Below are 57,671 nucleotides of genomic sequence, written 5' to 3'. Positions count from 1 at the left end.
ACAACGGAAGCTGACATGAAGAACCAGTTATCTACTGGTGTAACCATTGCATTCGGATCAATCGTTTTCGCTACTTCGGTACTAATCCCTGCCAAGAGGGCATCTGTACCGGCAATGAAAAAGTTCGCTGTAAAACCGGAGGATACACCAGCCATACCAGCTGCAAAGCCTGCAATCGGGTGACGCCCCATTGCCAAGAACACAAGACCGCCGAGCGGAGGAATAATAACCATGGCTGCATCAGAAGCAAGATTTCCTAATATACCGACAAAGACAATTGCATAACTCACAACCGCTGCTGGAATGCCTGCCATCATTTTGCGTAGAACGGTCGTCAAAAGACCGATTTTTTCTGCCAGTCCAATTCCAAGCGTCATCGCCAGAACGAGACCAAGTGCTGGAAATTCAATAAAGTTTTTCAGCATACTCGTTAAAATCCAGTGAATCCCTTCGACGCTAAGCAAACTCTTAACGGCAACCTCTTCGCCTTTTGCAGGATGCATAACCGAAAAGTCCATGGCTGCGAGGATTGCAGAGACTACCATCAATACACCACACAAAATAATGAACAATACAAATGGATGCGGGAGCTTATTCCCTACCGTTTCAATCCACTTTAAGATACCTTTTTGCTTCATCAGATCTGCTTGCACATTCGTGCCTTTCGCCATAGTTTCGCCCCCTAAGTCGTTTGAATTCCCTGAATGTTTCTGCGGCTTTGCAACCATCCTCGGGATGAATGATGTGGTCTTCCTTCTCAAGCGCTCATCGCCGTTGATGGTACAGCGGGAGAAAGACGAAGTGAGCTTCCCTTTTTCGTGAAAGCCTTTTCAAGAATCGAAAGGCTTGTACACAATGCCTTTTATCTGACCCCAACTTTTTAGTCAGAATTCAAATGTAGCAGACAAAGTTCACTCTCACATAATAACTTTCTAATATGATTATATAATCTATACAATGCTTGTCAATAATTTTTAGACTATTTTATGAAATTTTCGCTTTTTGGATAATTGCTGTCATTTGCGAGTCTATAGTAATATAGAGATTGATTATGAATGATCACGGAGGAATGACGTATGTCTGATGTTATCGTGTTCAAAGGGGCCATTGCTTTCCCTATTACATTAGATCCAACCGTTTGGGTTTTTGATGAACGCAAATTCGATCTGAAAACATACTCGGGCGAAGATGATAGCTCGCTGGCTACGCAAGCAAAGTATTTGGCTGGCACGGGGACACAGTGGGATAAGGAATTGCGCGAAGGGGCTACGCTTCCTTCCGAACGAAAAAGCTTAGCCGAAGAACGTAAAGTGCTTGAAGGCGAGTACGGAATTCGTCTCGATCCCTTCATTACAAATGCTGAACCCCTACCAGAGGTGACTCATGTCCGTCTTCACCGCGAGGATCAGGAAGCGATCGTTCTTCCACTTGCAGAGGCAAGAAGAGCCATCCTGCAATTCTCCAAAGACGGCAAGCCTATTAAAGAAGATGGTCCTGTGTACTTTTATTTGCCGGAAGTATTGCTGGCAAATGAAGCACCGATCAAAGGAATTACCGCTTTGGAGTTTATTACCGAGCAAGCGTAAGATAACAAAAGCCATCCTCCCTTCGAAATAAGAGGATGGCTTTTGCCATATGTTACGTATGTGTGATGATTTTGCTCTTAGGCGCTGAACTGCGTGATACGGATATTCCGATGCTGTAGTTCTTCGCGAAGCAATTCGATAAAAGCTGCATCTAGTTGAAGGTCGACAGCTCGATGATATACTTCTATCAACATTTGGTCACTTAAGTATTTCACCTTTGCTCACCTCCATCTTTAATATGAGCCCATTGTAACAGAAGCACTTGCATCGAACAACCGTTCGGATATCCACAAGCAATGTGGACATCTTGTTGGTAACATGTGGGCAAATTGTGTGTAACTTATAAGTATCCAAGCATTTCCTTTGTGGATGTTTTTTTCCATTTATCCACAGTCAGTCGAAATTTGTCGAACGAATGATGTGACTATTCTGTCATAATGACCCCTCAAGAAAAGAAGCCACCCTATTACAGGATGGCTTTTTTCGTTGCTATTATGCGTTTGCAGCTTCTGTCACGTGCAGAACTTGCTTGATGCGATCAATTGCCCAATCCAGGTCTTCTTTGCTGATAACGAGCGGTGGTGCAAAGCGAATGGTCGTCTCATGTGTTTCTTTGCACAGAAGTCCCAGTTCTTTTAGTTTTTCGCAATATGGACGAGCCGCTGTTGTCAGCTCCAAACCAATGAACAGACCGCGACCGCGAATTTCCTTGATGATCGGGTTGTTGATTTCTTTCAATTTCTCCATGAAGTATGCGCCCATTTCCAGGGAGCGCTGTACAAGGCCTTCGTCAGCCAATACATCCATAGCTGCAACAGCAACCGCACATCCGAGTGGATTTCCGCCAAAGGTAGAACCGTGGGAGCCTGGCTCAAATACGCTCAAGATTTCTTTATCTGCTGCTACAGCGGAGATCGGGAACACACCACCACCAAGAGCTTTCCCCATGATGTACATGTCTGGTACTACATCTTCCCAATCGCTGGCAAACATTTTACCTGTGCGACCGAAGCCCGTCTGGATCTCATCGCTGACCAAAAGTACGTTGTTTGCTTTACATACCTCTTGTGCTTGCTTCAGGAAGCCCTCTTGCGGGATGATGATGCCTGCTTCTCCTTGGATTGGCTCCAGCATGAATGCTGCTGTATTCGGTGTAATCGCTTGCTTAAGTGCTTCGATATCGCCATAAGGAATGATTTTGAAACCAGGCGTGAATGGTCCGAAGCCACGTCTGTACTCTTCTGCAGAAGAGAAGGAAGTTACTGTGACCGTACGACCATGGAAGTTGCCTTCACATACGATGATTTCTGCTTGGTTCTCTGGTACTTTTTTCACGTCGTAAGCCCAGCGACGAACCGCTTTAAGTGCAGTCTCTACTGCTTCTGCACCAGTGTTCATTGGCAGGATCATTTCTTTTCCTGTCACCGCAGAAAGCTTTTCGTAGAATTCACCCAGTTGGTCATTGTAAAAAGCTCGGGAAGTGAGCGTTACTTTATCTGCTTGATCTTTCAGAGCTTGGATGATACGTGGATGACGATGCCCTTGGTTCAGCGCAGAATATGCACTCAGCATATCCAGATATTTATTGCCTTCCGGATCATGTACCCATACGCCTTCAGCTTTGGAAATAACGATCGGTAGCGGATGATAGTTGTGCGCACCAAATTTTTCTGTTTGTTCAATAACCACGTTTGTTTTACTCATGTCGTTAGCCTCCTTCAAGATCACTTGCTAAAATTATCTAGCAAGAACGGTGCCAAATAGGAAAACCCCATAAAGTCGATCCAATCCGATCAGACGAGCAAAAAAATTTTGCATCTGGCATTCATATTCTTTTGCAGTGCATAATGTTTTTGCACTCATTCCCTTTATGCTATGATACCCTCATAAGGAAAGGCTGGTGACCACGGTGTCGTCTTCTACGCATAATTCTTCGGCTGATACTCTCTTGCGCATTTATGAACATATTTTGGACAGAATGAATGAAGGTGTACATGTCATCGATTCGGACGGGACAACGATTGTCTACAATTCCAAAATGACCGAGCTGGAATCGATGACCAGACAAGACGTTTTGCACAAACCTTTGGCAGAGGTTTTTCAGTTCCCGTCTGGACAGGAAAGTACCTTGCTCACATGCTTGCGTACGGGAAATAGCATTCGCAATACACGCCAAACGTATTTCAATGACAAGCAAAAAGAAATTTCAACCATCAACAATACCTATCCCATCATTGAAAATGGCAAGATCATCGGCGCAATGGAAATCGCAAACGATGTTACCAAAATGGAACGGTTGATCAGAGAAAACTTGCTGCAAAAAAACGGGTCACGCTACACATTCGAGCACATTATCGGGAGAAGCGGTCCTATTCTCGATGTCATAGAAAATGCCAAACGTGCAGCACGCACCTCCTCGTCCGTGTTGGTAGTCGGTGAAACTGGTGCCGGGAAAGAGCTGTTCGTGCAAAGCATTCATAATGCCAGTCTCCGTGCTTCTGGTCCCCTTATTTCACAAAACTGCGCTGCGCTTCCGGATAGCCTGATCGAAGGGCTTTTGTTTGGAACGGCTCGCGGAGCATTTACTGGGGCAGTAGAGCGACCCGGATTGTTTGAGCAAGCAGAAGGCGGAACACTTTTTCTCGACGAAATCAACTCGCTTAGTATGCCACTCCAGGCAAAATTGTTGCGCGCTCTGCAAGAGAAGTCGATTAGACGTATTGGGGACACCAAGGATCGGTCGATCGATGTACGAATCATTGCGGCTATCAATGAAGATCCTGTTGAGGCAATCGCCAATTCCCATCTGCGAAAAGACTTGTACTATCGTCTCGGCGTCGTCACGTTATTTCTCCCCCCGCTTCGGGAACGCAAGGAAGATATTCCGATGCTGGTCAGCCATTTTATTGAGAAATACAATGAGCTGTTCCAAATGGAAGTAAGTGGAATCAGCGACGAGGTCCTGCAATTTTTTATCCAGCATGACTGGCCTGGTAATGTGCGTGAACTTCAACACTTGATTGAGGGGGCCATGAATCTGATGATTGACGAATCAACGATCCGCTATGAACATTTACCCTTGCACTTTTTGCGTCGTATGCCAGCCGCTTCCGTAACAATCGAGCAACCCTCCCCTCACACGTTGCCTTTTGTGGACGAAGGAAAACCATTGAAGGAAACCATGCAAGAATTTGAAACAGCATATATTCACCATGTTGTGGAACGCTATAACGGGAATATTTCACGAGCAGCCAAGGAATTGCAGATCAGTCGTCAGAGCTTGCAATATCGTTTGCGTAAGCTGGGGATTAAGGGATAAGGCATACTAATAAAAACGACGTTCTGGTTTGAGTCAACATGGTGGAGGAGAAGAAAAAGCACAGTTCTCTTCGACTCTGACACGCTTGCAAAGGTGATTCACTGTCCGTCTCCACTGCAAAAAGGGGTCCGTCGAGCCAAAGCCACCCTACGGGCGGAAGGTTCTCGAGGAAGAAGTGTTCGACAAGCGTGGTCCCCTTTTTGCAGTTCCGACTGGGTAGGCTTTGTCAAGGTCTACGAGCTCTGCGCTTTTTCTTCTCGACAGTTTTGTTGGTTCATCGTTCCTTTTTAAAAGCTTGTTAACTTCACTTCTATCAATCCAATTATTACCTTATCCATTTTAATAAACGCCAAGAAATTTGGCGTTTTTTTAATTATTTTGCATCAACTGCCGAATGATTTTGCGCTTTTTGGCAGTATATACCTCAAAAATAATATTTTCATAAAGTATTTCGTTTGGTATCATTCTTGCAGAGCATATATCGCTATCGCGCCTGAAAACGCATACATCCATTTAACATACTCGCGTGAAGGAGAGGGTTATATGTCCCAAAGCAACATGGATCAGCACAATCAATTGAAACGCACGATGAACAGCAGACACCTCTTTATGATTTCTCTTGGCGGCGTAATCGGAACCGGGTTATTTCTCGGATCAGGTTATACAATTAGTCAGGCAGGACCAGTTGGTGCCATTCTCTCCTATTTAGTCGGCGGCTTTATCATGTATCTGACTATGCTATGTCTGGGCGAGCTGACAGTTGCCATGCCAGTGGCGGGTTCGTTCCAAACATATATGACCCGCTTTGTCAGCCCAGCACTTGGGTTTGGTGTAGGCTGGTTGTATTGGCTTGGTTGGGCCGTGACCGTTGCTTTAGAGTTGTTGTCATCAGGATTGCTGATGCAACGTTGGTTCCCTGACTCACCTGTTTGGATGTGGTGCGCGATCTTCGGTGTAGTGCTCTTCTTATTAAATGCTTTATCTGCTCGAGCGTTCGGTGAATCTGAGTTCTGGTTTTCCAGCATTAAAGTAAGCGCTATCATCTTGTTCATCATCTTGGGTGGAGCTGCGATGTTTGGCCTCATCGACCTGAAAAACGGTCAGCCTGCGCCAATGCTCACCAACTTTACAGAAAGCCCGCTTCTCCCGTTTGGAATCACAGGCTTGCTGATGACGATGATCACCGTGAACTTCTCCTTCCAAGGTACCGAGCTCATCGGGATTGCAGCTGGAGAAAGTGAGAATCCAGAGAAGACGATCCCGAAAGCCATTCGTACGACCGTTTGGCGTACACTCGTTTTCTTCATTCTGGCGATTGCCATCGTGGCAGGGATGATTCCACACCAACAGGCGGGTGTGATTGAAAGTCCGTTTGTCGTCGTTTTTGACAGTATTGGGATTCCTTATGCGGCTGACATTATGAACTTCGTTGTCCTGACAGCACTTCTGTCTGTGGCGAACTCTGGTTTGTACGCAGCAACTCGTATGCTTTACTCCCTGTCCAAAGAAGGCATGGCTTCGAAAAAGCTTGGGGCCGTAAATGGAAAAGGGATTCCCATGAACGCTTTGTTGATTACGTTTGCCATTGCTCTCTTGTCTCTTCTGTCCGGTATTTTTGCAGAAGATACGGTGTTCATGGTACTGTTGTCTATCGCTGGTCTCGGTGCACAGGTGGGTTGGATCTCCATCTCCGCTTCACAACTCGCTTTCCGTCGCCATTACCTGAAAAATGGAGGCAAGCTGGAGGATCTGAAGTTCCGTACGCCTTTGTACCCTATACTGCCTTTGATTTCCTTGATCTTGAACTTGCTCGTTCTCGTGAGTCTGGCATTCGATCCAGAACAGCGCATCGCCTTGTACTGCGGAGTTCCGTTTATGATCATCGCGATATGCGTGTACCAATTCCATTTTAAAAAGAAACTCGAAGCGTAAATTAAAAAGAAAAGCTTGCAGCCCCCCTTCAAGAAGGGACTGCAAGCTTTTCTTGTTTTATATGCGATGCAATAGGCTTGGCAATGCTACAATGAGATTCGGACAATTTCCGTAACGACTACCATGGCAAAAACTGCAAATCCAAGGGAACTCGTTACAAGCAACATGCGCTTTAGCTTTTTCATATCTTCCATAAAATTCCCTCACTTTCTTGCGCCAATCTTCTCTATCGTTATATACGTGTGAACGATGGAAAATGTTTCATTTCGCCCAAAAATATTTACGATCGAGCTATTTTCTTCAGATCATTCCCGATTTGTCCGGTTTGTTGTTCCATACGATATAGCATCCAGGCCACCCAAAACCCGAAGACCAAACAAATGGTCCACGGCAGCCACGGCGTTTGCAAGCGCAGCCCTACATCGTACACCCATCCTCCGGCTATTTGTCCGAACGAACCTCCGATGGCAATCGAATACCCATTGAAGCCGTAATAGGCGCCCACCAAGTCCTTGGGAGCAAAACGAGGAACGACATCCACCAAATTTGGAACAGCAATCATAGTGCCCAGTGCAAAAAGGAACACATCCAAGAGAATGAGCCACAATGAATCGGCAAAGGTGAACAAAAATAGTCCCACACTCATAAACAACGTCCCAATACCAATCAAGGTAAGCCTTTGCTGATAACTCTCCAGCAACTGTGTCACTTTCATTTGAAATAAGATAACAAACAGCGAGAGCGCAGAAAGCACGATCCCTACATTCACCTTGCTATGCGTAACATTCTCAACAAACAGCGGAATCGTTAAAAATACCTGCATATTTAAGTAATAATACCCCATCAAAATAAAGGTATATCGTACAAACAGCTTGTCCTTCACTACCGAGGACATGCTTTCCCATATACTATGCCGTGTATTTGTAGCGCGAATCGGTGGGAATAAAAAGAAGATCACGATGGCATTCACTCCGAAGACGGCCCCTGCAAACAATGAAATGTACGTAAAATCAATAGCCGAGAGTGCTGTCCCCACGATTTGGGAACCGACAACCGCAATATTGCCAAGCACATTGCGAAGGGAGAATACTTCTTTTCGGATCGCCTCAGGTGTAATAATCGCATAGGCAGCAGAGCAGGCAGGCTCAAACAGCGCCCCACCCAAACCGGAAAGAATCGCGGCAACAAAAAAGTGCCACGTCTCAGTACAAAAAGCGAACATCGCAAAACCAATCGCACGTACGCCCAATCCGAGGAACATCGCCCCTTTGTATCCGAAGGCATCCGCGATCACACCGCCTAAAAAGGCAAGACCTTGTTGGGAAAACTGTCTGACACTCAGGACAATCCCTGCCATCGCCAGTGTCCAACCGATACTACCCGTTAAATACAAAGTGAGATACGGGATTAATGCATAAAAACCCATATTCATCATAAAAGATGTGCTTAACAAGAGCTTCACTGAAAAGGGCGTTTCTCGCCACCATTCCCACTTCATCCCCATACCCCTCGCTCTCCCGATAGCCACATGAAATAAGGATATCCCCAGCTTAGCGAACAGGGTATAATTTGGGAAACGAACATTTTTGTATATGGTAATCAAATATTTAGATAAGAGGGATTCCAACTGTATGGACTTCGAACAATTACGCGCTTTCTACACATTGGCCCAAACGAAAAATTTCACCAAGGCTGCGGAAATGCTCCACTTAGTCCAGTCTACGGTGACAATGCGAATCAAGCAACTGGAAGAAAAAGTTGGCAAACCTCTTTTCATTCGTGATAAAAGAAGTGTTGAGATTACCCAAGCGGGTTTAACCCTTTTACCGTATGCGGAGAGAATCCTCAAACTGTCCCATGAAGCGCTAAATGAAGTCGCTTCACTCCAGCCTTATGAAGATTATTTATCGATCGGCAGCTTAAACGCGATCTGGACTTCTACCCTCGAGCCGATCTTGAAAGAATACCACTATCGGTATCCACAAATTGCGATCAGCACCAAGACAGGGCATTCGTCCGATGTCATCCAGTATTTGCTGGACAACGTGATTCAAATCGGAATTGTGTACGTCCCCCCATCCTTGCCCAATTTTGATGTTATTCCAACGTGGGATGATGAAATTGTCTTGGTTTGCTGTCCAGAGAGCCCCATTGCCGCATCTACACACGTCGATTCGCGCGAGCTGCGCAATCTGCCGCTGCTGTACATGAATTGGGGCCCTCCTTTTAACGAGTGGATTAGACAGACACTGCCGCGTAATTACGTCCCCAAGCTGACAGTAGACAAAGCAGAGCTCGCCATCGATCTGATCAAAGAAGGTCTCGGCGTTAGCCTGTTAACACGCTCTACCGTCAAAGCCGAGCTTGCGGCAGGTACCTTGAAGGAACTGATCATAACAGGCAATAAGCCTCCCAAACGCTCGGCGTACATCGTCTTGCCGAAGGACAAAAAAAATAAACCCAGCGTAGAAAAATGGCTGAGTTTAATGAGTGAATTAGGATATTCCACCTAGCTTGCCGTTTATCTGGAATGCGGTATGGGGTCGACGACCGTGCTTCGTCTCCCCATCCATTCTTCATAGCCAAGACGAAGGAGAAAATACCAGCACATCGACAGGAAAAAGCCGGTAAGCACATCACTTACATAATGAACGCCCAAGTACACACGGCTGAACGCGAGCAATGCTACGAAAATAAAAACCGCAGGCTGTACGAGCGACGACCATCTTTTCTCCGCAAACCATTGGGCAATCCAAAATGCAACCATACAATAAAAGGCTGGTCCAATCATCGCATGACCGCTCGGAAACGAAAAGGACTCCGGCAGCTCAATCAGATTGACGCCACTCGGTCTAGGTCTGGCAAAGAACAGCTTTAAGAGTTCATTTGCAACTTCACTGACACCGAGGGAAATGAGAACAAACATTGCCTCCACTCGATATTTCTTTATGTACAGGACAGCGATCATCATTACCGCTACTGGTACAAGGAACATGCCTCCGCCCAGATTGGTTACCAATCGGAAAAAAGCGGTCCCAATCTCCGAGCGGATCGCCTCCGCAAATGCGATGGCAGCTTGATCCATACCTGCTACTTTCCCCGCTACGTAGAGGGCAAACATAATCGTAGCAAGAACAGCAAACGTTAGTGCTCCGCCTACATATCCATTTTTTCTCGTTGTCTGATTCATTGTTGATCTCCTCTTTCCATCAAAAAGCGCAAGGACTCAGCAAATCGCTGATCGTCTTCACGCGTGCGAGCAGCAGGCCCCTTTGTACGACCTCCCCCGCGCCGATATCTCGCTTTTTCATTTCGTTCTTCCAAATGAAACGCAATCCGTTCCGGGTCAAAAACCATCCCGTGCGGTGTCATTGCATGGGCTCTCTTCCCGAGAATGAGCGCTGCCAGACCAATATCTTGCGTCACCACGACATCTCCTGAACTCGTTTCGTTCGCCAGCTTCATATCTACCGCTTGTGGGCCGGCATCTACTGTTACATGATTTGCGTTGCCGATTTGATGATTATAGCTGGCAAAGGTCAAACAGATCCAGTCGAGCTCCTTGCACAATGCTTGGGCAGTTAAGAGAGCCTGGCGCGGACAAGCATCCGCATCGATAAGAACACGTCCTTTTGACATGGTTGCTCCTTTCAAGTGTATTTCTCTCCCCGTACTGATTCATTTTTGGTATGATGGAGGTGGAGAGGAGTGAGTTCACCTTTGCGCTATCAATTTATCCATGATGAACGGCTAGGTATACGACTTCCCGTGCTGCATCTGGAATGGGAAGATTATTCGACTGTAGAAAGAGCGGATATGTTGCTGGAATGGGAAGAAATCCGCGCGACCATTCCGGATCAAATACACCGGGTAGAGAAGGTCATCATCGAAAAAACCAAACAAATGTCCGAAGAAGAAAATTTCGTAAGATCTTGCGAATTGAACAGCGAGATCCACGAATTGGCCAGTGTTATTAACGATCTTAATATATGGTTCCGCGTCCAGCAAGACCATGACACCAAAATCCATCAATAATTCGTTTATGAAAATCCAACAGCTCCTTGGCTTCTTTTTTAGCCGCGGAGCTGTTTTTTTATAGGAACGCTATGCTTTTTTTTCGCTTGCGACCAATTTCTAACGCCTTCAGTCCTGCAATATGCGGGGCAGCCATCGAAGTACCATTCAGCTTTTTAAACTGATTCCCCGGCCACGTAGACAAAATATCAACCCCGGGTGCCTTCATATTTACGCCCTTGCCTCTCGCACTGAACGATGCCAATTTTCCCGTTTGATCAATCGCACTAACCCCTAAGACACCATCGTACCGCGCTGGATACTCCGCTTCTCCCCCTCCGTTGCCTGCCGAAGCTACCAGTACGATTCCTTGCTGATGGGCCCGATTAACTGCTCTCGCCATTGCTTCGCTATACTGGGGCATGCCAAAGCTCATGTTGACCACATCCATCTTATTGGCAATTGACCATTGCAGGGCCTGCAAAATGGTCGACAACGATGATTGACCTTCATGATCAAAAGCACGGACGTCATACAAATGGGCCTCTGGAGAAACTCCGACAATACCCCTTTGGTTCATCTCAGCTACGATAATCCCTGCGACATGTGTCCCGTGTCCATTTTGTTTGCCGCGCACTAGCTGGATGCCGCCCTTTATTTGATCCTTCAAGTCAAAGTGATCGCGGGAGATTCCCGTATCGATGACAGCGACCTTGACGCCTGCTCCGCGCCCCTTTCGCCACAATCTCTGTGCTCCCACATATTGAACGCCCCACGGGATTTCATCCTCCCCTTGCGCATGGACGCTTACGGTAATGTTCTCTTCCACCATCGCTTTATACCTTCGAAAAAGCTCCTCATGCTGCTCAAATATCTTTTGTTTGACACACAAGCAAGAAAGGTCATCATAGCATCGCCATGGAAGTCTCTCGGTTTTAGTCAGAACCTTGGTTTTCAAATCTGACAGTATCTCGGTAAACGGCGTATCCCGATGAAAGCTGACAATTTTCAACCCACTAGCCTCCTGTCATGCATCGTTCTGACTCATCCTATGTCACGGCTCCCCCTATGGGTTTGGGCCATTGCACAACGTTGAGCAAAATAGGCGAATAGCGGCGTGAATCTGTCCAAGCGAACTCCCTTGCTTTTCCATATAACTGCATAGGGCAGGCGTATTCTTTTGAAAGGAGCGAAGCATCATGGCAAAAGCAAAAGGAAAAGCAAAGGCAAAAGTCAAGCTCAAAGCGAAGGGCAGTCCACGTGATTTATTGAAATCCATTAACAAGAAAAGCAAGAAAAAATGGACGATGGGTGATGTACGATCGCTGGCCAAAGACTTCTCCATGAAAGACTTGAAGGACGACAAGAAATTAAGCGAGCTAATAAAAAAAGTCAGCAAGGCGGTCGGTGTCAAATTATCCGACCAGCAAATGTCCAGTGTAAAAAAACAAGTACACGATCGCCTCGGATAAGATAGGTCTCCCTTTGGCTTCGCCCCTCTATGGCGAAGCTTTTTTTGCAAAACAAAAGAGAGAGCGAAAAATCGCTCTCCCTCCTGGCGAAGCTACCCGGTGTTTTCGTTAATCGCAAGAGCAAGCAACGATAACGAGCAATACGAACAACACCAGTATTAAAGCAAAGTCGTCAAATCCTCCGTTGAACAGACTCATTCGCTTTCCCTCCTTTGCCAGCAACTAATCATACTGTATGTGCGAATGCTCAAGGATGATTGGACCATCGCCTATACAAGACCGTTTTTCCCGTTTTTTACACAGTTACTGGCAAATGGAGTGGAGATTAGCTCGCTTGTCTTTCAACTGGGTCTGGCAGACCATACTGCTTTCTCATAACTTGACGCCAAAACGGAATCGTCCGTTGAATCATTGGTCCCGTTAATAGCGCGATTAGTATCGTGCCGATTGACACAGGTCCGCCCAAAGCAGCGCCTGCAAGTAAAACGGTTACTTCTATGATAAGGCGGACTCGCTGGATACTCCAGCCAAGACGTTCGTTCATCGCAAGCATGAAGCTGTCACGCGGACCAGCTCCAAGAGAAGGAGACAAATACATCCCGATCCCGACAGCCAAAACAACAACGCCTGTAAGAAACATCAAGAGCCTCGCCCAGATTGATTGCACCTCAGGAATAAAATCCAACCATAAGATAAGATCGAGAAAAACACCAAAGCAAATCATATTTAAGAACATTCCAAAATTAGGCTTGATTTTTGCCACCAAATACGTGGCGAAAATGACAACGACTCCTACGATCTGAGACCATAGGCCAATCGTTAATCCAAATGTTTTTTGCAGGCCGATGTGAAAGGTTTCCCAAGGTGCTACGCCAAGGTTTGCTTTAATAGCCAGTACCGTACCGAATGCACCAACGAACAAGCCCAGTACAAACATCATGTAGCGAACTGCGATCGACCTGTTGAACCCTCTGCCAGACACGTCTGCTCATCTCCTGACGATGTGGTTTACTTCCAGCCTGCAATCACTTCGTAAAAAAGCCCGTCCTTCCGGTAATACGCTTCGGATTTGGAGAAGTCCAGGTAAGTTTTTGCCTCTGCAAGCTGCTCTCCCGTCAAAATGACCTGGCGCTGCTTGTTCACATCGTCTCGATATTCGACGACGAGACTGACTTCTTCCGACTGACAATGTTGAATGAGTTCTTCTGGTGTTGTAAAAGTAATCCGCTTCATGCTCCCCCACCTCCTCCATCGTGATCATTCATTATAGCAGGGATTATGGCTTTCTCCCATCGTTTCTCTCTCGCTTTACAGAAATGCTGCCAAGATCATCAGCCAATTGGGTCGCCGGAAAAATTTGCTGAGCTTCTGCCAACAAATCCTCCATCGAAAAATCTCCGTCCTCATCTTCATAACGTGGACTAAAGTGAGTCAGACACAGTTCTTTCACGCCCGCGTCTTTCGCAATTTGAGCCGCCTCGCGTGCTGTGGAATGTCCGCTTCTGGTCGCCAGCTCCTTGTCATGATGGGCGTAGGTCGCTTCGTGAACGAGCAAATCTGCCCCTTTTGCCAGTTCCACAACCGCTTGGCTCGGCTCCGTATCTCCACTGAAGACGATTTTGCGTCCTGGCTGCGGCTCTCCAACGAAGTCCTTGCCGTCCAACACTCGACCATCCTCAAGTGTGACCTGTTCTCCTCTCTTCAAGGCTCCAAATAACGGCCCTGACGGCACCCCGGCTTGCTTTGCCAGTTCTACTTGAAATGCTCCTGTCTTTTCCTTTTCCATCACGGCATAAGCAAACGAAGGCACGCGATGCTTCGCCATTCGACAGCTCACCACGATCTCTTCGTCCTCGTAGATTACTCCCTCACTGACGATTTTTATTTCCAAAGGATATTGTAAATGAACCGGACTTGCCTCCATGATACCGCGAAAATATCGGTCGAGCCCTGGTGGTCCGTACAGCTCTAACGGAGTCGGTTCGGTATTGCGCAAAGACCGACTCGCAAGCAGTCCGATCAGTCCATACAGATGATCCCCATGCAGATGGGTGATAAAGATTTTATCCAATTGACTAATTTTCATCGGTGCTCGCAGTAGCTGGTGTTGAGTCCCCTCTCCGCAGTCAAACAACCACCACTTGCCTGCCTGTAAAAATCGCAAGCCAATCCCGCTCACGTTTCTTCGCGTAGTGGGTGCACCTGATCCGGTGCCTAAAAATGTAACGATCACGCTATGTCCATCTCCTTTGTGGCCTTCCCTCATCATGTGCCTGTCTCTATCTCTAGGCATTCACCCTTTTTTGTCTGGGCGCATAGCCTACAACATACAAAGCCTAGCAAGGAGGGACTCCTAATCATGAAACGATTTTTGGCGCTGGGGCTGGCCGCTTTTCTCGTTATGACAGCCGTCTTGACTGGCTGCTCCAGCACTCCCGAAAAAATAAGAATTGGTGAAGTAACTCGTTCCTTGTTTTACGCCCCGCAATATGTCGCACTTGAAAAAGGATTTTTCAAGGAAGAGGGTCTGGAAGTGGAGCTCTCAACCATACCCGGCGGAGATAAAGTGATGTCGGCCCTCTTATCTGGCGGCATCGAGGTAGCGCTTGTCGGCTCCGAGACCAGCATCTACGTCTCTCAGCAAGGAGCTGCCGATCCAGTTGTCAACTTTGCGCAGCTCACGCAGACGGACGGTACCTTCCTCGTCTCCCGCACCAAAATGGATGACTTTACTTTCGACAAGCTAAAGGGCAGTGTCTTCTTGGGTCAACGTAAAGGCGGCATGCCGCAAATGGTCGGAGAGTATGTACTCAAAAAGCACCATATCAATCCGCAAGGCGACCTGGAACTCATTCAGAATATCGAATTCAAAAATATCGCGTCTTCCTTCGCATCGGGTACCGGAGCGTATGTACAGCTCTTTGAACCGGAAGCCTCCCGCTTTGAACAGGAAGGAATCGGCCATGTCGTCGCCTCTTTTGGCAAAGAGAGCGGAACCGTTCCTTATACCGTCTTCATGACAAAACAAAGCTATATCGACAGCAACGCAGCAGCTATCCAAAAGTTTACCAATGCGGTCTACAAAGGGCAACAGTGGGTTGCCAGCCACAGTGCAAAAGAAACGGCTGATGTGATTGGCAAGTACTTCGAGCAAATCGATCCAAAGATTCTGGAGACCGCTGTACAGCGTTACCTGGAACAGGGCTCCTATGCGACAGATCCCATACTGGACGAAAAGGAATGGAACCAGCTACAAGATATTATGGATTCCGCTGGTGAATTAAAGCAACGTGCTGATTACAACAAGCTGGTCAACACCACTTTTGCTACCCAATCCAAGGAAGGGAAATAGGCCGTCATGAAGCAGATTTCTTCTACGCCGGCAAAAATAGAACTCGGCCACGTGACCCATCTTTATTTATCCACGACCAGGGCGTTCATGGCGGTCCAAGACATTAACCTGCGCGTGGAGGAAGGCGAATTCATTTGTCTGGTTGGTCCCAGCGGTTGTGGAAAGACGACGCTGCTCTCACTCATTGCAGGGCTTGAGAAGCCGACAGCAGGCAAGGTGTGGATCGACGGAAGAGAAGTCAACGGAACGTCAAGGCAAGTTGGCTACATGCTTCAGCAAGATTATTTGTTCAATTGGCGCTCCATCGAAGATAACGTGTTTCTCGGACTCGATATCCAAGGCATCCGCTCCAAGGAAACAGAGGAGTACGCGCTGCATCTGCTGGATGAAATGGAACTGTCTGATGTGCGCAAATCCTCTCCCCTGCAACTGTCCGGCGGCATGCGGCAACGGGTTGCACTCGTCCGAACACTCGCCTGTCAACCTGATGTGCTGTTGCTTGACGAACCATTTTCGGCTTTGGACTACCAAACCAAACTCAAGCTCGAAGACTTGATCTTTTCAACGCTCCGTCGGCATAAAAAAACGGCAGTCCTTGTGACACATGATCTCTCCGAATCGATCGCGATGGGCGATCGCGTCTATATCTTTTCACGCAACCCGGGACGCATCAACAATGAGATTGTCGTACCCACCCCGATCCGGGATGCTCTGCCATTCGACGCCAGAAATCATGATGGATTCCAAGACTTGTTCCATCGCGTGTGGAAAGAGATGGAGGTAGTGTCTGATGCAGCCAAAGGAAATTGAATCCGTCCATCGTCGCTACTTACAGCTAGAAAAGCGTATGAGCTATTCCGTCTTTGCCACCCAACTGTTCCTCTTTCTCGTTTTTCTCGGCTTATGGGAGCTATTGGCCCGAACCAATACCATTAATGCGCTCATCTTCAGCTATCCCTCCAAGATTTGGGCTCAATTTTGGTTGCAGCTGCAAGATGGCAGTCTTCTCCCGCATGTCGGCTTGACCGTATGGGAAACGATCATCGGCTTTCTCTTAGGAACGATTCTGGGAACCGTCATGGCAACGATCATTTGGTGGTCCCCTTTTCTCTCCCGCGTACTGGAGCCTTATCTCGTGATTGCCAACAGTATGCCAAAAGTAGCGCTCGGTCCGGTTTTCATCGTCGGATTTGGTCCAGGTTTGCTCTCCGTCATAGCGATGGGGTGCGCGATCTCGATCATCATCACCACGATCAACGTCTATACCAGCTTCAAGGAAGTCAATCAAAACTACGTCAAAGTCGTGCAAACACTCGGCGGGAGCAAACGGCAAATCTTCACGCTCGTCATTTTGCCAGCTACCATCCCAACCCTTCTCGCAACGCTGAAGGTGAATGTCGGACTTTCGTGGGTAGGCGTCATCGTCGGAGAGTTTCTCGTATCCCAGCAAGGCTTGGGGTATTTGATCATATACGGGTTCCAAGTATTTAATTTCACCCTGGTCATGATGAGCTTAGCCATTATCGCGGTTATCGCTACCCTGATGTATCAAGGTGTAGCCTATATAGAGCGGCGGCTCACCAGCCAGTTCAAATAGATGGCTTCTAAAAAACGGTGCCAACCATCTACCGGGGATGATTGCACCGTTTTTTCATGGACCAATATGTTCTGTCGGGGTTAGGGAGCGACGATCTCGACCTTCATTCTATCTGGGTCCTCGAAAAACAAAGCATAATGTCCCTCGCCTCCAGCATGCGGATGCCGATCCTGATAGAGCAAAGAGATACCGCGACGAGCAGCTTCCTCCCGCAGCTTTTCCACATGTTCTCGATCCCGTGCGTAAAATGCCAGATGATTCAAACCGACTCGACAACGATGATACGGAATGTCGAGGAATCGCTCTTCTGCCTGGACAAAAACCAGATAGGTACCGTTCTGTTTCCAGCTTACCCCGCTCGCCCATTCTTGATAGCGCGTATAGCCCAGCTCTCCTTCCAACAACCAGCCCCAAAAATCTTTGGAGCGTGCCAGATTAGAGACATACACTTCCACGTGATGCAGCATCGCACAGTCCTCCTTTTTACAGAAAAACGCCCGACAGTGAATTGCCGGGCGCTACATCTATCGATTTACTTCCAAAACTTCCACTTGCTCTTCTTCGCCGTCGAATCGTCCATTTGGCTCTCGACGACTTTCTGTTGGGCTGCTGCTTCCACTTCGAGGGCTCCAGGTACTCGATTCAGGAAGTGATCGACCATAGGCTTGTAGTTATCTGGTAAATGCTCTTGCATGTTTCGCAGAATGACGATTGCCTTTTCCATTTGATCGGTCGCCAGCAGAGCGTTGGCATAGTTGAAGCCTGCATACGGATAGGGGAAATGTGGCGTCCAGAACTTTTCACAAATCTGAATCAACTGATAGACATATCCCGCTTGTCCCAATTCACCTGTTACAGTCATGACAACCTCAAAGCGATCTTTCGCTCCTTCAATCGCAACCGTGTACCATTTCATTGCATTCAGGAGATCCTCCTCATTCAACGCAACACGTGCCAACTGCAATTGTGGTCTCCAAGCGCCTTCTTTACTTGCCAGCGCCTCAAGCTGCGCTTTCAGCTCATCCTTCTTCCCTCTTTGCAAGAAGCTCTCAACAAACATGTTCAAGCCATTTTCTTGATTCGGGTCTTTGTGCAGACCTGTATGTAGGGTCTCGAACGCTTTTGGCTCATCTCCCTCAAACGCGAAGATTTTTGCCAAATTGGTGCAAGCCGTACCCGAGGAAGGGAATCGTTCCAGACAATCTGTCAGAATTTTTTTAGCGCTTTCAAATTCTCTCGCCTGCATATGAACGACTGCACGGAAAATGAGAGCAGACTCGATTGGACCGTATAATTCGAGAAGCCTGTCGGCAGCGACAGCGGCTTGCTCATGAAATTGACCCTTCACCAACTCCATCGCAAAATCGCGAAGCTTATCTTTTTCATCCCAGTACTTATCCAGATTTTGCGGAATGATTTTTTTCTGGTAATCCTCTCGGGACATATCGATGGTTTGACCGAACTCATTGGTAAACGTCACAAATTCAGACATGAAACAGCCTCGCTTTCAGTTCCTCACAAAAGTTTCAAATGCTTGTACCGCCAATTAGATCCATGCTTTGATATTTACTTTACGGATAAATTCCTCCATTGATTCCTTCGCGGGTTCGTCATTTGCCTCTTCTGCATCTTCCATGCCCATCAGTTGTCGAAACAGTGCTTCGTTCCTTGTCGCCAATGCAAAATCAAGCAAAGCCTCATGCGAGATGCGATTTGCTTCTTCCTCCAGCAATTGCTCCTCCAAGACGATATCCTCTTCTACAACGGCGATATGCTTATCAATTTTCGGAATGCGTAAAACCCAGGAAAATGCGCTGTCCGGATTGCGGTCACGAGCAATCAGGTATCCATATTCACCCAAAGGCAAACCTTGCTCGAAGGAGTCGGCAACAATGACGACGCGTTGTCCAAGCTTGAACATGAGCGTCAACTCCCAATAAAGATTAATTCTAATCATACTAAATTGTATGTGTTCTTGGGAAGAGCAAACCCCAAGGATGGGTAAACACACAAAAAGTTTGTTGCTCGAACCAAAATAAGGTACAATTTTTACAAATGAATGGATATTGGTAATGAGGTGTACAAGGTATGGGTGAAATGTCAACAGGGTTTTCCCTGTTTATCGTTGGTTGGACCATTGTTCTCGTAAGTCTTATGGCGATTGGCGGGTATTTCATGTTCCGCAAATTTCTCAAGTCCATGCCCAAGCAAGACGGAAAATCCGACTTGGATTGGCAAGATCATTTCATTGATCAGACACGTGCACTCTGGACAGATGAGGGTCTGACCTTGCTCAATGAATTGGTTGATCCTGTGCCACAGTTGTTTCGTGATGTTGCGAGACGTTCCATTGCAGCGAAAATCGGGCAGATCGCGCTGGAAGAGAAAGCAACTACCATTACGACAGATTTGATTGTAAAGGGGTACATCGTAGCTACCCCCAAGCGTGACCATAAATGGCTCATTGCCCACCTGAAATCCAAAGAAATCGATTACACGCCCTATGAGAAATATTTAAATGCCGAGGGATAATTGAAACTTCCCGTGGAGTCATCCGTAAAAAAGGGTAAGACCTTTTTGGCAAGGAGACGATGTGGATGTCAGTCCTACTCACGATTTTGGGGATCGGTTTCGTTATATTGATCGTTGCGATTGTCATTGTGGCGGTCCTCTTTAAGAAAGGCGCACGGTTCTTGTGGAAAATGACCGGACGTGGCTATCACAAGTACAGCAGCAGCGATTACCGATATCGCCCTTTTTGGAAGATGGGGCATCGAACATACGGTCATCGTCACTATCGTCGCAAATATTCCAGCCATAGTGGATTTTTTAGCAGTTAACGTAATGAAAATGAGAAGACACTCAAACCCGTTTGAGTGTCTTTTTTTATGTGGAAAAATCGAGGTTAGATTGTAATTACATGCAAATCAAGCAGTGGTGGACAGAAACGAAAGCAACAAACCTCCAAAACCACAAGACTCGTGGCGTTGGAGGTTTGTATGATTTACGCATCGCTGCTTTTTTTGTTTACGTTTTGCGGCCCTCCGGATACTCCACCCGATACCAGGAATGCCATGACTTCTGAGCTTTCCGTATCAAGCAGTTGTACCTGATCACTCGGAAACAGCAAGAGATTTCCTGCAAAATTGTACGACTGTGGCAGATAGACCGCTACGTGGCCTGTGAGACCAAAAGAATCAAGGCTTTCCTTTGTAATAAACCCAATGGCCTTCGCATTTCCATCCTTGGATAGCGTCACGAGCACCGGCTTGTCGAAGCTCTTCTTCTCCCCTACAAACGCTCCGATCAAATCCTTGATGGACGTATAAATGAGTTTGATAAACGGCACTTTCTCGAAAACGGTGGACACGAGCGAAAGCACTCCGCGTGTCAGCACATTGGATGCCAGAAAACCTACAATCGTGATGCCTAGTATCGTCAAGAGGAAGCCAAGCCCTGGAATTTGGAGATTAAACCAGTTGTTGACCAGCAGATAAAACCAGTTATCTACTGTCGTGAATATCCAGTACAAAATATAAATCGTCACTGCCAAAGGAATGACAAACAATAACCCCTCTAAAAAATAGCGGATGAAACGCTTCATCTCTCTGCTCCTCTCTCCTAACCACCTTACCGTAATTATTGTACCTGATTAGATTGCCATCTGCTATGATGAAGAAAAAAAGAGAAAGTAGGGAGATTGATGCAAGCACTTGTCACACCTCAATGGCTCAAGGATCATCTGAACGATGAAAATTTGGTGATCGTCGATTGTCGTTTTGCTTTAAGTGCTTCTGAAGCAGGTGCAGAGGAATACACAAAGGACCATATCCCGCAAGCCCTCTACTTTCATCTGAACCGTGACCTTTCTGGCTCCAAAAGCGAGCATGGTGGGCGTCATCCGTTACCAGACACGGATCTGCTGGCTGCCCATTTTTCAAATGCGGGAATCGATGCCAACACGACTGTCATCGCCTACGATGATCAGGAAATGGCGATGGCAGGACGTCTATGGTGGCTGCTGCGATACCTTGGTCACGATCGGGTAGCTGTACTCGACGGTGGATACGCTGCTTGGAAAAAGGCTGGCTATGAGGTAACAGCAGAAGTACCTACTGTACAAGCTCGTCAGTTCGTCCCTCATGTCCGCCACGACATGCTGGTTGACATGGAAGGTGTCAAAAAACGCAGCGAGCACACTGTACTGCTCGATTCTCGTGCACCAGAACGCTACCGCGGCGAGAACGAACCGATCGACGCAAAAGCAGGTCACATACCCGGGGCGCACAATTTCTTTTATAAGGACAACCTCACTGCTGATCAGACGATGCTTCCGGCAGACGAGCTGCAAAAGCGTCTCGCCCCTTATGCTGACAAAGAATTGATCGTCTATTGTGGTTCAGGCGTGACGGCTTGCTCCAATTTACTTGCTTTCCATGCTGCTGGTCGAACAGATGTGAAATTGTATGTGGGCAGTTGGAGTGATTGGAGCTCGTATCCAGATAATCCGGTAGCTACCGGCGAAGAGTAAGCGAGGAGATATCGCTTTGGATACAGGGGTGTGATAGGTTGCTCTTTCGCCCCCTTTGAGCCTTTTCTTTAAACAGCTTCCAAATAGGAGTTGGAGGATGCAATTACATGAAAACAGAGCCAATTACAATTTGGCAGTCGGGACAGGTGGTTGTTGAAAATCGAAGATCAAAGGCATAAATCATCCTCCATCCCTGTAAGGACACGGACGAGTACTTAGCTTTTAAGAAGATAGATCTATGTCTTTTCTTAATCTTCATTTCACAGCCACTTGCTGTCATTGTGGTGATAGTTCCATTCGCTCCTTCTCCATGGTTCACTTTTGTCACTTTGTTACCAAATCTAATCCCATCTCCAGACTACCTGTTGTCACTATGTCTTTTTTTAGGTTCGTACATGTTGCTTCGGGTGACAGCATGTCAAAAACTTGTTTCTCCGCTTCTTAGCTACGACTCCAGTTGACTGCTACCGCTGTAACAGCAAGTGGTAGTCAACTGGAGCATACTTTGCCAGTTATTATCACAATTTTTGAAAGTGTTCGGGTCCGCTCCGGTGACGGAGGGGATTAAGGGGACAAGAGATAATCTCTTCTAACTTTTTTCAATCGAGGCTTTAATTAATTATCTTCTTCAATTAAAAATTCTTCCTCCTCTGTATTTTCACTCATTTGTTGAGAAGTTTTATGGAGCCACACAAACTGCTGTGCTGTTTTAAGTTCTAAAGGAGTATCGGTAAATATAGGATACTGCTCAACGAATAACAAGTCGTTGTATATTCTTTTAAGTGAAGCAATAATTATCTCTGGATCAATTACCTGTGATACTGCTTGATATTGATTAATTTCAAAATCAGCCTTGTGGGACAATCCACTTTCCATCTCCCAAGCAGTTGGTACATAACATAATAAGAATTTAGTTACGTTTTCCAGATTCTCTTCAAACCAGCTAAGAAACTTAGTGTTAACCTCTCCTTCATCTCCATACGTCCTCCATATATTGAAAAGAGGAGTAACTTTAGAATGGAACTCATTTATTAACGTAGCAGGCCCGCCTTTGTAATCACCAATTCGCCTTGCAAGTCTTTTTCCAATCACGTCTAGGTCTTCTGAAGTAAAACCTCGTGGATTTGGACTATCTTCCTTATCTCGGATAAACCACCTTAGGCATTCTAAACCAAATGTAAGGGGTTCTGCTGAAAGAACTAGTTCGATAGCCAAAGATAGACGAGCATCTTTTTTATCAATATTGGAAACGAGATCACCGACTAGCATCGCGGAGCGTGAAAAAGGTGTTAAAAAACTAAACAATGCTTCTGGATTGGGATATAGTTGAGCGGAAACAACCAGAGCATGCGCTAACTTTATTGAAGTTTCCACTGGGATATCCGAGGCTTGTTGACGTAACTTGGATATTACTGCTTCTGCATTTCTGTGATTGACTATTTGAGCAATACCAAGTGTAACTTCATCTATACTCATCCTATTTATTTTACTAATAAACTCCTCTAGTTGCTGGTCGGAAATATCATCCTGGGGAACAGTATAAGAAAAATACCGAGTTGCATAAGACTTTGAGCATATTCTTTTTTCCGCTGCCCACGAATTTTCCCAATCTGAACCGTAATGAGTATTACTATATATAGACTGTAATCGAGGAAATAAATATGAAAGTAATTCTTGCACTGAATTCACATCATCATTAGAAAAACCAACCAAAGAACTCGAGATAAGTTGCTTAACTTTTTCTTTCCGTTCTTCGTTTCTATGTCCGTACCCGTAATCCCTATTCACACTTAAAAAGAGAGAAGTGTTTCGGCGAATAACATCATACAACTTTGGATAGAACACTCTCACACCTTCAATTAGCATTATATCTACGTTATTGACCTCACCTTTCAGTATCGGGAGGGAAAATGTAAGTATATTACCGTATAGTTTTGCCTGTCTTGGAGTGCTCAATCTTGCCTCTAACCCATATGTAAAATTTCGTACAAATAACTGAACCTCATCTTCCTTTAATACAATACCAGCTTGTGATAACGCTTCGTCAACGCCAGAAAAACAGTATTTACGTAATGAAACCTTATCAACTGCTGGTAATTGTAAGGGAACTTGTATTATTTTCTCCAAGAATGCTTTTCCGGCATTTTGTTGTCCAGAGCCATAACGGTCTTGCAGTGCCGCTGCCACCATCTCATGATCAAATGCTAGAACATAAGCCGTATTCTTAAAGTCTGCAGTAAGTTTTACCAAACGGAATATTGCATGGATTTCACTTTTTTCTAGCCTGTCAATATCGTCAACAAGAATTACTACTCGCTGTTCTTGCTCATCCAAAATCTTTTCAATTCTCTCTCGAAAATTCTCTAGATCAGCAGAACTCAACATATTACCTAAATTCTCTACAGCTTCTCCATGTCCAGTCAGCGAGGCAAATGGCTTTCCAAAGCGCTTTATCAGATCGCCGACTTTTTCAACGGATGTTGACAATGATCTATCAATGCTGCTTGCCAAATCAAAGAAGAATCCTTTCAGCAATTGTTCTTCGTCACCAAATCTCCAAGGGTTAAATTTAATACAAACAACATGCGGATGCTGGCTTAATTCGTGTTGTATAAAATTTAATACAGATGTCTTTCCCTCCCCCCACGCACCATTGATACCAATTACGATACTGCTTCTATCCCTTCTTGTTGCTATGACTTGAGCAACACGTTGAGCAAATGGCCATCTCTTAAATACATCACTATCTGGATGTTTAATCGGCGCATCAGATGAATAAGCATCTACTGGCTCAGCCATACTTTTTTACCACCTTTTCATCATATTTGGATCAATGCCTATAAATATAATAAAGCATAGGGGATACTTACGGTAACTATTAACATTTGGTCATAACGGTTTAATAGTCTCCCTTACTCCCTTTTTTCAGCAAAAAGAAATTGCTGCCAATAATTCAATCGTTATAGCTTTTGTATACCCTCGAAACAAGTTGTAATTTCTGTAGCGTTCAATTTTTGCAGGGCATAAGTTTGATTCTTTATAAATATTGTAATGTCGACTGGAGTCACAGCAAAGTCATTCGTTCACGTAGTTGATCTTGACTTCTTATATAAATTGCTCCTCTCAATATGGATGTAAAAAGCCGCCAAAATTTGGCGACTCATATGTAGTGGACCACAAGTTGAGTATAAGATACCAAATTTTCTTTATTATGGACAATGACCTTATTTTTGTACCTACAACAGATTCGACAATCAATTAAGTAGCGGCATCTAAAGAAACGTCTTTATCAAGATCAACATCTAGTCTTATAGCTAACTTCAGTAAGTTTGCTTTGTTTGAAGATAATGTTGAACTAGTAATTAGTTCCTTAGGTGCCTTCATATCCATGTTTTTTTCTAACTCGCTAGCAATCACTCTGTATTCGAGAAGGCTGGAGATCGTGTCAAGAGAATCCGTTCGCTACGAACGAAGAGTAATTTCTAATTAAGCGGCGGTCACTACCCTATTAACTCGGGAAAGGTCGCCTTATTTTTCTTCCACTATCATTTTCGCTATTATTCATAGATAATAATTATCATTATCAAAAGTATTAGCACTTGCCTGAAAAGGTGGATGGATTCATGAAGCATAACGAAGAATACGAGCCTAGTCGTCATATGTCACTCCACGAGGTTCGCTCATATATGATCTGTAACTTCGATCGTCCATTAAACGTAACTACGTTGGCAGCGATGGCGAACTTGAGTCCGAGCTATTTTGGTGATTCGTTCAGGAAGGCTTACGGACAAAGTGTCATGGATTATGTAACGAGTCTGCGTATCAATCATGCCAAACGATTGTTACGCGAGACGGATATGAAGCTGCGGGATATTGCGAAAACAATCGGGTATAGCGATGAGTTTTACTTTAGTCGGAAGTTCAAGAAGGAAGTGGGTGTATCCCCGTCTGCGTATGAAAGAGCTTCCGAACGCAAAGTTGCCGTTTACTCCCCTTCCCTGTTGGGTCATCTAATGGTACTGGGGATTATACCAGTCGCTGCTCCTTTGGATGCGAAGTGGACCCCCTACTATTATCAGCAGTATCAGCAGCGAATTGCCGTTCATCTAAAAGCGGTCGAAACAACACGGAACGATGGCGAACAGGAAATGATGCTTTTGGCTGCCAAACCGGATGTTGTCATTAGCCACAGAGAACTTCCCGAAACTACTAGGCAACGCTTGTCCGCACACGCCATAGACGTCTTGACCCTCCAATCTTCTGACTGGAGAGATCAATTACGTGAAGTTGCCAGTTACACGGGCAAAGAAGCTGCTGGTGACTCCTGGATCGCTTTTTATGAAGCGAAGGCTGCTGACGCTCGCGCAGAGCTTTTGTCCGTGCTCAAGCAAGATAAATTTGCGATCATTCGACTTTATCGGGATGGTATCCATCTCTACAACAACAAGGGAATGAAGGAGCTTCTGTGCGATGATTTGCAGCTTTTTCTTGTAGAAGAGGAAACGGAGCCTTGCAATCAGCCCATCACGCTCGAGCAGCTTGCGAGCTTAGACCCGGAGCGAATCCTGTTGTTCGTTTGTCTGGATGAATCGACACGCCTAAGCTGGCTGACACTACAACATCATTCGCTTTGGAGAGGACTTCGCGCTGTTCAAAATGGCTATCTCTACCCCTTGCCTTCTAATCCGTGGTACGAGTATTCACCGGTTGCCATGAACCGCATGCTGGATGAGATGGTGCTGATGGTAACGGGGAAAAGTCCAAATGCAATTCAAGGTGTTGTCCATGGAGCCCCCTTCTTGTGTGAATTATAATGTTTTCCAGTGAGAAACATTATCATCGAGAGGGGATTCCACGAGTATGACAAAGAAAACTAGCCTTGCGCTAATGCTGACCTCGACGATGCTCGTTGCTGGACTTTCAACAGGATGCGGGAACAACGCAAGCAGTGAGGCAGTGACGCAGAAGGCCAATTCGTCTACCACTGAGAGTGCTGAAGGATCGACAAAAGGCTCTTCTGAACAACCTGCCTACCCGCGGGTACTAAAAGATGAAATGGGTAACGAGGTGACATTACCAGCCGCACCTACCAAAATATTCGCTCCCAATCTGGAAGATACATTGGTCGCATTAGGCGTTGCTCCGGTCGTGCAGTGGTCAACTGGCGCAAGACCAAAAATGTATTTGCAAGATCAGCTAAAAGATGTTCCATCCATTACCTTCGCAGGTGGATTGCCTCCAGAGCCGGAAGCGCTTATGGCCCATGAGCCAGATCTCATCCTCTTGCACAATGCCAACCATATCGAAAGCGGCGTGTATGATAAATATAAGATGATTGCTCCGACGTATGTGTTCAAGCAAGCAAATGCTGATCTGGAATCTTCCGTACGGGTGGTTGGCGATCTGTTGGGCAAGTCGGCGGAAGCTGAAGAAGCTTTGCAGAAATATAAGGAGCATGTCGAGTCAGCCAAAAAGGAGCTGGCCCCCCATATCCAAGGCAAAAAAGCAGCGATTATTCGCTTCAATGGCAGAGGGATGTTCTTCATCAAATACGATTTCTTCAGTGGATACGTACTTACCAATGAGCTAGGCTTTTTGCCGAGCCAGGTTGTATCCGGCGGTGACATTCATTTATCACTAGAGAGCTTGCCTGATTTGGATGCGGACTATATTTTCCTCATCAATGACGCTAATACGGGGGATACGTTCGAGAAAGATTTGACAGAGAGTCCTGTGTGGAAAAGCATGGAGGCTGTGAAGAACGGTCGTACGTTTAAAGTAGAGGGAGATCACTGGTTAAGTGGCGGCCTGATCGCACATAGGAAAGTCATTGACGATGTGAAAGGATTGATTGCAAAATGAGAATCATAGAGAAAAACAGCTACTCCCCTCGTAATTGTGTAGACTGGTCACTGCAATCAAGCCAAGGTCGTGACTATCGGATTATGATTGCGATTCCGGAAGCTGAGGCCCCTCCTGAAGGGTATGCGGTTATTTATGCTGTGGATGGCGATGCGATGTTTGGAACGATTGCCGAGACAGTGAAGGTGCAAACCCGTAAGCCCAAGGGCTTCAACCCAGCCATTGTTGTAGGAATCGGCTATCCATCACGTCTCCCCTTTGACATGGACCGCCGTTGTTATGATCTGACCATGCCTGTGGACGCAGCTACGCTTCCTGACCGACCAAATGGGCAGCCGTGGCCAGAGCATGGCGGAGTTGATTTGTTCCTCGATTTCCTTGAACAGCAGCTAATGCCAGCTATTTCTTCCGAGTGGAAAATAAATCTGAACAAACAGGCGATTTTCGGCCACTCCTTGGGTGGTCATTTCACACTGTATGCGATGTTCTCGCGTCCGAAGCTATTTACTCACATCGTATCAGGCAGCCCTTCCATCTGGTGGGGCAACGACGAGGTTTTGAGGGAACAAGAGCGCTTCATCGCCCAATGGAAAGGGGATTACGAACGAAAGCTGCTGGTCATTGTTGGCGGTGATGAGCTTTCCTTCATGGTCGAGGGTGCACAACGGGTCGTCGAGCGCATGGAACCACTCGTTTCCAAAGGTGTTCAAGTGAGCTACATCAAATTCGAAGATGAGGGCCACGTAAGCGTGCTGCCTTCCGCTATTAATAGACTTGTGCGGTTTGTGCTTACGGATTAGCCTTCTGATACTCTTTCGTAAACGTAAAGGACAGACAAATGATACGATATATTCGTTTATTGCTTCATTTCGGCTATCAAGAAGCCATGTCTTGCTTGTTTCCAGTCTTTATTTTTGCTTCATTGGCCTTATCCAAGCTCGTCACCATTCCTGGTTTGCCGAGGTATGACCTCCTGCTTTTGCTCTGCCTACTCTTCCAGATCTTCATGGTGAAAAGTGGCTTGGAGTCTCGGGACGAATTGAAGGTTATCACGGTCTTTCATGTAATCGGGCTGTGCTTGGAAATATTCAAGGTACATATGGGATCTTGGAGCTATCCAGAGGATGCGTACAGTAAGGTGTTTGGCGTTCCTCTTTACAGTGGGTTCATGTACGCCAGTGTCGCGAGCTACTTATGTCAAGCGTGGCGCCGACTTGAGGTCTCTCTCTCTGGCTGGCCGAATCAGATTATCGCCACCATTTTGGGCGCCATGATTTATCTGAACTTTTTCACCCACCATTATATTTGGGATTTGCGTTGGGTGCTGATGGCAGCGATTTTCATTGTCTTCTGGAAAACACGTGTTTATTTTAGCGTCGCGAACGAGCGATTTTTCATGCCTATCCCTCTTGGTTACTTTTTGATCGGTTTTTTCATTTGGATTGCGGAAAATATAGCAACGTTCCTCGGCGCCTGGAATTATCCGAATCAAAAAGCAGGCTGGGAGCTCGTGCATCTCAGTAAAATCAGCTCGTGGTTTTTACTTGTCATCGTGAGCTTCATTATCGTGGCGGAATTGAAGCACGTAAAATCCAGAAGATCCCAGTCCCATGATAGCAAGAAACACATGTAAAAAGCCTATCCACTCTTACGAAACGTCAAAGGGTGGATAGGCTTTCGCTTCTTACTTACTAACGTTGCTCAGTACATTCTCAATCATTTGGCGGTTGGCAATGACGCCTGTGTACAGCCAACTGGAATCTTTCGCAAACGTATAGGCATTTCCATTCTTCACAGCAGGGATATTCGCCCAGACTGGATCTTTTTGTAGCTGTTCCACAGCAGTTGGATTACTGGTTACGATAAACAAGTACTCGGCATCGAGTTCAGCCAATTTCTCCATAGAGATCGCGTTCCAGTTTGCTTCTCCTGACTTGGAGATTTCCTGAACGATGGCAGGAGCCTTAAACCCGAGGTCCTTGTAGAGCACATCTCCGCTAGACAAGTCCTGACGTGCTACGTACACATTTTTCCCCGTCATCCACAGTGCAGCCGCTGATTTTTCCCCGATCGCTTGCTGCAGCTTTTGTTTGGACTCGGTTGCAAATGTCTCATAATCTGCCAGCACTTTCTTCGCTTCTTCTCCCTTGTTGAGGACTTCTCCTACTGTCAGGAGCTCTTTACGCCAATCGCTGTTCTTTTCTTTTCCAATGGTGTAAGTAGGAGCGATTTTCGAGTACTGGCTATACTTATCCCCTTGGATCAGGGATGCGCTTTCCAAAATAATCAGGTCGGGGCTGTGGCTCATCACGACCTCTGGCGGCAGATCATAAGGAATCGCTGGAATACCCGCCAGCTCTTTTTGCAGGTAGCCTTGTACCTGGCTGTTCCCTACTGACCATTGAGCAACTGGCTTCACTCCCAGCGCTACTAAATGATCCTCCAGATAAGAAGCGATCACGCGTTGCGGTTGAGCTGGAACTGTTACTTCATTTCCCATCGCATCCTTCAATACCCGTGGAGCTTCCGCCGCTGGTGCCGCGGTCTGGCTGTTGCCCGCTTGTGTCTCTGGACTTGAAGGGTTCTGCTGGCCAGAGCAAGCACTCACAATGAGCACTAAGCTTGCTAATACCATGCTGGCTATCGAATGTTTCGTTATTTTCTTCATACGTTTGTTCCTCCATCTGTGCCTTGTCATCAAGCCAATCTTGCTAACTCGACCACACTCACAATGAGAATAATAATCAAAATCACAATGGGTATTATAACGGATTATGCTGAGATGCTCAACTTTTTGTTTATCGAAACGAAAAAAGACCTCCTGCCTGCGAAGCAGAAAGTCCCTCTTCTATCCGTCTTGCAGCCTTATCGCGGAACCCCGCTTAACAAGAATCGATGCAGTCCCCCAATCAGACAAACACCGGCTGTTACAAAAAACGCAATGAAGTACGAATGGTGCCAATTCCCCAGCAAGCCTGCCAATACTGGGCTCAATACCGCACCGATCGACAATACCGCTGAGTAAATACTAAACACGCTACCGTATTGCTCTCGGGGTGAATGTACCGTCAAAATGGTCGCAAAAGCCGGGAACAGCATCCCAAAGCACGCACCGAAGAAAAACATCATCACATGAATCGGAATCGCCAAACCGATTGCGAGGGCGTACAAAAGAAGGCTAAGCACACCCAATCCAGCAAATGTTCTCGTCTCAACGGGTACACGATGTAGCCAAAACTGGCACAAAATCGCAAGGGCCCCCAATCCTTTCAAACTGAACAATATGCCAGTAACAGCCGGGGACAGCCCTTGTCTTTGGATGAGCAAGGGCACTTCGTAGATGATCGTTCCCTGAGCGTAAATGATCGCAAATCCCCCAAGAAACGCAGGGTACAGCATTCGATTTTCCAGGATGGCGGTAAGGCTCTTCTTGCCTCCACCTTTGATCCGTGGCGGGGATGGCGTGCTTCCCTCTACTCTATCCGGCAGCATCATCCATGCGAAAACACCAGCAATGATCATCATGTAGCCAAGAATTACGAACGATTGACCATAGCCGAACTGCACCGCCAAAAAGCTACCGACTGCCGGGGATACGATACCTGCCGAGGTAAGGACCAATCCCTTTTTGCCCATGATCTCGCCCTGCTCAAGTGCCGTCTTCCCTGTTTCTCCGAGCAAGGCAGAACAAGCAGGCGATACAAACGCCATCAAGAACCCGAGCATCAGACGAAAGGTAAAGAAACCCGCGGTATTTTGCACGATGCCTTGACCAATCAGCATCACCCCAGCCAAAATCAATCCACCTGCAATAAACCATTTTTTCGGATAGCGATCGAGAAAAGGGCCAGCGAGCAGGTTTCCTGTCAAATTGCTGATCGCATAACCGCCGAGCACGAAGCCGATCATCGCAGCGGATACACCCAATACGTTTAAATACGGCGCAAGAAGAGGCGTCTGCGCGTGCATGTCAAAGGCAACCAGAAACAAAACCACTAACAAGAGAGCCCTCAAAGCATTCCCTTCCTCTCAAACGGCCTGTCTTTGTCCCAGTATATGAAGGGAATGGTACAAGTAGGATACAAAAAGAAGAAGGAAGATTCAGAATAAGTGTAGCAATTAATTTTGTATTGCCGTAATATTTACTGTATTACTGTAATCGTTTTTGTGCAGGAGGTGACTTTTTGGAGCAAGTTTACAAAAAAATACGAGCGCTTCGTATACAGCAGGAGCTTACATTAAAGGATTTAAGTGAGAAATCAGGATTCTCCGTCAGTTTCTTATCGCAAGTAGAGCGTGGTAACAGCTCGCTCGCGATTACTTCTCTGCAAAAAATTGCGGAATGTCTGGGCGTCCCCATTACGTACTTCTTTGAAGTAGAAAAAGATGTTACGTACCACACGCCCATAGCAAAGCGTAAAACGTTGCAGATTGAAGGGTCACCTGTGAAGTACGTTCGAATCGGTGGGAATTTTCCTGACAGGGCGCTTGAGCCTCTCCTCAACGTGTTGCCACCCGGACAGACGAAGCATGTCGCCTTTCAGCATCCCGGTGAAGAGTTTTACTATGTCGTAAAAGGATGTGTCACCATCGTCGTCGACGAAACGGAATACCATCTCGAGCAAGGAGACACGATTCACTTCCCTTCCTCTCTCCTTCATACGTGGTACAATCCTTCCACTGTTGAAGAAGCCGAGATCCTGTCCGTTTTGACGCCTGTTATTTTTAGAACCTAACACAACGTGTCGTTTCCGCATTGTCTACCAATAAAAAAGGGTGATCTGGATGCAGGAAAGATTGGAAAAGCTGCACGCGTATATGGAAAGCAGGAAACTGGACGCATTGATTATTACGCACCCCAAAAACGTGTACTATTTTACCGGATTTTTGACAGAGCCACATGAACGTTTTATGGGTCTCGTTTTAGTGAGAGGCGAGTCCCCCTTCATCTTCGTTCCATTGCTGGACGGTGAAAAAGCACGGGAGGCTTGTCCTGCCATTATGATTTACACGCATGACGATTCACAGGATGCGCTAACCGTGCTCAAGCATTTGCTGCCGACTCCCCTCTCTCACATTGGTGTGGAGAAGAACCATTTGACAGCGAAAACATATGAGTCGCTCGTATCGATCGTGCAAGCTATAGAAGCAATAGATGTCGGAGAATTGCTGTGCAATATACGCGTGGCTAAGGATGAATCCGAAATCGCAACTATCAAGCGAGCGATTTGGGTGATGGAGGAATCCCTACGCCGTACGCTCCCCCTGATATCCGTAGGAATGACGGAGCTGGACGTCGTCGCAGAGCTGGAATACCAGATGAAAAAGCTAAAAGCCCAAGGCCCTTCCTTTTCCACGATTGTACTGGCTGGAGAAAAAGCAGCACTGCCCCATGGTGACCCGGGGAATCGGCTGATTCAGGCAGGAGAAGTTTTGTTGATTGACGCAGGGGTGTATGTCGATGGGTATGTATCGGATCTGACTCGTACTTTTGCAGTTGGTCAACTGGGTGCGGAATTGCTAGACATGTACGATACAGTCTTGCAAGCGAATTTGGCCGGGATACAGGCCGTTCACCCGGGGGCTCCGATCGCAGATGTAGACCTAGCTGCACGAGCTGTCATTGCGGACCGGGGCTATGGAGAATTTTTCATCAATCGTGTAGGCCACGGGATCGGATTGGAGCTTCATGAGGCCCCGTACGTTCACAGCCAGGCAGCAGGAGAACTCATCCCAGGCATGGTTTTCACGATTGAACCGGGCATTTATCATTCGCAGATCGGTGGCATCCGTATTGAAGACAATGTGCTCGTCACGAAGGATGGCGTAGAAGTATTGACGTCTTTTCCCAAAGAGTTGCAAATCATCGGATAAATGATAAAAGAAAAGGCTGGTGTCGTTCCATTGAAAGTGCTGGAAACAGATCGTCTCATCCTCCGCTGGCAAACGGCCGAAGACGCTGATTTTGTCTTGAAACTGATGAATGAACCTTCTTGGATTCGATTTATTGGCGATCGTGGTCTTCGTACAACGGAAGACGCCCGCAACTATATTTTGAATGGTGCTGTCGCAATGTACGAGAGTCTTGGCTTTGGTCTGTATATGACTGAACTGAAGGAAGGAAATGTTCCGATCGGTTTATGTGGACTGATTAAGAGAGATTCGTTGGAGGATGTTGATATCGGTTTTGCCTTTCTTCCTGCATACTGGGGTAAAGGCTACGCGTATGAGGCAGCCTCTGCGGTTCTTGCCCACGGAAAAGAAGTTGTCGGCTTACAGCGCATCGTAGCAATCACCAACCCCGATAATGAGTCTTCTGCCAATCTTCTAAAGAAAATCGGTCTGCAAGAAAAAGGGATGATCACCCTTTCCAATGATACGAAGGAGGTCAGGTTTTTTGCCATCGAATTCTAGGCTATGCTGTCCAAGTGAGTCGTAGAATTGGTGAAATGGATCAGACGTCCGTATTCGTTATACTCCAACAAGTGGATACCAGTGTCGCCTGTGGCAAAGTAAATGTCGTGCAAGACAGGCAGTTGCAAGAAGCTTTCGATGATTCTTGAGATCATGCCTCCGTGGGAAACAATCGCAATTCTTTTATAGGAAGTACTAAGATGCCTGATTGCGGAATAGATTTGCTCCCCGCGTGCGCGGAATTCAATCTTGCTCTCGCCATCTCCGCCCAGCTTTTCGTGCGGCAAGATTCCCCAAGGAAACGGGACTTCCTCTAAGGGCTTGCCTGCCAGGTCCCCATTATTGTGCTCTTGCAGCTCGGGTATGTACTGAACCGGACAACCCACTGTCTCAGCCAAAATAGAGGCGGTCTCACTGGCTCGCTTGAGTGTGCTCGCCCAAATAAATTCTGGAGGAAACTGCTCTAGAACACGTGCTGCCATGAGCCGTACCTGTTTACGGCCTTCTTCTGTCAAAGAAAAATCTGCCTTACCTTCATGTACATTCAAAATGTCAGCTTCGGATTGTCCATGTCGAATCAACAAAATTTGCATTGTATTGCCTCCTCCTGAGGGATAAAGAGGGCCTCACCGTGAACGGGAGGCCCTGCATTTCCTTTTTCAATTAAGAATGAACGGATTTCAAGCCAAGAGAACTTTCGTGGAACTTGATATTCGAGTACTTATCCATCGCGACACGCAACTGGTACTCGCTCTCAAACAGCATAACCGGACGGCCATAACGGTCAGAAACGGTTCTGTTCTTGACAACATCGAGGTCTGCTTTCTCCCCTTCGAGCCAGCGAGCGATTTGATACGGCATACGCGTCAGCATGATGTCTACCCCGTACTCGGCTTTCAAACGGTATTCCAGTACCTCGAACTGCAGTACACCTACCACGCCAAGAATCAGTTCTTCCATCGGATGGGTACGGAATAACTGCACCGTTCCTTCCTCGGTCAACTGCATGATCCCTTTTTGGAATTGCTTGTGCTTCATGGCGTCCTTCACCATCACCTTGGAGAAAAACTCCGGCGAGAAGTGCGGCATTTCTTCGTACTCAAACGATTTTCCGACGCAGAGTGTATCGCCGATCTGGAAAATGCCTGGGTCAAAAAGACCGATGACATCTCCCGCGAACGATTCATCGACTATTTCGCGGTCCTGTGCCATAAACTGTACCGGCTGTGCCAATTTGATGTCTTTGCCAAGACGGACGTGCTTGACTGACATTCCCCGCTCAAACTTGCCGGAGCAAATACGCAAGAAAGCGATGCGATCTCGGTGAGCTGGATTCATGTTGGCTTGGATTTTAAAGATGAAGCCGGAAAACGCGTTCGAATACGGATCGATCAAGCCTTCTGTACTTTTCTTCGCAGAAGGTGCTGGTGCCATTTGCAGGAAGTTGTCCAGGAATGTTTGTACACCGAAGTTATTGATGGCACTACCGAAGAAAACAGGCGTCAGTTGCCCTTTGTTGATCAGTTCAGGATCGTATTCATCTCCTGCAACATCCAGCAGGGAGATTTCGTCCTGCAATTGCTGCCACAGTTCTTGACCGACACGCTCACCGATCAGTGGATCTTCTGCTCCCTCTACAGGGAAAAAGGAAATGTCCTCGTGCTGTGTATTACTTTGATACATCTCGACACGAGACTTCATGCGGTCAAATACGCCGCTGAAATAGCTGCCCATCCCAATCGGCCAGTTCATTGGATAAGAACGAATACCCAGTACGCGCTCAATTTCTTCCAAGAGCTCGAATGGATCTTTACCGTGACGGTCCAGCTTGTTCACAAACGTAAAGATTGGAATACCCCGCATCCGACAGACCTTGAACAGCTTGATCGTCTGTGCCTCTACCCCTTTTGCTACGTCGATAATCATCACAGCAGCGTCAGCAGCCGTCAGCGTGCGGTACGTATCTTCACTGAAGTCCTGGTGACCAGGTGTATCCAAAATGTTGATGTGATGTCCGTTGTATTCGAAATCCATCGCACTGGACGTAACGGAGATTCCACGCTTTTTCTCGATCTCCATCCAGTCGGAGGTGGCGTGCTTGGAATTTTTGCGCCCTTTGACCATCCCTGCTTCACGGATGGCTCCGCCGTAGTAGAGCAGCTTTTCCGTCATTGTCGTTTTACCCGCATCCGGGTGGGAGATGATGGCGAAGGTACGGCGTTTTGCTATCTCATTTTCCCATTGGGGATTGGATTGACTCATCTTCATTCTCCTGTCATCGCAAATAAGTAACACTTTCGTTTCCTCTACGATTATACCGACAAATGCTTGCCGCATCCACCTCGTAATTTTTCATCTACTTTCGGCAAAAATAATGATTTCAAGGATGATAGTATAAGCGCAACAAAGGCCACGTACAAGGCTTTGCGTAGCCAAGCTTCCTAAAAACCGTTATAATATTTCAGTAGTAAAAATTTTTTGACTGCATGACTTACATATTGTTTACCAAGATATAACAAAACGATAGGAGGAACCCTATGTCAACGACTGTGGAAACACGTGCGGCCGAATTTCGTGACTATGTGAAGAAAATAACCAGCTACACGCAAGCGCTGAACGTTCTTTATTGGGACAAGGCTACACAAGCGCCTCGCAATGGTATGGATGCCCGTTCCGAAATCATCGGGACATTGGCTGGCGAGCAATTCAAGCTGGCGACGTCTAAAGAAATGGAAGCGCTTTTGACGGAGCTGAGTGAGCCATCTGTCCTCGAAACATTGGATGAAATTACCCGTCATAGTGTGCTGGAATGCAAAAAGGAATTTGACCGCAACAGGAAAATTCCTGCTGACAGACATCAAGCGTACGTCGTGCTGACCGCTAAGGCTGAAACAGTGTGGGAAGAAGCTCGTGCCAACAACGACTTTTCCATGTTCCAGCCGTACCTAGAGAAAATCGTGAACTTCCAGCTCGAGTTCATCGAGTATTGGGGTCATGACGGCAAAAACAAGTACAACACCCTCTTGGACATGTATGAGCCTGGCATGACTGTCGATCAGCTCGATCCGATCTTTGCCACCTTGCGCGAGAAAACGGTCAAGCTGGTAAAAGCGATCGCCGACTCCCCGAACAAACCAGACACATCATTCTTGACGAAAAACTTCCCAGTGGCAGACCAGGAAACATTCAGCCGTTATATCCTCGAGAAAATCGGGTACGACTTCAAGTCTGGCCGCATGGATCGCAGTGCTCATCCATTCTGCACCACCTTCAACCCTGGTGATGTCCGCATTACGACGCGCTACGCTGAAAATGATTTCAATTCTGCGCTCTTCAGTTGTATTCACGAGGCTGGCCACGCGATGTATGAGCAGAATATCAATCCTGACTTGCTGTTCACTCCTCTGTGCGATGGTACCTCCATGGGGATTCACGAATCTCAATCCCGCTACTGGGAAAACATGGTCGGACGCAGTCTGCCGTTCTGGAATCACTTTTTCGCTGACTTGCAAAAAGCGTTCCCTACCCAATTCGAGGGTGTGTCTGTAGAAGACCTGCATCGTGCGGTTAACGCTGTTACTCCTTCCTTTATCCGGACTGAAGCAGATGAGTTGACGTACAACCTGCATGTCATGATCCGCTACGAAATCGAGAAAGGCTTGATCAATCAAACCATTCAAGTAGCTGATCTGCCAAAAATCTGGAATGAAAAAATGAAAGAATACCTCGGTGTTGAGCCACCGACAGATGCACTGGGTGTGCTTCAGGATGTACACTGGTCAGGCGGAATGATCGGTTACTTCCCTACTTACTCGCTGGGTAATGTGTATGCGGCACAATTCGTCCACGTTATGGAGCGGGAGATCAACGGCTACGAAGAGCTGATCGCAAAAGGCGATTTCGCTCCGATCCGTGAGTGGCTCAAGGAAAAAATTCATCAGTACGGTAAAATGAAGAGCCCTCGTGAACTCGTCCAAGCAATTACAGGCGAAGGTACAAATGCGACTTACTTGATGAATTATCTGGAGAAAAAATACACAGACGTATACAAGCTGTAAGCAGTTCTACCCTTGGTATCCAATGTTCTCCCTGCTCAGGGAGGACATTTTCATTTTATCAGTTACCTTTCGTAACCTACGTACATAAAAGTGCATCCTTCCCCCCGCGGATAAATGATAGTACACTGCACAATATACATGAGATTCCTATTGTCTTGAAAAAGGAGTGTTATCGATTGGCTATCGATCTAAAAGGAAAAACCGCAATCATTACAGGAGCAGGTAAAGGCATCGGTCGCGCTACTGCAATTGCGTTGGCAAAAGAAGGCGTAAATCTCGGCCTCTTGGCTCGCTCTGAGGAAAATTTGAAGCAAGTAGCCAAGGAAGTAGAAGCATACGGCGTGAAGGTCGCGATTGCGACAGCAGACGTTTCCAACTATGATGACGTCACGACAGCGGTTACCTCTATCAAAAATGAACTGGGTCAAATTGATATCCTGCTCAACAATGCAGGCGTCGCTAAATTCGGTAAATTCCTGGAGCTGGAAACCAGCGAATGGGAGCAAATCATCCAAGTCAATCTGATGGGTGTGTACTACGTGACTCGCGCTGTACTCCCTGGCATGATTGACCAGAACTCCGGTGACATTATCAACATCTCCTCCACTGCGGGGCAAAAAGGAGCTCCTGTCACCAGCGCGTACAGTGCATCCAAGTTTGGTGTTCTTGGTCTGACTGAATCGTTGGCTCTCGAGGTTCGCAAACACAACATTCGCGTAACGGCGCTTACGCCTAGCACAGTAGCAACCGATATGGCAATTGACTTGGGTCTGACCGACGGAAATCCAGAAAGGACCATGCAGCCTGAGGATATTGCTGAGTTCGTGGTTAGCCAGTTGAAGCTGAACAAACGCATCTTTGTAAAATCCGCTGGACTTTGGTCCACCAATCCATAGAAATGGCATGGCAAAAAAGCGAAAAGAGTCCGCTCGTACAGGCGGATTTCTTTTCGCTTTTTTCTTTAGAAAAAGGATTTCCCCAACAAATAAGGAACTATTTAAATAATTAAGTATCATTTGTTAAAAAAGGAGGTTTTCCTTTGCAAAAACACTTGCTTACAACTTCTTCTTTTCATGAGGCACAAGCCTATGTCAATTTTGTCATCCTTGAGCCAACCCTGCTTCCATTCGGCACAAAAGTATCAGCTATTAGTGTCAGAAAAGAAACACCTACCGTGCGCTCATCCATACGTTTTGAAATCTCAGGAACCAACCGCTCCTTTCGCATCAAGCAATTTTTTTATGATTGGTCCATCCCGGGAATACATGCAGATTCAAATCTGGTTAGTCAAGGTGAGCCATTTGTCTTGCACAATATCGCTGGCTTTGTAGGTATCGATTATAAAGGAAATGTTGCAGCAGCTCATGCGCGATGGTTTACACAAATAGAATTGTCTGTACAAGAAGGACACTTTGAGGAAGAGGAGTTGCTTTCATTCTTGGAAGGCTTAGTCCCCTCTGTACATGAAGCCATTCATGAAATCGGTCAGAAATCTTTCGCGTTAACGAGTCATACGGCCAGATTCCGAGTTCCTCGCTGGAGTGAAGACGATCCGATCAATCGTGTAAAATGGCTAAGCTCATCTTTTCTCGAAGACAGAGATGTATCCGCCCCATCTCTACCCTTTCCAAAGCATTTGCAATCCTTCCTCTGTGATTCAGCAGGAAGTTACCAACATGCTGATGGCATGGAGTATCAATTCTTGTACCGTGACCGTGATAATCTAACCGATTGCATATGGGTTTGGCAGGCTCCCAAGTCTTTGGGAAGCCCCTTTCCACTTACCGTAGGTAAAAGTCTGGGAACACGGACAAAATGGAACATGGAGAAGCGAAACGTTTCAAATACAGAAGTCATTTTATGTAAGCAGGCAACAACAGTTCCAGCATGGCAGATACACTGGAAGCAGTCGCAATATGACTATCACATACACATACGAGCCAATGACAGACTAACACAGGAGCAGGTTTTGGATTTCGCTTTTCAAATCATTGCCGCGTGAAATCGCTTCAATTTTGTTCACGTTCTATCCACGATTTCTTCACGCCTTATTCACACCTGCCCAACCAAAAATGCCCTCAACTGGAGTATGATGAACATGTAAAACATTTCCACAAAGTGGAGGGTATCCTTATGATACAAATGCTGTCGAATTGGTTGTGGGGGAATGAAGAACAAGAAGTCGTTCCATTCGAGACGAAAAGATACGTCCGGAATGAAATGGAGCAATTCACGTTCAATGAGCCACAGCAAGTGCTGCCGTATCCGCTTCCCCAGTTATAAGATCCAATACTTGATCCAATATAACCTGAAGCTGCCGAATCTGGCAGCTTTTTTTGCTCCTTTCTGAAAGCGCTCACTGATGTGCTACAATGTGGTAAACAGGAGGAGTCGATTTGGTCGAGTTCACAGAAAAATGGTTGCCCACATACATTCGCCGCGATTTGGCGGTTTTATTTTGCGGTATCAATCCAGGACGTATATCGGCTACGACCGGTTTCCACTACGCCAATCCAGCCAACCTGTTTTGGCGCGGATTGTACGAAGGCGGCCTGACCCCTCACAAGCTCTTGCCCGAGGAAACCGCTACCCTTTTAGATTACAACTATGGAATTACCGATCTGGTCTCACGTCCTACCCGCTCCGCAACAGACCTGCGTAATGAGGATTATGCCACAGGTGCAGAGCTGTTCGTCCAAATGATCCAGACCTACCGACCTCGTGTCATTTGTTTTAACGGCATTACTGCTTTTCGTCACGCGACCGGACAAAAGAAAGAAGCAGTATCACTGGGGCTACAGACAATCAGGTACTTTGGGACGGAGGACTGGTCTGGCAGCTATGTGTTTGTCGTCCCGTCTACCAGTGGGGCTAACGCATCTTTTACCCGTGAGGAACGAATCACCAAGTTTACGGAGCTGAGTCATTTTTTACGCGAGATGAATTGGCACCCTCTTCCCTTGCCTGGTGAATAGTTCCTTCTGTGTCAATCACTGCTCTTCTTCCGTACAATACTTGTAGCTCTGTTTGCAAGGAGGGTCATCAGCAGTGGACGACCTCATCAAAAAAATCCAGAACAGATACGCCATGACTGTTTTGCATCACAAAACCATTCGGGATACATCCAAATCACTTGTCATTTACCTGGAAACAACCAATGGCAAATTCATCGGAAAAGTTTTCACTATGGAAAAGGAACGTTTACATTTCATTTTGAATGCAGAAGCGCATTTGCGCAAAAACGGTGTGCTCATCCCCGACATTCAACGTTCCGAAAACAATAAGCGTTACATCACTCATAAAGAAAAGGTTCTCGTTCTCCATAAAAGGCTATCCTGGGCAAATATTGCGTATAACTCCCCTATTCGAATGGAACGGATCGGCATCGTATTAGGCAAATTTCATGCAAGGTCGCTCGGTTTTTCCTCCAGGTATGGCGAGCTTTACCATGGCGCAGAAAAATGGTCCGGTGAGTACAAGGCAGATTTAGCTGCCATTGAGAAGTGGGAGCTTCGATATGCCGGGAAGAAAGATCAAAAATACGCTGTTATCGCGGAATACCTTCCTTTTTTCAAACAAGCGGGGAAGACAGCCAAAGAACATTTGCTATCCTCTCGGTACTTCTCGAAGTGGAAAAAGGAACCACTGCGCAACCACTTTCTCTGTCACGGCGATTTTAACAATGGGAATTTGCTCGTCAGTAATCAAAGAATTGCGATCATTGACTGGGAGGACGTTCGTTACGATTTTCCGTCCAAAGACATTGCCCGTGTTCTATCCCTTGCTATGCGAAAAAATGATCAGTGGAACGAGGAATTGTTCTCTCATTTATTGCGTGGCTATCTCCAAGAAAATCCCCTGTCGATTGAGCAACTGCATTTGCTCTTTGTCGATCTCGCTTTCCCACATATTATTGAACGTTTTTTACGCAAGAAGCTGTATGCCCAGATGAGCCTTGCTGAAATCCAACAGTTTTGCAATCGGGAAGCTCTCAAGACCGCCTTTATGTTAGACGAAATGAAGGCCCATGTATAATAGACACAAGGCTATAGCCTGTCTATACACATAGGCCTTCTCTATTTAACTGGCGTAAACAGTTAAATCTGGGCCAGCTTCACCAATGAGCTTTGCTGGCGCGTATATTGAATGAGCTCTGCCGCCATCTCGTAATAATTGAAAGGTGTAATCAGATAGATGCCATTGAAGTAACGTACGGCCGTGTCTACCAATTCCTTCGCGATCGCGATTCCTTCCTGTCGGGCGGCCTCTCCCTGTACCTTTTTCATCCGGTCGAGAGCCTCTGTCGACAGCTTGATTCCCGGCACTTCATTATGCAGGAACTCCGCATTGCGCGAGCTGGTCAGCGGCATGATCCCGATAAAGACAGGAATGCCGATATGCTTCGTCGCCTCGTACACATTCCGAATGGACTCAGCATCGTACACAGGTTGCGTCATAATGTAATCCGCGCCTGCCTCGACCTTCTTTTCCAAACGCGCAACGGCAGCATCCATATTTCGGACATTCGGGTTAAAGGCTGCGCCCACGATGAACTGGGCTTTTTGCTTTAACGGACGTCCTGAGAACGAAACACCTTCGTTCAACTGCTTCACCATGCGAATCAGATCAAACGAGGTTACATCAAATACCGAGCTGGCACCTGGCAAGTCCCCAAAACGCGATGGATCGCCAGTAATCACCAATATTTGATCGATCCCCAAAGCGTGCAGCCCCATTAAGTGCGATTGCTGCCCAATCAGATTGCGGTCGCGGCAAGCAATGTGCAAGAGCGGATCGATTCCATGCCTGCCCTTCATGAGTGCCCCGAGAGCCATGTTGCTCATCCGCACGGTCGCCAACGAGTTATCCGCCAGCGTAATGGCATCCGCTCCTGCTTTGTGCAGCTCGCAGCATCCGTCTAGAAATTGGTCTGCATCCAGATCACGCGGCGGATCAAACTCGACAATAATCGTCGTTGCTGTTTTTACGCGCTCGACAATGCTTGGTTTCTCCCTCTCCCTCGTGTTCTGCACAGAAATCGAAGGACGATCTCCAGCCACGATGGTTGGGTTCACACGCGCTTGCGGCTCAAGTGACTCAAGTGCATCCGCAATCGCCTTCACATGTGCAGGTGTGGTTCCGCAACATCCACCAATCAAGCGTACCCCCTGCTCACGCAAGCGAAGTGCACTTTGTCCAAAATATTCAGGTGATGATTTAAAAGCGTATTCTCCGTCAGTCATCCCCAGACGACCCGCATTCGGGAATACGGATAAGAGTGCATCTTCTGGTATCACTGTATTTTCAAACGAGCGTAGTAATTCAGCGGGACCAAGGCGACAGTTCAGTCCGATCACGTCAGCGCCTGCGGCTTTCAGCTCGGAAAAAGCGTCTGTCAGAGCGTAACCATCACGTGTGCGCCCTACTTCCAATGTGGCTAACTGCGCGATTACAGGTACATCTGTGAGTGGACGGATTACCTCAATCGCCAGAAGCAGCTCCTCCAAGTCCAGGAACGTCTCCAGAATCAGTCCGTCTACCCCCGCATGCAACAGTGCAATCGCCTGTTCCTCATACTGGTCACGGTATTCATCCAAAACCTTTTTCTTTACCCGTCCAGCCAAAATCGATCCGATGCTTCCAGCCACATAAGCATCATCCTGTGCGGCTTCCCGTGCAATAGCGACTGCGAGCCGGTTAATCCGTGCTACCTTATGCTCCAGACCGTAACGACTCAACGCATCTCGGTTGGCAGAATACGTATTTGTCTCCAGGAAACGTGCACCGGCCTGATAGTAGGACGTATGAACTTCATGTACCAAACGAGGATTGGATAAACACAGCTCCTCAAAGCTGACGCCAACCGGGACGCCCAGCCCGTGCAGCTGGGTCGCCATCGCACCATCTCCGACTAGCAAGTGGTCTTTCAAATAGGCTCGTAAATCTTTCTTTCTCGTCGTCAACTCAATCCCTTCTCTCCCATATTCATTATCTTTACACTTCAAAAATGGATGGACCTGCATTGAAATAACGCGCTTCAGGGTGAGCAAATACCATCGCCGATACGGAAGCTTCTGGCTCCATCATGAAGCCCTCTGTCAGCTGAACGCCGATATCCTCCGGACGCAACAGACGGAACAACTGCGCCTGATCTTCCAGGTTCGGGCAAGCAGGATAACCGAAGGAGACACGAATGCCCTGATATCTAGCACCGAAGCGCTCAAGCATCGTCATCTCAACCGGGTCCGGTATGCCCCACACGTCGCGCATAACGTGGTGAATTCGCTCAGCAAATGCCTCTGCCAGCTCCAATGCCAAGGCTTGGAGGACATGAGAGCGCAAGTAGTCACCACGCTCTTTTAGCTCTGTAGATTTTTCGCGAATCCCGCCCCCAGCCGTTACGGTCAGGAATCCGACATAATCCATTTCCTTGCTCTCCACTGGTCGCAAGAAGTCGGACAGGCAAAGATGAGGTTCTTCCAATTGACGCGGGAACGAAAAGCGCTCCAGCAGCTTGCTGTGGTCTTTTGGATCATAGACCAAAATATCGTTGCCATCTGACTGAGCCGGGAAGAACTGATACACACCGTGTGTCGTAATGGTTCCTTTTTGCTTCGCTTCATTTAATAGTTCTTCCACAATGCCATACAGTTCCAGTACCTTCTCGTCGCCTGCCTCTATCAATCTATCTACATTTCCGCGAACACCGAGGTGTTTTCCGAGGAGCATCCGCAGGTTCAAATATGGTTGCAAATGGCTGAGCGGATATTGTCGCAAAACATGTCGTTCACAATCAGGCGGCAGATGGATTGGAACGGTTCTGCTGATGGCTGAGCGAGCTGGCAATGGTGCTTTTTTCTCCTCGACAACAGGCTGAGCCGTTGCAACTGCTTCCAGCAGATGCTGCTGTTCCTCTACCAAGCGATCACGTTCCTCCGGATTTTGCAGACGATTCACGAGCTCCAGACCATCCATGGCATCTTTTGCGTATAAAACAATTCCACGGTATTCCGGTGCGATCCGGTTCGATGTGAACTTGCGCGTCAACGCCGCACCGCCTACCATCATCGGGATATCAATGCCTGCATCACGCAGGTCTTGTGCAGTAATGACCATTTGCTGTGCGGATTTTACCAAGAGTCCAGAAAGACCGATGGCATCCGGCTTTTCTTCTCTGCAAGCGGCAATCAGTTGCTCTGGCGGTACCTTGATCCCCAGGTTTACGACATTGTAGCCGTTGTTTGACAAGATAATTTCCACGAGGTTTTTTCCGATGTCGTGTACATCGCCCTTGACTGTCGCCAGCAAGATTTTCCCCTTGGCAGCGGCATCGCTTTTTTCCATGAATGGCTCTAAAAACGATACGGATGCCTTCATCACTTCCGCGCTCTGCAACACTTCTGCCACGATCAGTTGGTTTCCGTTGAACAGGCGACCGACCTCTTCCATCCCAGTCATCAACGGACCGTTGATGATCTCGAGCGGTGTGTATTTATCCAAAGCCAGCTTCAGGTCTTCCACCAGACCATCCTTGGAGCCTTCGACAACATAACGGGCCAAACGTTCCTCGAGTGTTAACGAGGAGACTTCCACACTGACTTCCTTTTTCTTTTGGCGATAAAATTCGGTGAAGGCCGCCAATGTCTCATCATTTGTCTCGAATAGAAGGGCTTCTGCCAGCTTTCTCTCGTCTTCTGGAATCGAAGCGTAGCGTTCCAGCTTTTCCGTGTTGACGATGGCGTAATCAAGCCCTGCGAGAGTCGTGTGATACAAGAAGACCGCATTCAGCACTTCCCGACCCGCTGGAGGCAAGCCGAAGGAAACGTTACTGACACCCAGGATCGTCTTGCAAGCAGGCATTGCTTGTTTGATCAAACGAATGCCTTCTACCGTTTCCTTTGCAGAGCCGATGTATTGTTCATCCCCTGTCCCTACTGGAAAGACGAGTGGATCGAAAATAATATCCTGTGGCTTTATTCCATACTGGTTGACAAGAATGTCATATGAGCGTTGCGCGACCTCCAGCTTCTTTTCGCGCGTGATAGCCATACCTGCTTCCTCAATCGTTCCAACGACAACGGAGGCACCGAACTTGTGAATAAGCGGAACGACTTCCTCAAATCGCTCCAACCCGTCTTCCAAGTTGATCGAGTTGAGAATGGCCTTCCCTTGTGAGTAGCGAAGTCCCAGCTCCATGACCTTGGCATCTGTCGAGTCGATCATGAGGGGCGCTTTTACTTTTTTCACGATGAACTGTAGGAATTTTTCCATATCTTCGTATTCATCACGGTCAGGATCAGCCAAGCATATATCGATGACATGTGCGCCTCGCTTTACTTGGGCCCGGGCAATATCGGATGCTTCTTCATAGTGACCAGCTGCAATCATTTCACGGAATTTTTTGGAACCAATGACATTGGTCCTCTCCCCTACTAGCAGGGGACGATTGTCATCTTCGACGTAAACGACCTCGATCCCGGAGACCGCGCTCAGCGTTTCTACGGCTGCACTGCGCGGCTTGCAGTCTTTCAATGCTTCTGCCATCGCTTGAATATGGTCAGGCGTTGTTCCGCAGCAGCCGCCAGCGACGTTTATCCAGCCCTGTTCAGCAAACGCCAGCATTTTGGAGGCAAGTCCTTGTGGCGTTTCATGGTAATGGCCGTTCTCGTCTGGCAAGCCTGCGTTTGGATAACAGCTAACCGCACATTGGGCAATTCCTGACAGTGTCCGCAGATGATCACGCATGAACTCTGGGCCTGTCGCACAGTTCAGACCGATGGAGACTGGCTTTATATGCTCCAAGGAGATGTAAAACGCCTCGATGTTTTGGCCCGCCAGTGTCGTGCCCATCGGCTCAATCGTACCTGACAGCATCACCGGGAGCTCCTGTCCAAGCTCTTCAAAAGCTTTGCGAATCCCAATTCCACCAGCCTTGACGTTCAACGTATCTTGCGAGGTTTCCAAAAGAAGAACATCGGAGCCGCCGAGAATCAGACCTTTTGCCTGACGATAATACGCCTCGACCAGTTCTTCGAATGTAACACCGCCTGTCAACGAAAGGGTTTTGGTCGTAGGTCCCATTGCACCTGCTACAAAACGCGGCCACTCCTCTGTGGAATAGGCATCCACCGCTTCTCTGGCCAAGCGAGCTGCCGCTATATTGATCTCAAGGTCTTTCTCCGGCACATCATACTCAGCCAAAACGATGGAAGCAGCACCAAACGTGTTTGTCTCGACGATGTCTGCGCCCGCCTCTAAATATTTCTCATGAATGGAACGGATCACATCTGGTCTGGTCAGGTTCAGGAGTTCATTACAGCCATCATAGGCTTCACCGCCGAAATCATCAGCAGTCAGGTTCGCCTGTTGAAGCATGGTGCCCATTGCACCGTCCAGAATCAGAATTTTCCGGGAAAGCTGTTCGCGAAAAGTTGGTTTCATTGACGTGCCCCTTTTCTCCCTAGCATCGGCTTATTCTCTGTAATTGGGTAAATAAAATAAAAAAATCCTCTTCTTTGAAAGAAGAGGATTTGTCAGCAGATACGAAAACGCCTGAGACATCCTCTTATCTTTCAAAGCACGTAGCTTTGCTGGAATTGGCACCGGATTTTTACCGGTTGCCGAGGCTTCATCAGGCCAGTCCCTCTGCCTCTCTGGATAAGAGTCGTACACTTGTCATTTAGTTGTTATGCGTAATGTCTTGAATGTTTGCAAGTATCTTAACACCCCCGTTGTCTCCTCGTCAATTGTGAATTGTCTATTTTTTACTGAGCCTCTCCTCTTACGCGCCCATTTTTGCCTAAGCTGGGCATCCGCCTAGTCCAATATCGGCATTCGTGTATAGACTGGAGTATAACGGAAAGGAGGGGAAACAAAGATGAGTACATCTTTCTGCGGTAACGGATTCTTCGGTGACTGCTTCGCAATCGTGCTCGTGCTGTTTATCCTGTTGGTTATTATCGGGTGCTCGTGTGACGACTGTTAGATAAGTGTGTAAAAAAGGCTATCCCAAAAGCCATCAGGAATGGCTGCGGGATAGCCTTTTTTTCTTGTTATTTGGTGATGATCTTGCCTGTCACGGCATCCAGAGTAATATATTTGCCCGCCAGCTTTTCGTCGCTCCACGGCACATACGCCAGCTTTGGTTGAGCTAATTTTTGCCCATCCACATCTTTCATCAAATAGACCAGCTTTAAAGGCATGACGCGTAAATACGCCTCAACAGCCTTGTCTTTCGAGACGATTTCGTCGGATGCTGGAAGCTCCACCAATTCGTGCGTCTCTCTGTAGTTTTCAAACTTTGTCACTTTGCCAGAAGACGGATCGACTGTTACTGAATAAGCCGCTTTTTGCCCGCGATCCTGTACTGGAATGCCATCCTTGCTCATGAGATATCTGAATTCCCATTCGCCCGATGACACAGGATTCGATTCGCCTGGCTGTATGACTTGCGCCAATTGCACTTCTTTTATGCCTGGATCAACGTATTTAGACAGAAAGGCAAGTGCAGCTTTCTCCGCTTGCTCGCGTTTGACTGTCACTGCTGCATCGGATCGCGGTGATCCCAGCCCGACGACACTGCCTGTTTCTGCAAGGACTTCTACGCCGATATACTTGTCATTTTTATCATTCCAGACGTATTCCTTGCGTCCGTCACGGTTACTCTCTCTATAGGTCGAGTCATCCACTTGTATGCCGAATTCCGCTTGCAGCAACGCTTTTGCCTCATCCTTGGAGCGAACCTTGACGTATTCCTTTGGAGATTCGATCGGATGTGCTTCCTTCGTATTCAACTGATCATAAGCAAGCCCGTTATCTCCCGTTCCATACACTATCTTGCCATTGGTCGCGTCGATATGCCACTCCGTACCATCTTCACGTCCTCTTTGCATGAAGGAAACAGCGGGTGTGTACTCCAGAATAGGTTGCCACTTCTCCCCTTGTCTTGATTCTGGCCGTATTCTCGGGTTCTGCACGTATCGAAGCTTCATATGCTCACTCAGCTCTTTGATGGCTTCCTCTTCTGACACAGCAGTCGATACATCCGGGTACTGCGACGGCTCGAATGTTTCGGGCTCCATCCTAAAAGATTGGACGTGGCCAGAGTCAGTTGTTATTATGCTAATTTCATCAGACAACACTGGCAGTTCGTTATGATATCGCAGATACACCCCTGGATCGTTGGCGTCCAATAACCGATAGTTATCACTATCCGCACCGAGCAGTTTGTTCAGGAACTGTCGCTCTTGCTGCAAGGCTTTTTCTCCTTCTGCTTCTTTCCGGCTCGCTGCTTCCTTTTCATCCCTATTCAAAAGTCTATACGATTCCAGTGCTTGACCATTTCCATAGATCACAAGCGAAACCTGATGCCCCTCCTTGTTCGTTTTCCCCAAGATGAATGACATGCCATCGTGGTTCTTTTCTTTATCCAAAAGAAGAAGGGATGGGCTCAAATCGGGCATGGCGTCTGTCAGCTTGGTGAAAAAGGCTTGTTCGCTCTTGTTCAATCGCCCGAAAAACGCGACTTGCTCACGTTCGTCAATTCCAACCGACAATACGTCGAACGGAACGGGCTGGCCGTTTTCCATACGTTGATAATTCACGCTCATCCATGGGCCTTTTACCTTATACTCGTCGGTATAGATCTGAGTCTCGACGTGCTGATAGGACTGGTTGCCCTCCCCAAGGAAAGCTTGTAGAAATGCGCTTGCTGCTTTCTCCGCAGTCTTGGCTGATGGCAATTTCTCTTCCTTCTGTTCTCCTCGATCACCATTGATTGTAAAGCTCTCAATTTGTCCTGTCTGTATATCATAAGCAACATTGGCACGAGCATTATCGCCTTCCAATAACGTTAGATTACTGATTCCATGGCTTGTACGATCCACTCTTATTGTCATGTTGCTCAAAGCTGGGATCGCCTTTTTCAAGGGCAAAATCGCCTCTTCTGCCGATACCTTTACGCCGTTCTGCTTTGCCTCTGTATTCTTTTTATCCGTTCCAGTCGTTGCGACCGCACTCGCTAAATTTTTTCCACTCGGCATCTGCGAAAACCAGCCTTGCTGGTGCATGCCCACAGCAGTTACCGCCAAGCAAGCAGCAAGTGATCCTGCCATGAATATTCTGTTTCGGTTCTTGTGTTTGCTCTGTGCAATCGCACCTCTGATCCGCAACTCCATCTCTTTTGTAAACCTCACTTCTTCGAGAGATTCTTGACTCCCATTCCGTACCGCTTCGCGAATTTGCTTATCTACGTCCATTCCAATCCCTCCTTTTCACACAATGCCTTAAAATGTTTTCGGGCGCGGGACAATTGGGTTCGTACGGCATCTTCTGAAATATCCAACACTTGCGCAATCTCTTTTATCGACAAATCTTCATAGTAATGAAGTACCATAACTTTTCGGTATAAAGGCGAGAGCTTCATCACCTGCTCCGCTACCTGTACCTTGCTCAGTTGTCCGATGACGGCCGATTCAACATTTGCCGTGTCGATCTTTTCGGGGGGTGCTTCCTCTTTGGAGAGGTATGTAGAAAAAATCTGGCGAAAGGACCACGAACGCAAATATTTGCGGGACTCGTTGATCGCAATTCGGTAAAGCCACGTTTTCACGCTGCTCTGATGGCGGAACTGATCCAAACCCCGATACGCCTTCAGAAACACTTCCTGGGTGATGTCTTCCGCGATTCCACGATCCTTGACGATCAGGTAGGCGAGCTGCACGATGTTGTCTCCGTACTCGCTCATGAGTCTTGTCAGCTTCTCCTCGTTGGTCAATTGCAGCGTCCAGTCCGCTTCGCTACTTTTGGCACTTGCATTCACGCGCTGTTCACCTCCTTGTTTCGTGTTGATATGTATTTGATCCAGCTGGCTTATTTTTGTGACAAGATTATCCAACTATTTTATCTATAATCCTTTTCCCTTCTTCCACTGCTGCACTCCGTTGCGTTGCTTTCATTGTCAGCGCACATTGCTTTTGCTATCATGAGGCTTATTGTAGAGCGAAAGGAACGAGATGACATGGATGACTTGCAAGCACGAGAAAAAGATAAATTTCTGTCCTGTTTGGAGACTATAAAAGAACTATCCAAATCCGAATTTGAAACCTATTCCATCGTTAAGAATACCGAAACCGGGGAACATTATCTCCACTATTTTTTGTCCCACATTAACTTGTCCGAGGGAGGAAGAAGAGACGATTACGATCACTTCCTGCCGATTGAATCCGACGATATTTTAGCGATTATGTTTGGCGAACAACCGTACCAGTTTCCGGAGAACTGGCGCTCCGCTTATTTGCGGAGTGGTAACGACAATCGATTGATCCCGTTCGATCCATCGGAAAATTACGATCTGGACGAGGCCGCTGCAGCCGAGCTGGCCATGCTCGAAAAGCTGGAACAATACAAAGAGCAAATGATGAACGCGGATAACCTCAGCACGGAAGAAAAGGAAGAGCTGACCAAGCAATATTTCGCGGAATTAGATAAGATTTTGAAAAAACCGCAACAGTGAGTTGCATCCTGACGGTTAATACAGCTATAATTCTAGAGACACAAACGAATCGTTGATGAGGAAAGTACTCCTTGTGTGAGGACGAAAGCGAGTCGGGGACGGTGTGAGCCCGATGCCAAACCATGTGAGGAAGCGCCCCTCGGAGATGCGGCCTGAACATCCTACGCTAGCTATTATGGGCAACGGATCGTGTAGGGCTTATGCCGGGACTGCCCGTTACAGCAGATCAAGCGGTTTTTGCCTTCCTGTTTGATGGAAGGGAAAAACAACAAGAGTGGCACCGCGGGAGTATAACCTCTCGTCTCTTTTTCACAGGAGACGTAGAGGTTTTTTTTATTTGAAAGGAGTAGAAATTTAGATGAGTTACAAACACCAGGTCGCTGAAAAGATTGCCGCTGCGCTTTCCTCGATGGGCGTAGACACACTGACCAAAGAAGCCGTATACGGCATGCTGGAAACACCACCAAACTCTGCGATGGGCGATGTTGCCTTCCCATGCTTCCAATTGGCAAAAGCATTGCGCAAAGCTCCACCGATGATCGCAGCAGAGCTGGCTGGACAGCTCTCCGGTGCACCATTGCGCGAATCGCAAGCAGTTGGTCCATACGTGAACCTGTTCCTGGATCAAGAAAATGTGGCAGAGCAAGTAATCGGAACCATCCTTACCCAAGGCAGCACATACGGAAGCAGCAATGTCGGTGATGGACGCAAAGTACCAATCGACCTCTCCTCCCCAAATATCGCGAAGCCGTTTTCCATGGGACACCTGCGCTCTACTGTAATCGGAAACGCGATTGCCAACATCATGGAAAAGCAAGGCTACGAGCCAGTGCGCATCAATCACTTGGGTGACTGGGGAACGCAGTTCGGTAAACTGATCGTTGCGTATCGCCTCTGGGGTGACGAAGCAAAGGTAAAGGCAGAACCGATCAAGGAGCTGCTCAGCCTCTACGTTCGCTTCCACGAAGAAGTCGAAAACGATCCTACGCTGGAAGACCAAGGCCGTGAATGGTTCAAAAAGCTCGAGGATGGCGACGAAGAAGCACAGCATCTGTGGAAATGGTTCCGTGATGAGTCTCTCAAGGAATTCATGAAGATTTATGACCTGATGAACGTAGCCTTTGACTCTACACATGGTGAAGCATTCTACAATGACAAAATGGATCGCGTCGTTACGTTGCTCGAGGAAAAAGGTCTCTTGACTGAATCCGACGGTGCGATGGTCGTGAACCTCGATGAATACAACATGCCGCCATGCCTGATCAAAAAATCAGACGGCGCTACCTTGTACGCAACGCGTGATCTGGCTGCTGCCCTCTTCCGCCACGAATCGTACGATTTTGCAAAAGCGCTCTATGTCGTAGGAAACGAGCAACGCCTCCACTTCCAGCAGCTCTATAAAGTGTTGGAAAAAATGGGCTATGCGTGGTCCGCAAATATGCACCACATCCCATTCGGCATGATGCTCAAGGACGGCAAGAAAATGTCCACCCGTAAAGGGAAAGTTGTTCTCTTGGAAGAAGTGTTGGCACAAGCCATTTCTGATGTCCAAAAAGTCATCGAAGAGAAAAACCCTACGCTGGCCAATAAAGAAGAAGTGGCTCGTCAAGTCGGGGTAGGCGCAGTCATTTTCCATGACTTGAAAAACTTCCGCCTGAATGATGTCAACTTCTCCTGGGAAGAGATGCTGACCTTCGAAGGGGAAACAGGACCATACGTGCAATACGCACACGCGCGTGCATGCTCGCTGCTGCGTAGAGGTGGCTACCAGCCAGCAACAACAGTGAACCTGGCTTCCGGTGCACTCGACAGCAAAGAGGCTTGGGCAGTGATTACCCTCTTGAACGCGTTCCCAGAGGTAATCGAACGTGCTGCCGATCACTTCGATCCGTCGCAAATCGGCAAGTATGTAATCGACCTGGCGCAAACGTTCAACAAGTTCTATGCGAATGTACGCATCCTGGCTGAAGAAGAAGATGTGAAAGCATCCCGTCTCCAGCTCGTAGCAGCAGTCGTTGCTGTACTGAAGGAAGGTCTGCGTCTGCTCGGTCTGGCTGCTCCAGAAGAAATGTAAGAAAGAATACGAAAAGCCGGTTGCCTTCCTCTTTTGGGGAAACGCCGGCTTTTTTGATTGTCCCGTGTCATCATCATTCATCTGTGCGATAATGAAACGATGGCAGATGAATGAGGTGAGCAACGATGGGAAGAAGTGTACATTTTGGCAAATCGGATTTTACCTTGCGTCTCACTGGCTTGCATACGCTCTTAGCCTTGAAGAACACGATCACGCTACCTTATCAATCGATCAAGCATGTCGAGGTCGGTTCTTTTGTTCCGCCAAAATGGATGTTGCGCTTGCCAGGGACGTCGATTGGACCTTTGAACATATATGAAGGAAGCTTTCAGCATCGAAATGAATGGTACTTCCTTTCTTTTGCCCAGACGGATTCGTTGTTGATCCTGGAGGTAGAGGGTCATGTCAAATATCAGCACGTCATTGTACAGTTGGAAAACCCAACAGAAGTAGCAGCCACACTGCGAAAACACTTACACGAACAGTAGTTCTCCTCATAAGCGATCACGCCTTCATGGCAAAAGCCCCGACATATCCACGTTCGGGGCTTTTACCTATGCATATGAGAAGTTTACATCGTCAAATTTTCATAGATCACTGACATCCCCATGCCACCTGCCATGCACAGCGTCACCATGCCATACTTCTCCCGTCTGCGGATCATTTCGTTCATCAATGTCACAGTCAATTTGGCACCAGTTGCTCCCACGGGGTGACCCAGGGCAATCGCGCCTCCATTGACATTCACCTTGCTCGTGTCTAACTCCAAGCATTTGATGACAGACAAAGCCTGAGCGGCAAATGCCTCATTCAATTCGATGAGCCCAATGTCACCCAGCGTCAATCCCGCTTTTTCCAGTACCTTTTGCGTGGCGGGAACTGGTCCGATCCCCATCACGTCAGGTTCGACTCCTGCGCTGGCAAAAGCCTTTATTTTCACGAGCGGAGTCAACCCCGCTTCCTCCGCCTTTTCACGAGACATCATCAATACAGCGGCTGCACCGTCATTCATCGGACACGCATTTCCGGCAGTGATGGTTCCTTCTTTTTGAAAAACACTTTTCAGCTTAGCCAGCTCTTCCAGCTTAATATCATGGCGCACGGATTCATCCTGCGCAAAAACACGGGTGCCTTTGCGATCCTTGATTTCGATCGGTACGATCTCATTCGTGAACGTGCCCGCTTCGATTGCTTCCGCTGCTCTTACGTGACTCTCATAGGCATAACGATCCTGCTCTTCACGGGAAATACCGTACTGTACAGCCAGCCTTTCTGCCGTCATCCCCATATGCTCACCGGTCAGCGAACAGATCAAACCATCGGACAAGAGAGCGTCCTCCATGGACAAATTGCCGAATTTGCTGCCCCAGCGGTTCTTCACGAGGTAGGGAACACTGCTCATGGACTCCACTCCCCCTGCAATCACCACGTCCTCTTGACCTGCTGCTATCGCTAGCGCACCGTTGCCAATCGCCTTCAATCCTGAACCACACGCTTTGATGACGATGTGACCATAGACATTGCGTGGAAATCCCGCCAGATGCGAGCTGATACGTGCAGCATTGAGTCCTCCCCCGTGTACGTACCCATTGCCAAAAATCACTTCATTAACCTGTTCCTTCGGCAAATCAACTTTATTCATCAAGCCTTCCAACACTTGCCGCCCCAGCTCTGTTGCTGGTACGTCACGCAGGCTTTTTCCGAATGCACCCACAGCACTGCGCACACCCGCGACAATGACCACGTCTCTCATGCTACAGCTCCCCTTCGTTTTTACGCCATTACAGTACACGGTTCAAAAATTCTCTCGTGCGCTCTTCTTTCGGGTTGTTGAAAATTTCTTGGGGTCTAGCCATCTCGATGATCTTGCCTTGATTCATAAACGCAACCCAATCGGCCACTTCCTTGGCGAACCCCATTTCGTGCGTCACAATAATCATCGTCATTCCTTCTTGCGCGAGCTGTTTCATTGTCTCCAGCACTTCCCCTACGAGCTCTGGGTCAAGCGCTGAGGTTGGCTCGTCGAAGAGCATGATCTCAGGCTTCATCGCCAGCGAACGAGCAATGGCCACGCGTTGCTTTTGTCCACCGGAGAGACTGGACGGGTAGGTGTCTGCTTTTTCAGAAAGACCTACCTTTTGCAGCAGCCGGAGCGCTTCCTGCTTCGTTTCTTCCTTGTCCGCTTTCTTCGCAATCAGCGGTGCCTCCATGATGTTTTCCAGAACGGTTTTATGTGGAAACAGATTGAAGTGCTGGAACACCATTCCTACCTTTTGCCGTACTTTGGTCAAGTCATCCTTTTTCGGATCGATGCTTTTCCCTTCGATATAAATCTCTCCGCCGTCCTTGATCTCCAGAAAATTAATGCATCGAATCAATGTGCTTTTCCCCGACCCACTGGCACCGATCAAAACGACGACCTCGCCCTTTCCGACTTCCAGGGTAACATCCTTGAGAACTTCCACTTTTCCGAAGCTTTTCTTCAAATTTTGCACGCGTATCATTTCTCTTTGCTTTTCCATCGTCTTTCCCCTCCGCTTTACGCCTCTCCTTTTGCCAGACGCTTCTCCATGATGTGGACCACATACGTAAACGCCATGACAATAACCAAGTAATAGAGCGCCACAATCAAAAAGTACGTCATTTCATCAAAGGTTTCCGCAGACAAGCGGCGGGCCAGTGAGAACAGCTCATCCATGGCAATGAAAGCGGCCAGAGACGATTCCTTCAAAGACAAAATAAATTGGTTGCCAAGCGGCGGGATCGACCGTTTCATCGCTTGCGGCAAAATGATCCGACGCATGGTCTGACGAGCAGACATACCCAAAGACAGCCCAGCCTCCATTTGTCCTTTATCAATCGACTGAATAGAGCCCCGGAAAATCTCTGCGATATAGGCTCCGCTGTGAATCGCCAGAGCGAGCGCTGCCGACCAAAATTGACCGAGGTCAATGATTTTGTAAAAACCGAAATACAAAACGAAAATTTGCACGACCAGCGGCGTACCACGAATGATCATGATGTACGCATTGGCGATAAAACGTGCTACTGGAAGCTTGGATACCTTTAACAAGGCGACAAACAATCCGATAATCGAGCCAACGATAACAGAAGCGATTGTCAACTGAAATGTCAGCAGCAACGGCTTCCAAAAAAACGGCAATGTGCGGAAAAACTCTTCTGTCAGATGGGCAAAACTGGGCACTTGATGCCACCCCTCACTCGTAATGGAATATACTCGTCATACCAACTCACTACTCGGCTTTGCTGATGTCGCGTTTGAAATACTTTTCGCTCAATTTAACATAGGTACCATCCTCCATCATTTGCTTGAGCGCTTCGTTGATCTTGTTCAGCAATTCCGTATTTCCTTTGCGCACTGCGATTCCATGCTTGACTTCCGAGAGTGGCGACCCGCTTTTCTTGAGCTTCAAGCCTTGCGTAATGGCAATCTCCCCTACGACGCTATCTGTAATCACGACATCGTGTTTTCCCTGCTCCAAGGCACGCAGAGCCGTTACATCGCTGTCATACGTTTTGATGTTATCCGTATACTCCCGAGCCATCTTTTCATGTGTAGTGCCGAGTGCCACTGCCACTTCTTTGCCTTTTAATCCTTCCAGCGTGCTAATCGTCCCATCCGGGCGAACGAATAGTTGACCACCGGACAAGTAGTACGGGTCTGCGAAATCAACCTGCTGCTTCCGCTCTTCTGTAATCGCATGGCTGGCAATCGCTGCGTCGTAGCGTCCTTCCTTTACCCCTGCGATAATGCCGGAAAAAGGTGATGTTACTGGCTTTGGCTCAAGCCCCAAGCGTTTGGCGATCTCATTGCCAATCTCGACATCAAATCCGGTCAATTGACCATCCTTGAAGTAGCTGAATGGTTGATATTCACCGGAAGCCGCGTAAACAAATACGCCTGCCTCTTTTGTCATAGACGATAC

57 protein-coding genes and 1 riboswitch (2 of these 58 cut by a window edge) are annotated in these 57,671 nt (G+C 47.3%); of the genes, 29 read left to right on the top strand and 28 right to left on the bottom strand.

The window, feature by feature from the left end:
• On the bottom strand, positions 1-671 hold the start of the coding sequence (locus HP568_RS05160; protein WP_048032465.1) for an AbgT family transporter. 856 nt of this gene lie to the left of the window's left edge; only the first 671 of its 1,527 coding nucleotides appear in the window; it begins with the start codon at positions 669-671; its stop codon lies beyond the left edge, outside the window.
• Positions 672-1,076: 405 nt separating this feature from the next.
• Here HP568_RS05160 and HP568_RS05155 point away from each other — a divergent pair, with 405 nt between their 5' ends.
• A complete protein-coding gene (locus HP568_RS05155; protein WP_048032464.1) occupies positions 1,077-1,586 on the top strand; it encodes a molybdopterin-binding protein in 510 nt (169 codons plus the stop codon).
• A 77-nt stretch (positions 1,587-1,663) separates the two neighbouring features.
• Here HP568_RS05155 and sda read toward each other — a convergent pair whose 3' ends face one another.
• Together sda and HP568_RS05145 are read right to left on the bottom strand one after the other, a co-directional pair.
• Entirely contained in the window at positions 1,664-1,801 is a 138-nt protein-coding gene (gene sda / locus HP568_RS05150; protein ID WP_007725857.1) for a sporulation histidine kinase inhibitor Sda, read from the bottom strand.
• Positions 1,802-2,078: 277 nt separating this feature from the next.
• Positions 2,079-3,290, bottom strand: coding sequence for an ornithine--oxo-acid transaminase (locus tag HP568_RS05145; protein WP_048032463.1), 1,212 nt, complete (start codon positions 3,288-3,290; stop codon positions 2,079-2,081).
• 196 nt (positions 3,291-3,486) lie between these two features.
• On the opposite strand from HP568_RS05145, the gene HP568_RS05140 reads away from it, so the two are divergent.
• Positions 3,487-4,905: a sigma-54 interaction domain-containing protein gene (locus HP568_RS05140; RefSeq protein ID WP_048032462.1), complete on the top strand. Its 1,419-nt coding sequence runs from the start codon at positions 3,487-3,489 to the stop codon at positions 4,903-4,905.
• Between the two features lie 543 nt (positions 4,906-5,448).
• Positions 5,449-6,837, top strand: a complete 1,389-nt coding sequence (locus HP568_RS05135) for an amino acid permease (RefSeq protein ID WP_048032461.1) — start codon at positions 5,449-5,451, stop codon at positions 6,835-6,837.
• Between the two features lie 280 nt (positions 6,838-7,117).
• Here HP568_RS05135 and HP568_RS05130 read toward each other — a convergent pair whose 3' ends face one another.
• Complete coding sequence (locus HP568_RS05130) at positions 7,118-8,335, bottom strand: MDR family MFS transporter (RefSeq protein WP_173628568.1); 1,218 nt, start codon at positions 8,333-8,335, stop codon at positions 7,118-7,120.
• Positions 8,336-8,468: 133 nt separating this feature from the next.
• On the opposite strand from HP568_RS05130, the gene HP568_RS05125 reads away from it, so the two are divergent.
• Positions 8,469-9,350, top strand: a complete 882-nt coding sequence (locus HP568_RS05125) for a LysR family transcriptional regulator (protein ID WP_017247917.1) — start codon at positions 8,469-8,471, stop codon at positions 9,348-9,350.
• 8 nt (positions 9,351-9,358) lie between these two features.
• Here HP568_RS05125 and HP568_RS05120 read toward each other — a convergent pair whose 3' ends face one another.
• Entirely contained in the window at positions 9,359-10,027 is a 669-nt protein-coding gene (locus HP568_RS05120) for a phosphatase PAP2 family protein (RefSeq protein ID WP_173628514.1), read from the bottom strand.
• Entirely contained in the window at positions 10,024-10,476 is a 453-nt protein-coding gene (locus tag HP568_RS05115) for a YaiI/YqxD family protein (protein ID WP_048035779.1), read from the bottom strand. The genes HP568_RS05120 and HP568_RS05115 overlap by 4 nt, the downstream gene beginning before the upstream one ends.
• A gap of 69 nt (positions 10,477-10,545) precedes the next feature.
• Between HP568_RS05115 and HP568_RS05110 the strand changes: the two genes are divergently transcribed.
• Positions 10,546-10,872: a hypothetical protein gene (locus HP568_RS05110; protein WP_048032458.1), complete on the top strand. Its 327-nt coding sequence runs from the start codon at positions 10,546-10,548 to the stop codon at positions 10,870-10,872.
• Between the two features lie 58 nt (positions 10,873-10,930).
• Here HP568_RS05110 and HP568_RS05105 read toward each other — a convergent pair whose 3' ends face one another.
• Positions 10,931-11,863: a S8 family peptidase gene (locus HP568_RS05105; RefSeq protein ID WP_048032457.1), complete on the bottom strand. Its 933-nt coding sequence runs from the start codon at positions 11,861-11,863 to the stop codon at positions 10,931-10,933.
• Positions 11,864-12,050: 187 nt separating this feature from the next.
• Here HP568_RS05105 and HP568_RS05100 point away from each other — a divergent pair, with 187 nt between their 5' ends.
• Positions 12,051-12,323: a stage VI sporulation protein F gene (locus tag HP568_RS05100; RefSeq protein ID WP_048032456.1), complete on the top strand. Its 273-nt coding sequence runs from the start codon at positions 12,051-12,053 to the stop codon at positions 12,321-12,323.
• Between the two features lie 108 nt (positions 12,324-12,431).
• On the opposite strand, the gene HP568_RS05095 is transcribed toward HP568_RS05100, so the two are convergent.
• The 4 genes from HP568_RS05095 to rnz all read right to left on the bottom strand — a co-directional run bounded on the left by HP568_RS05095 (position 12,432) and on the right by rnz (position 14,556).
• Complete coding sequence (locus HP568_RS05095; protein WP_100169674.1) at positions 12,432-12,521, bottom strand: YjcZ family sporulation protein; 90 nt, start codon at positions 12,519-12,521, stop codon at positions 12,432-12,434.
• Positions 12,522-12,648: 127 nt separating this feature from the next.
• The gene (locus HP568_RS05090) at positions 12,649-13,305 is read right to left on the bottom strand and encodes a YczE/YyaS/YitT family protein (RefSeq protein ID WP_082195909.1); all 657 of its coding nucleotides are present in this window, start codon (positions 13,303-13,305) and stop codon (positions 12,649-12,651) included.
• A 26-nt stretch (positions 13,306-13,331) separates the two neighbouring features.
• Positions 13,332-13,556: a hypothetical protein gene (locus HP568_RS05085; RefSeq protein ID WP_048032455.1), complete on the bottom strand. Its 225-nt coding sequence runs from the start codon at positions 13,554-13,556 to the stop codon at positions 13,332-13,334.
• A 43-nt stretch (positions 13,557-13,599) separates the two neighbouring features.
• Positions 13,600-14,556 carry a ribonuclease Z gene (gene rnz / locus HP568_RS05080; protein WP_056493795.1) on the bottom strand — a complete coding sequence of 319 codons (957 nt, stop codon included), beginning with the start codon at positions 14,554-14,556 and terminating at the stop codon, positions 13,600-13,602.
• 126 nt (positions 14,557-14,682) lie between these two features.
• Here rnz and HP568_RS05075 point away from each other — a divergent pair, with 126 nt between their 5' ends.
• Genes HP568_RS05075 through HP568_RS05065 form a run of 3 tightly spaced genes read left to right on the top strand, consistent with a single transcriptional unit; the run spans position 14,683 to position 17,272 of the window.
• A complete protein-coding gene (locus HP568_RS05075; RefSeq protein WP_048032453.1) occupies positions 14,683-15,675 on the top strand; it encodes an ABC transporter substrate-binding protein in 993 nt (330 codons plus the stop codon).
• Positions 15,676-15,681: 6 nt separating this feature from the next.
• A complete protein-coding gene (locus HP568_RS05070) occupies positions 15,682-16,485 on the top strand; it encodes an ABC transporter ATP-binding protein (protein ID WP_173628513.1) in 804 nt (267 codons plus the stop codon).
• Positions 16,466-17,272: an ABC transporter permease gene (locus tag HP568_RS05065; protein ID WP_048032451.1), complete on the top strand. Its 807-nt coding sequence runs from the start codon at positions 16,466-16,468 to the stop codon at positions 17,270-17,272. The genes HP568_RS05070 and HP568_RS05065 overlap by 20 nt, the downstream gene beginning before the upstream one ends.
• Before the next feature lie 80 nt (positions 17,273-17,352).
• On the opposite strand, the gene HP568_RS05060 is transcribed toward HP568_RS05065, so the two are convergent.
• The 3 genes from HP568_RS05060 to HP568_RS05050 all read right to left on the bottom strand — a co-directional run bounded on the left by HP568_RS05060 (position 17,353) and on the right by HP568_RS05050 (position 19,193).
• Positions 17,353-17,739, bottom strand: coding sequence for a VOC family protein (locus HP568_RS05060; RefSeq protein WP_048032450.1), 387 nt, complete (start codon positions 17,737-17,739; stop codon positions 17,353-17,355).
• A gap of 65 nt (positions 17,740-17,804) precedes the next feature.
• Positions 17,805-18,764 (bottom strand): tetratricopeptide repeat protein, encoded by a 960-nt coding sequence (locus tag HP568_RS05055; protein ID WP_048032449.1) that lies wholly within the window; start codon positions 18,762-18,764, stop codon positions 17,805-17,807.
• A gap of 54 nt (positions 18,765-18,818) precedes the next feature.
• Positions 18,819-19,193, bottom strand: coding sequence for a hypothetical protein (locus HP568_RS05050; RefSeq protein ID WP_048032448.1), 375 nt, complete (start codon positions 19,191-19,193; stop codon positions 18,819-18,821).
• 167 nt (positions 19,194-19,360) lie between these two features.
• On the opposite strand from HP568_RS05050, the gene HP568_RS05045 reads away from it, so the two are divergent.
• A complete protein-coding gene (locus HP568_RS05045; RefSeq protein WP_048032447.1) occupies positions 19,361-19,804 on the top strand; it encodes a DUF2621 domain-containing protein in 444 nt (147 codons plus the stop codon).
• Positions 19,805-19,869: 65 nt separating this feature from the next.
• Positions 19,870-20,112, top strand: a complete 243-nt coding sequence (locus tag HP568_RS05040; protein WP_007724492.1) for a hypothetical protein — start codon at positions 19,870-19,872, stop codon at positions 20,110-20,112.
• Between the two features lie 164 nt (positions 20,113-20,276).
• On the opposite strand, the gene HP568_RS05035 is transcribed toward HP568_RS05040, so the two are convergent.
• On the bottom strand, positions 20,277-20,876 hold the full coding sequence (locus HP568_RS05035; RefSeq protein WP_173628512.1) for a DUF502 domain-containing protein: 600 nt from the start codon (positions 20,874-20,876) through the stop codon (positions 20,277-20,279).
• Between the two features lie 99 nt (positions 20,877-20,975).
• Between HP568_RS05035 and HP568_RS05030 the strand changes: the two genes are divergently transcribed.
• Entirely contained in the window at positions 20,976-21,803 is an 828-nt protein-coding gene (locus HP568_RS05030; RefSeq protein ID WP_173628511.1) for a sulfurtransferase, read from the top strand.
• A 615-nt stretch (positions 21,804-22,418) separates the two neighbouring features.
• On the opposite strand, the gene HP568_RS05025 is transcribed toward HP568_RS05030, so the two are convergent.
• Positions 22,419-24,602 (bottom strand): KAP family P-loop NTPase fold protein, encoded by a 2,184-nt coding sequence (locus HP568_RS05025; RefSeq protein ID WP_173628510.1) that lies wholly within the window; start codon positions 24,600-24,602, stop codon positions 22,419-22,421.
• Between the two features lie 824 nt (positions 24,603-25,426).
• Between HP568_RS05025 and HP568_RS05020 the strand changes: the two genes are divergently transcribed.
• From HP568_RS05020 to HP568_RS05005, 4 genes are read left to right on the top strand one after another with little or no spacing between them, the layout of a single operon-like run.
• Complete coding sequence (locus HP568_RS05020; RefSeq protein ID WP_173628509.1) at positions 25,427-26,617, top strand: helix-turn-helix domain-containing protein; 1,191 nt, start codon at positions 25,427-25,429, stop codon at positions 26,615-26,617.
• A 46-nt stretch (positions 26,618-26,663) separates the two neighbouring features.
• A complete protein-coding gene (locus HP568_RS05015) occupies positions 26,664-27,665 on the top strand; it encodes an ABC transporter substrate-binding protein (RefSeq protein WP_173628508.1) in 1,002 nt (333 codons plus the stop codon).
• Positions 27,662-28,465 (top strand): alpha/beta hydrolase, encoded by an 804-nt coding sequence (locus HP568_RS05010; protein ID WP_173628507.1) that lies wholly within the window; start codon positions 27,662-27,664, stop codon positions 28,463-28,465. Before HP568_RS05015 ends, HP568_RS05010 begins: the two co-directional genes overlap by 4 nt.
• A gap of 38 nt (positions 28,466-28,503) precedes the next feature.
• The gene (locus HP568_RS05005; protein WP_048032441.1) at positions 28,504-29,298 is read left to right on the top strand and encodes a DUF817 domain-containing protein; all 795 of its coding nucleotides are present in this window, start codon (positions 28,504-28,506) and stop codon (positions 29,296-29,298) included.
• Positions 29,299-29,349: 51 nt separating this feature from the next.
• On the opposite strand, the gene HP568_RS05000 is transcribed toward HP568_RS05005, so the two are convergent.
• Together HP568_RS05000 and HP568_RS04995 are read right to left on the bottom strand one after the other, a co-directional pair.
• A complete protein-coding gene (locus HP568_RS05000; protein WP_173628506.1) occupies positions 29,350-30,333 on the bottom strand; it encodes an ABC transporter substrate-binding protein in 984 nt (327 codons plus the stop codon).
• A gap of 197 nt (positions 30,334-30,530) precedes the next feature.
• Entirely contained in the window at positions 30,531-31,679 is a 1,149-nt protein-coding gene (locus tag HP568_RS04995) for an MFS transporter (RefSeq protein ID WP_048032439.1), read from the bottom strand.
• A gap of 170 nt (positions 31,680-31,849) precedes the next feature.
• Between HP568_RS04995 and HP568_RS04990 the strand changes: the two genes are divergently transcribed.
• From HP568_RS04990 to HP568_RS04980, 3 genes are read left to right on the top strand one after another with little or no spacing between them, the layout of a single operon-like run.
• On the top strand, positions 31,850-32,401 hold the full coding sequence (locus HP568_RS04990) for a helix-turn-helix domain-containing protein (RefSeq protein WP_048032438.1): 552 nt from the start codon (positions 31,850-31,852) through the stop codon (positions 32,399-32,401).
• Between the two features lie 49 nt (positions 32,402-32,450).
• A complete protein-coding gene (locus tag HP568_RS04985) occupies positions 32,451-33,539 on the top strand; it encodes a M24 family metallopeptidase (RefSeq protein ID WP_173628505.1) in 1,089 nt (362 codons plus the stop codon).
• Positions 33,540-34,079, top strand: a complete 540-nt coding sequence (locus tag HP568_RS04980; protein WP_173628504.1) for a GNAT family N-acetyltransferase — start codon at positions 33,540-33,542, stop codon at positions 34,077-34,079. It abuts the gene before it with no gap.
• Here HP568_RS04980 and HP568_RS04975 read toward each other — a convergent pair.
• Complete coding sequence (locus HP568_RS04975) at positions 34,076-34,672, bottom strand: histidine phosphatase family protein (protein ID WP_173628503.1); 597 nt, start codon at positions 34,670-34,672, stop codon at positions 34,076-34,078. The two genes, HP568_RS04980 and HP568_RS04975, sit on opposite strands and share 4 nt — an antisense overlap.
• 70 nt (positions 34,673-34,742) lie before the next feature.
• Positions 34,743-36,341: a peptide chain release factor 3 gene (locus HP568_RS04970; protein WP_048032435.1), complete on the bottom strand. Its 1,599-nt coding sequence runs from the start codon at positions 36,339-36,341 to the stop codon at positions 34,743-34,745.
• A gap of 275 nt (positions 36,342-36,616) precedes the next feature.
• On the opposite strand from HP568_RS04970, the gene HP568_RS04965 reads away from it, so the two are divergent.
• The 6 genes from HP568_RS04965 to HP568_RS04940 all read left to right on the top strand — a co-directional run bounded on the left by HP568_RS04965 (position 36,617) and on the right by HP568_RS04940 (position 42,172).
• On the top strand, positions 36,617-38,137 hold the full coding sequence (locus tag HP568_RS04965) for a carboxypeptidase M32 (RefSeq protein WP_173628502.1): 1,521 nt from the start codon (positions 36,617-36,619) through the stop codon (positions 38,135-38,137).
• A gap of 176 nt (positions 38,138-38,313) precedes the next feature.
• Entirely contained in the window at positions 38,314-39,033 is a 720-nt protein-coding gene (locus HP568_RS04960) for a 3-ketoacyl-ACP reductase (protein WP_173628501.1), read from the top strand.
• Positions 39,034-39,176: 143 nt separating this feature from the next.
• Positions 39,177-40,139 carry a hypothetical protein gene (locus HP568_RS04955; protein WP_173628500.1) on the top strand — a complete coding sequence of 321 codons (963 nt, stop codon included), beginning with the start codon at positions 39,177-39,179 and terminating at the stop codon, positions 40,137-40,139.
• A gap of 131 nt (positions 40,140-40,270) precedes the next feature.
• Complete coding sequence (locus tag HP568_RS04950) at positions 40,271-40,420, top strand: hypothetical protein (protein WP_016739809.1); 150 nt, start codon at positions 40,271-40,273, stop codon at positions 40,418-40,420.
• 113 nt (positions 40,421-40,533) lie between these two features.
• Positions 40,534-41,112, top strand: coding sequence for a mismatch-specific DNA-glycosylase (locus HP568_RS04945; RefSeq protein ID WP_173628499.1), 579 nt, complete (start codon positions 40,534-40,536; stop codon positions 41,110-41,112).
• Positions 41,113-41,185: 73 nt separating this feature from the next.
• Positions 41,186-42,172, top strand: coding sequence for a phosphotransferase (locus HP568_RS04940; RefSeq protein ID WP_173628498.1), 987 nt, complete (start codon positions 41,186-41,188; stop codon positions 42,170-42,172).
• 62 nt (positions 42,173-42,234) lie between these two features.
• Here the strand turns inward: HP568_RS04940 and HP568_RS04935 are convergent, their stop codons facing one another.
• On the bottom strand, positions 42,235-44,100 hold the full coding sequence (locus HP568_RS04935; protein WP_048032428.1) for a bifunctional homocysteine S-methyltransferase/methylenetetrahydrofolate reductase: 1,866 nt from the start codon (positions 44,098-44,100) through the stop codon (positions 42,235-42,237).
• Between the two features lie 31 nt (positions 44,101-44,131).
• On the bottom strand, positions 44,132-47,578 hold the full coding sequence (gene metH / locus HP568_RS04930) for a methionine synthase (RefSeq protein WP_173628497.1): 3,447 nt from the start codon (positions 47,576-47,578) through the stop codon (positions 44,132-44,134).
• A gap of 121 nt (positions 47,579-47,699) precedes the next feature.
• Positions 47,700-47,801: riboswitch (SAM riboswitch) on the bottom strand.
• 213 nt (positions 47,802-48,014) lie between these two features.
• Between metH and HP568_RS04925 the strand changes: the two genes are divergently transcribed.
• Complete coding sequence (locus HP568_RS04925; RefSeq protein WP_007724452.1) at positions 48,015-48,122, top strand: YjcZ family sporulation protein; 108 nt, start codon at positions 48,015-48,017, stop codon at positions 48,120-48,122.
• Between the two features lie 67 nt (positions 48,123-48,189).
• Here HP568_RS04925 and HP568_RS04920 read toward each other — a convergent pair whose 3' ends face one another.
• Together HP568_RS04920 and HP568_RS04915 are read right to left on the bottom strand one after the other, a co-directional pair.
• Positions 48,190-50,394, bottom strand: coding sequence for a YcdB/YcdC domain-containing protein (locus HP568_RS04920; RefSeq protein ID WP_173628496.1), 2,205 nt, complete (start codon positions 50,392-50,394; stop codon positions 48,190-48,192).
• Positions 50,385-50,957 carry a sigma-70 family RNA polymerase sigma factor gene (locus HP568_RS04915; protein WP_173628495.1) on the bottom strand — a complete coding sequence of 191 codons (573 nt, stop codon included), beginning with the start codon at positions 50,955-50,957 and terminating at the stop codon, positions 50,385-50,387. The genes HP568_RS04920 and HP568_RS04915 overlap by 10 nt, the downstream gene beginning before the upstream one ends.
• 198 nt (positions 50,958-51,155) lie before the next feature.
• On the opposite strand from HP568_RS04915, the gene HP568_RS04910 reads away from it, so the two are divergent.
• The 3 genes from HP568_RS04910 (at position 51,156) to HP568_RS04900 (ending at position 54,212) form a co-directional block, all read left to right on the top strand.
• A complete protein-coding gene (locus HP568_RS04910; protein ID WP_048032424.1) occupies positions 51,156-51,650 on the top strand; it encodes a hypothetical protein in 495 nt (164 codons plus the stop codon).
• Positions 51,651-52,008: 358 nt separating this feature from the next.
• Positions 52,009-53,724, top strand: a complete 1,716-nt coding sequence (argS, locus tag HP568_RS04905) for an arginine--tRNA ligase (protein WP_048032423.1) — start codon at positions 52,009-52,011, stop codon at positions 53,722-53,724.
• A gap of 125 nt (positions 53,725-53,849) precedes the next feature.
• Positions 53,850-54,212: a hypothetical protein gene (locus tag HP568_RS04900; RefSeq protein WP_173628494.1), complete on the top strand. Its 363-nt coding sequence runs from the start codon at positions 53,850-53,852 to the stop codon at positions 54,210-54,212.
• Between the two features lie 83 nt (positions 54,213-54,295).
• Here HP568_RS04900 and HP568_RS04895 read toward each other — a convergent pair whose 3' ends face one another.
• The 4 genes in view from HP568_RS04895 to HP568_RS04880 are tightly spaced (at most 49 nt apart) and all read right to left on the bottom strand, a layout consistent with a single transcriptional unit that may run on beyond the window.
• On the bottom strand, positions 54,296-55,477 hold the full coding sequence (locus HP568_RS04895) for a thiolase family protein (protein ID WP_173628493.1): 1,182 nt from the start codon (positions 55,475-55,477) through the stop codon (positions 54,296-54,298).
• Positions 55,478-55,505: 28 nt separating this feature from the next.
• Positions 55,506-56,246 carry an amino acid ABC transporter ATP-binding protein gene (locus tag HP568_RS04890; protein WP_305852940.1) on the bottom strand — a complete coding sequence of 247 codons (741 nt, stop codon included), beginning with the start codon at positions 56,244-56,246 and terminating at the stop codon, positions 55,506-55,508.
• Positions 56,247-56,263: 17 nt separating this feature from the next.
• Positions 56,264-56,929 (bottom strand): amino acid ABC transporter permease, encoded by a 666-nt coding sequence (locus HP568_RS04885; RefSeq protein ID WP_048032419.1) that lies wholly within the window; start codon positions 56,927-56,929, stop codon positions 56,264-56,266.
• A 49-nt stretch (positions 56,930-56,978) separates the two neighbouring features.
• Positions 56,979-57,671: the 3' portion of an ABC transporter substrate-binding protein gene (locus tag HP568_RS04880; RefSeq protein ID WP_048035774.1), read on the bottom strand. It continues 126 nt past the right edge of the window; only the last 693 of its 819 coding nucleotides appear in the window; the start codon falls outside the window, past its right edge; it ends in the stop codon at positions 56,979-56,981.

Origin of the sequence: Brevibacillus sp. MS2.2 (assembly GCF_013284345.1) — a bacterium.
GTDB classification, from domain to species: Bacteria; Bacillota; Bacilli; order Brevibacillales; family Brevibacillaceae; genus Brevibacillus; species Brevibacillus brevis_C.
The sequence above is the reverse complement of the archived record's forward strand: the minus strand, read 5'-3'. Positions and strand labels throughout refer to the sequence as shown.

Bases quoted from the DNA above. Each gene is read 5' to 3' on its own strand.
- HP568_RS05045 (WP_048032447.1), top strand. From the start codon at position 19,361: ATGGGTGAAATGTCAACAGGGTTTTCCCTGTTTATCGTTGGTTGGACC.
- HP568_RS04900 (WP_173628494.1), top strand. From the start codon at position 53,850: ATGGGAAGAAGTGTACATTTTGGCAAATCGGATTTTACCTTGCGTCTC.
- HP568_RS04980 (WP_173628504.1), top strand. From the start codon at position 33,540: ATGATAAAAGAAAAGGCTGGTGTCGTTCCATTGAAAGTGCTGGAAACA.
- HP568_RS04910 (WP_048032424.1), top strand. From the start codon at position 51,156: ATGGATGACTTGCAAGCACGAGAAAAAGATAAATTTCTGTCCTGTTTG.
- HP568_RS05100 (WP_048032456.1), top strand. From the start codon at position 12,051: ATGGCAAAAGCAAAAGGAAAAGCAAAGGCAAAAGTCAAGCTCAAAGCG.
- HP568_RS05125 (WP_017247917.1), top strand. From the start codon at position 8,469: ATGGACTTCGAACAATTACGCGCTTTCTACACATTGGCCCAAACGAAA.
- HP568_RS05130 (WP_173628568.1), bottom strand. From the start codon at position 8,335: ATGAAGTGGGAATGGTGGCGAGAAACGCCCTTTTCAGTGAAGCTCTTG.
- HP568_RS05055 (WP_048032449.1), bottom strand. From the start codon at position 18,764: ATGTCTGAATTTGTGACGTTTACCAATGAGTTCGGTCAAACCATCGAT.
- HP568_RS05025 (WP_173628510.1), bottom strand. From the start codon at position 24,602: ATGGCTGAGCCAGTAGATGCTTATTCATCTGATGCGCCGATTAAACAT.
- HP568_RS05000 (WP_173628506.1), bottom strand. From the start codon at position 30,333: ATGAAGAAAATAACGAAACATTCGATAGCCAGCATGGTATTAGCAAGC.
- HP568_RS04890 (WP_305852940.1), bottom strand. From the start codon at position 56,246: ATGGAAAAGCAAAGAGAAATGATACGCGTGCAAAATTTGAAGAAAAGC.
- metH (WP_173628497.1), bottom strand. From the start codon at position 47,578: ATGAAACCAACTTTTCGCGAACAGCTTTCCCGGAAAATTCTGATTCTG.
- HP568_RS05070 (WP_173628513.1), top strand. From the start codon at position 15,682: ATGAAGCAGATTTCTTCTACGCCGGCAAAAATAGAACTCGGCCACGTG.
- HP568_RS05020 (WP_173628509.1), top strand. From the start codon at position 25,427: ATGAAGCATAACGAAGAATACGAGCCTAGTCGTCATATGTCACTCCAC.
- HP568_RS05005 (WP_048032441.1), top strand. From the start codon at position 28,504: ATGATACGATATATTCGTTTATTGCTTCATTTCGGCTATCAAGAAGCC.
- HP568_RS05035 (WP_173628512.1), bottom strand. From the start codon at position 20,876: ATGAAGCGTTTCATCCGCTATTTTTTAGAGGGGTTATTGTTTGTCATT.
- HP568_RS05155 (WP_048032464.1), top strand. From the start codon at position 1,077: ATGTCTGATGTTATCGTGTTCAAAGGGGCCATTGCTTTCCCTATTACA.
- HP568_RS05040 (WP_007724492.1), top strand. From the start codon at position 19,870: ATGTCAGTCCTACTCACGATTTTGGGGATCGGTTTCGTTATATTGATC.
- HP568_RS05060 (WP_048032450.1), bottom strand. From the start codon at position 17,739: ATGCTGCATCACGTGGAAGTGTATGTCTCTAATCTGGCACGCTCCAAA.
- HP568_RS04970 (WP_048032435.1), bottom strand. From the start codon at position 36,341: ATGAGTCAATCCAATCCCCAATGGGAAAATGAGATAGCAAAACGCCGT.
- HP568_RS05120 (WP_173628514.1), bottom strand. From the start codon at position 10,027: ATGAATCAGACAACGAGAAAAAATGGATATGTAGGCGGAGCACTAACG.
- argS (WP_048032423.1), top strand. From the start codon at position 52,009: ATGAGTTACAAACACCAGGTCGCTGAAAAGATTGCCGCTGCGCTTTCC.
- HP568_RS05065 (WP_048032451.1), top strand. From the start codon at position 16,466: ATGCAGCCAAAGGAAATTGAATCCGTCCATCGTCGCTACTTACAGCTA.
- HP568_RS05050 (WP_048032448.1), bottom strand. From the start codon at position 19,193: ATGTTCAAGCTTGGACAACGCGTCGTCATTGTTGCCGACTCCTTCGAG.
- HP568_RS05010 (WP_173628507.1), top strand. From the start codon at position 27,662: ATGAGAATCATAGAGAAAAACAGCTACTCCCCTCGTAATTGTGTAGAC.
- HP568_RS05145 (WP_048032463.1), bottom strand. From the start codon at position 3,290: ATGAGTAAAACAAACGTGGTTATTGAACAAACAGAAAAATTTGGTGCG.
- HP568_RS05085 (WP_048032455.1), bottom strand. From the start codon at position 13,556: ATGAAGCGGATTACTTTTACAACACCAGAAGAACTCATTCAACATTGT.
- HP568_RS05030 (WP_173628511.1), top strand. From the start codon at position 20,976: ATGCAAGCACTTGTCACACCTCAATGGCTCAAGGATCATCTGAACGAT.
- HP568_RS05075 (WP_048032453.1), top strand. From the start codon at position 14,683: ATGAAACGATTTTTGGCGCTGGGGCTGGCCGCTTTTCTCGTTATGACA.
- HP568_RS04950 (WP_016739809.1), top strand. From the start codon at position 40,271: ATGATACAAATGCTGTCGAATTGGTTGTGGGGGAATGAAGAACAAGAA.
- HP568_RS04975 (WP_173628503.1), bottom strand. From the start codon at position 34,672: ATGCAAATTTTGTTGATTCGACATGGACAATCCGAAGCTGACATTTTG.
- HP568_RS05015 (WP_173628508.1), top strand. From the start codon at position 26,664: ATGACAAAGAAAACTAGCCTTGCGCTAATGCTGACCTCGACGATGCTC.
- HP568_RS04965 (WP_173628502.1), top strand. From the start codon at position 36,617: ATGTCAACGACTGTGGAAACACGTGCGGCCGAATTTCGTGACTATGTG.
- HP568_RS05115 (WP_048035779.1), bottom strand. From the start codon at position 10,476: ATGTCAAAAGGACGTGTTCTTATCGATGCGGATGCTTGTCCGCGCCAG.
- HP568_RS05135 (WP_048032461.1), top strand. From the start codon at position 5,449: ATGTCCCAAAGCAACATGGATCAGCACAATCAATTGAAACGCACGATG.
- HP568_RS05095 (WP_100169674.1), bottom strand. From the start codon at position 12,521: ATGAGTCTGTTCAACGGAGGATTTGACGACTTTGCTTTAATACTGGTG.
- HP568_RS04920 (WP_173628496.1), bottom strand. From the start codon at position 50,394: ATGGACGTAGATAAGCAAATTCGCGAAGCGGTACGGAATGGGAGTCAA.
- HP568_RS04925 (WP_007724452.1), top strand. From the start codon at position 48,015: ATGAGTACATCTTTCTGCGGTAACGGATTCTTCGGTGACTGCTTCGCA.
- HP568_RS04985 (WP_173628505.1), top strand. From the start codon at position 32,451: ATGCAGGAAAGATTGGAAAAGCTGCACGCGTATATGGAAAGCAGGAAA.
- HP568_RS04895 (WP_173628493.1), bottom strand. From the start codon at position 55,477: ATGAGAGACGTGGTCATTGTCGCGGGTGTGCGCAGTGCTGTGGGTGCA.